Genomic DNA, 51,351 nt, shown 5'->3' on the forward strand with positions numbered 1-51,351 from the left:
ATGATGTTCTCCGTCTGCGCTCGAAGGGTGTCTGTTGAAGTCCCTTCAGCATAGCTGGTCGAGCGAGTGGAATGAACGGAGGCGATGATCTGGTCCCATTCAGCATGTCCAAGCGAGCGTGGGCAGCACACAGGATCGTTGTGTGAACTGTGGGTGAAATCGCGGCTGCGGGGGGCTGGCGTGTCCGATTTCCGCTGTTACGATACACGAAACGCAGATAGACACACATTCATTTCAGGAGCGATGCACATGGCGATCAAACGGACGGGTTCAGCGGTTTGGCAGGGTGGTCTCAAGGACGGCAAGGGCGAAGTTTCGCTCGAAAGTGGAGCTCTGTCGGGTTATCCGTATGCGTTCTCGACTCGCTTCGAGGGACAGAAGGGAACGAACCCCGAGGAACTCATCGGAGCCGCCCACGCCGGCTGCTTCACGATGGCTCTCTCCAAGATTCTCGGCGACGCCGGCCTGACCGCCGACAAGATGGAAACGTCTGCCGAAGTGACACTCGACAAAGTCGGCGAAGGCTTCGAAGTCACGCAGATCCATCTCACGCTGAAGGGCAAAGTCCCGGGAGCCGATCAGAAGAAGTTCGAAGAACTTGCCGGCAAAGCCAAAGAAGGCTGCCCGATCTCGAAGCTCTTCAACACGAAGATCACCCTCGACGTTCAACTCGCCGAGTAGGTTCGACGTTCAGTCGCAGTCATAAGCTGGATGACGGTTTCATGGGTGGCCCGACCGCCTCAGCGGGCGGGTTGCGAAAGCGACAAGAGGCCGCGCCAGCCGCGTCTCAGAACAATGCGCGTTCAGGCTGGGTTACGGCTTCGCCTAACCCCGCCTGCGTTGCCTTGCACCCGACCCTGATCAACTTTCGTGGACCAGAACCACGAGTTGATGAGGTTCGTCGACCTGGTACTCGTCGGGCCAGGGGATTTCGATTTCTTCCCAGCTCTGGCCGCCGTCGGTGGAGCGGTACAGTTCTTCTTCCCAGGCGGCGAAGAACGTTCCGGCCTGTTTCGGATGGGCGGCGAGCAAAGCCGTGCGGCGCCCCTTGCCTTCCGGCAAGCCCTCGTGAAGCAGTTCCCATTCGTCGCCGTGTTTGCGGTAGAGATGCGACTCGGCTTCGTCGACATCATGCGACTGCCTCGGGCCAGCTGCGACGGAAACAATCACCGTTTCCGGATCGCCTGAATCAACGGCGACACTCCAGACGTAGTGGTGCTTCAGTCCGTTGTGAATCTGGGTCCACCTCTTCCCATTGTCCGTGCTTTCAAAGTAACCATCGCCAGCCGCGGCGTAGAGGCGGCCTTTCGCTTTGGGATGCATCGCCAGTTGATGGGTATCGATCGGGGCCTCCGACTGGCGATCACACCACTTGTCGCCCGCGTTCGGACTGGTGACCAGCGCCCCGGCTTCAATGGCAACAAACAACGCATCGCTCCGCAGATCCGGCTGAATCCAGCGGACGTGGTGCGTTTCCGGTCGCGGCGGAAAACTCCATTCATCCGCCGACGGCAGCTCCGTCAGTCCTTCGCATTCGTGCCATTGCAAACCGGCGTCTTTGGAACGATAGATCTCACTCGGCTCCGAGCCGGCATAAACGATTCCGCAGCCGTGCGGGCATTCGCTGGCACTGACCGCGACCGATAACACCTGCGAATGCGGATAGCTCTTTCCCACCGGCTCCCAGTTCTCGCCGGAGTCTTCGCTTCGCCAGAGTCCTTCGCCAAAGGTGCCGCAATAGAGCAGCTCGGGACGCAGTGGATCGACTGCGACACAGCGGACCGGTTTGCCCAGCAACAGCAGGTCCACCCGAGTGGCCTTATCCACGAAGACCAGGCGTGCCAGAGCATTGCCAGCCGCCAGCCAGAGAGTCGTCATTGTTGCACCTTAATCGTTTACAATGGGAAACCGTGGATTCGCATCTCGCGGTCGGATTCAGGAGTGTTATCATTCAGAATAATCGGAACCGACCGGAACAGAAGAGGTGTTCCGCCGGCGACTGCTCTCGCACTCAGGACGAATCCGCCACGGAGGTCCCACAGTGAATGTGTTATCCCTGAACCCGGGCAGCAACACCCTCAAGTATAAACTGGTTCGCGTCGAGAACGAACAAATTTTGTCGGCCGGTTACGTGGAAGGCGTAAGAGGCGATGAGACCGTAGCCGCGGTCCGCGATCTGTTCGAACAGGGTTTCGATCATCCAATCGACTTCGTCGCGGCTCGTGTCGTACACGGAGGTTCCGACCATCTCCATCCGGAGCCTGTCTCCCCGGAACTCCTGCAGGATTTGCGTAGCCGTTCGCACCTGGCTCCGCAGCATCTGCCGACCGATATCGCTGTGATTGAAGCGGTTCAGAAGGCCCGGCCCAAACTTCCCGTTATCGCGGTGTTCGACACGGCTTTTCATAGCTCCATCCCCGCGGAAGCCGCCCGGTACGCGATTGGACTCGAACCGGGCGACCGCTTCCACCGCTTCGGGTTTCATGGTTTCGCTCACGGGAACAGTCTTCGCCAGTATTGCCGGCTGACCGAACGATCCGAACAGGGGCTGCGGCTGGTCAGCGTTCACCTTGGTGGAGGCGCGAGCCTGTGCGCAATCCGCGATGGACAGAGCATCGACACCACAATGGGTTACACGCCGACTGAAGGTCTGGTGATGTCGACCCGCTCGGGGGATGTTGATCCGGGGATTCTCATCGAACTTGTCCGGAGTGGAATGACCGCCGATGACCTGGAGGAATTACTGAATCGAAAGAGCGGGCTGCTTGGGCTTTCCGGATTGAGTGCAGATATCCGTGATCTCGAACCGGCGGCCGCTGAGGGAAACCGGAATGCCGAACTCGCTCTCGAAGTCTACGGGCATCGATTCCGCCGTTATCTCGGCGCAATGATTGCAGTGCTTAACGGCTGCGATGCCATTGTCTTTTCCGGGGGACTGGCCGAGAACTCACCGACCTTCCGCGAACGGATGCTCAAGAATCTCGACGGGCTCGGAATTACAGTCGATGCCGGACGAAACGGTTCGGCCGATCCCGAACATCCGGCCCGAATTTCTCCCGAGGGAAAAACGATCGACATCTGGATGATCCCGGTCGATGAAGAGCTCGAAATGGCGCGCAAGGCCGTTGAAATCATCTAACGACATTCTGCTCCGGCAGGAGAACACCATGTCCACTGCAGTGCTCACCGATCGTGAACTTGATCTGATCGACCGCTACTGGCGGGCTTCCAACTATCTTTCGGCCGGGCAGATCTATCTGCTCGACAACCCCCTGCTTCGCCAGCCGCTGGAGCAGAAGCATATCAAACCCAGGCTGCTGGGGCACTGGGGAACGTGCCCCGGGCTGAATCTGATCTACGTTCATCTGAACCGGGTCATCAAACAGGACCGGCTCAACGTGATCTACATCACCGGCCCTGGACATGGCGGGCCTGCGCTCGTCGCCCAGACGTATCTTGAAGGGACATACTCCGAGTTCTATCCCGAGATTACGCAAGATGAGCCGGGCCTGCAGAAGTTGTTCAAGCAGTTCAGCTTCCCCGGCGGAATCTCCAGCCATGTCTCGCCGGAAGTCCCCGGTTCCATCAATGAAGGCGGCGAGCTCGGCTACTCCCTTTCCCATGCGTTCGGAGCCGCTTTTGATAACCCCGATCTGATTGTTGCCTGTGTCGTTGGCGATGGCGAAGCCGAAACCGGAGCACTCGCCACCGGCTGGCACGGCAACAAGTTCCTGAATCCGAAACGGGACGGAGCCGTGCTGCCGATCCTGCATCTCAACGGCTACAAGATCGCCAGCCCTACGGTGCTCGCGCGGCTTCCGCAGTCGGAGCTGGCCAGTCTGATGACCGGCTATGGATACGAGCCACACTTCGTGGAGGGAGACGATCCCCCGAACGTTCATCAGCAGTTCGCGGCCACGCTGGACGAATGCCTGCGAAAGATTCACGACATCCAGCAGCGAGCCCGGAACGGGGAAGAGATCTCCCGCCCAACCTGGCCGATGATCGTTCTGAGAACTCCGAAAGGCTGGACCTGTCCGGAGGAAGTCGACGGTAAGAAAACGGAAGGGTTCTGGCGGAGTCACCAGTTGCCGATCAAGCACATGGATGAAAGCGATCACCTTTCGGTGCTCGAACACTGGCTCCGCAGTTATGACCCCGACAGCCTGTTCGATGCCGAGGGAAAGCTGATGGACGAACTCGCTGCCCTCGCCCCCGAGGGAACGCTTCGCATGGGAGCCAGCGCCCACGCCAACGGCGGCCTGCTGCTCAAGAAACTCACGCTGCCCGACTTTCGGAAGTACGCCGTCGACGTCCCCGCGCCGGGAGCTGTTACAGCTGAAGCGACGCGAGTACAGGGATCGCTACTGCGGGATGTGATGAAGGAGAATGAGACCGCAAAGAACTTCCGTCTCTTCAGTCCCGATGAGAACAACTCGAATCGCTGGGACAACGTGCTTGATGTGACCGATCGCTGTTTCATGGGGGACATTCGGCCGGAGGACACCAGTCTCTCCCCGGAAGGTCGGGTGCTGGAGATGCTCAGCGAGCATCAGTGTCAGGGCTGGCTGGAAGGCTATCTGCTGACGGGTCGGCATGGCTTCTTCAGCTGTTACGAAGCCTTCATTCACATTGTCGATTCGATGTTCAATCAGCACGCCAAATGGCTGAAAGTCTCACGCGAAGTCCCCTGGCGGGAACCGATCGCATCGCTGAACTACCTGCTCTCCTCACACGTCTGGCGGCAGGATCACAACGGCTTCAGCCATCAGGATCCCGGCTTCCTGAATCATGTGGCCAACAAGAAAGCCGAGATCATTCGCATTTATCTGCCGCCGGATGCGAACTGCCTGCTCAGCGTGACCGATCACTGCCTCAACAGCCGCGACTACGTGAACGTCATCGTCTGCGGCAAGCAGCCCTCGCCGCAATGGCTCAATATGAAAGCAGCCGCGGAGCACTGCGCAAACGGCATCGGCATCTGGGACTGGGCCAGCAGCGACGACGGCGACCCCGATCTGATCATGGCCTGCTGCGGCGACGTCCCGACCATGGAAACGCTGGCCGCCGTCGACCTGCTCCGTCAGCACGTGCCTGAATTGAAGATCCGGGTCATCAACGTCGTCGACCTGATGAAGCTGCACCCCGAATCGCGGCACCCGCACGGTCTGACCGATGTCGAATTCGACCGGCTGTTCCTGAATGACCGCCCAATCATCTTCGCCTTCCACGGCTACCCGACGCTCATCCACGAACTGATCTACAAACGCAGCAGCCACCACCACTTCCACGTCCATGGCTACAACGAAGAAGGGACCACGACAACCCCCTTCGACATGGTCGTCCGCAACCAGCTCGACCGGTATCACCTGGCAATGAACGGACTGAAGCGGCTGCCCTCACAAAGTGAAGCGGCGAAGCAAGCCATCAATCTCTGTGAGGAAACGCTGAAGCGGCATCACCACTACACCCGAGAACACGGCGAAGACCTGCCGGAAGTGCGGGACTGGAAATGGTCGAGTTCCTCTTGAGCTGGAGCGAGTGGAATTCACCACAGAGGCACAAAGATCAGAGAGTGTAGAGGGATGCTCCAGAGACCTCTCCGTGTCCTCTGTCGTTCTGTGGTTCAAATGAATCGAGAACGGGTAGCCCTGGTTGAATCAACCGGGGCGATCCTACTTTCGAACAATCACCTTCCAGCATTCAAGCCGCTCTACGACAACTGACGCGAATCGATCAGTTGATCCAGTTCCTGTTTCAATCGGCCGAGGATTTCGTCGTAGGGGTAGGCTCCGAGGGATTCCGGGCCTTTTTTCAGGTTGACGAAGTTGGGGGCGCACCAGAGGCCGAGGTCGGCGTCGTCGGTTTCGCCGGGGCCGTTCACGCGGCAGCCCATCACGGCGATCGTGATGTCGTGGTCTTTGGCATAGGCCGACATTTCCTTGACCTTGGCGGCCAGGTCGACGAAGGCTTCGTTTTCGACGCGGGAACAGCTCGGGCAGCTGATGATGTTCAGGCCGTTCGTGTTGAAGTCGACCACGCTGCGGACGCGGCCGTTGGCGATGTCGTCCAGAATGCCGCGACCCGCTTCGATCTCTTCGTACTTGCGATCGTTGGGAACCGTCAGCGAAACGCGGATTGTATCGCCGATGCCCACGCCGATGAGCTGTTCAAAGGCGATGCGGGTTTTGATGACGCCATCGGGCGGCATGCCGGCTTCGGTCACGCCGAGATGCAGCGGCACGTCGGGACGCTTCGCCGCGAACCGCTTGTTGACTTCGACCACCTTCTTCGGATCGGAGTCTTTCAGCGAAACGACGTAGCGGGTGAAGCCGAGGCTGTCGAGGAAGTCGCAGTGATCGAATGCCGATTCGAGCATTGGCGAAATCGAATCTTCCGGGTCGTACTTCTCTTTCTTGGCCGGATCGACCGAACCGCAGTTTACGCCGACACGCAGGGCACAGTCGTGTTCGCGGGCGACGTTGACGATGTACTCGACCTTCTCCTGCCACGGCTTGTCGCGTTCGTGGTGATACAGGTGTCCGGGGTTGTAGCGGATCTTCTGCACGTTGGGAGCGACCACCTCGGCGAGGCGATAGTTCTCCTGCAGGTCGACGGAGAGATTGGCGTCGACCTGGCGGGCGATCTCGTTGAGAGCCTCCGCGTCCTTCTTACTATCGACGGCGACGCGAATCACGTCGGCTCCGATGCCGATCAGCTGCTGGATCTGGGCGACCGTGGCGTCGATGTTCGGAGTCTTGGTCGCCGTCATGCTCTGCACGGCGATGGGATGCCCTGCTCCGATGGTGATGGAGCCGATGGCGACGGAACGGGTCGGATTGCGTTGAATCATGGCTATTTCGCTGGTTCAGGATCAGGAGCGGGGCTCCCGTGCAGTGAGAGTTCCGGCGGAGGGAAAACGATCGAGCCGCCGGGGGAATTCTTGCCCGTTCGCCGGAATTTGCAACGTCCGGAGGGCCGCCAGTCGGGAGAAATCGCCCGACCAGTACCGCTGTCCAGAGAGTCTATCAATTTTCGGCCGGGGAGGCAGCCCGATTGCCGCCCTGCTTCCGTTCGCGCCGATGGCTGGATACGATGGCCAATCCGAGCGGAACGGCGTGTTTTCCGCAGTTTTTTCCCGAATCTTCATGCGTAACCGCGTAGACAGAGCGAAATTCTCTTCATCAGCGATGTCTCGCGCGAGCCAGCGGCTCCTTCAGAATCTGGATCTGTTATGAAATGTCTGATCACCGGCGGGGCCGGTTTCATTGGTGGATACGTTACCGAATATCTGCTCAACGAAGGTCACGAAGTCACGATTCTGGACAACCTGTCGACCGGCCGGGCCAGCAACCTCGATCATCTGAAGGATCACCCGAACCTCACCATTCGCGTCGGCTCGATCACCGATCCCGTGCTGCTTTCTGAAGTGATGGCCGGACAGGACGAAGTCTATCACCTGGCCGCAGCCGTCGGGGTGAAGCTGGTCGCCGAGGATCCGGTCCGCACGATCGAGACCAACATCTACCCGACCGAACTGCTGCTGCGTCTGGCGGTTCAGGGTGGGCAGAAGTTCTTCCTCGCCTCGACCAGTGAAGCGTACGGCAAGAACGAAAAGGACCGCTGGGTCGAAGACGACGATCTGCATTTCGGCCCGACCTCGAAACCCCGCTGGGCGTACGGCTGCTCCAAGGCAATCGACGAGTTCCTCGCCCTGGCCTATCACCAGAAGTTCGGTCTGCCGGTCGTCATCGGCCGCTTCTTCAACGTGGTCGGCCCGCGACAGGTTGGCAATTACGGCATGGTGATTCCCCGCTTCGTCGAAGCGGCTCTGCAGGGAACGGCTCCCACCGTGTACGACGACGGCGAACAGGTCCGTTGTTTTGCTCACGTGAGTGAAGTCGTGAAGTGCGTCGTCGGGCTGATGCGGCAGGACAACCTCGAACACCGCCTGTTCAACATCGGCAGCGACACGCCGATTTCGATCCGCGAACTGGCCGAACGGGTGATCGCTCTGGTCGATCCGTCCCTGAAAATTCAGTACGTGCCCTACAAAGACTACTACGGCCACGACTTCGAAGACGTCCGCCGCCGCGTGCCCGATACGACACGGTTGTACGAAACCCTCGGCTTCAAACCGGAGATGACGCTCGACGAAATCCTCAAGGACACGATCGAAGCGAAGAAAGAGGAACTCGGCCGGTAGGGGCGGTAGCCGATTGGTTACTTGTGTGACTTGAATGCAACTGTTGGAGCAGATTAGCCACTACTCAGTTGGCTCGTCTTCCTCTTTGAAGAAGTTCGCCATCTTCTGAATGAATTGGGTCGCTGTCTCAGATTCCATCGCAAGAGAAACCAACTGCTTGAGTTTCTCCCGATTTGCCTTAAGTTCCTCTTTTGTCAGAAACAGGTCTTTGGCCGGAGCTACATGCTTGATCCGTTCCAAATCTGAGTTCAAGACAGCAAGGATTGATATAGTCGTCTTGACAAACATTTTTCTCGGATCATGTGCTGGCTCGATCAAATGAAAGTGAAAGAGCTCGTTACATCGGTTACGAATACGATCGTCCGAGAACTCTAGTGGAAGATGGGAATGACCAAACTCATTACGAATCCGTCTGATGAGATGAAGGTCTCGCCTTACATTTTCACCGATCAGTCCCAATAAGTACGCTGCATCAATTCTTGCGGAGAAAGTCCCAAGTGGCCCCGATTGTGACAAGTGTTCTGTCGCTATTTTCTGATCGTTCACAAACTTCGCGGTAAGCAACTGTTCCAACTTGCTATCAAGAAACGATGCGACCATGAGTGCACAACCTCGGTCCGTTTCCGCATTTAGAGAGAAACGAAACTCAAAGACTTCCCGCGCGTGTTCCGGAAATTCCTCACCAAATTCGTCTTTCATCTTTTTCCCCGTTTGCTGCTTATTTTAGAACGGTAACTGCTGGCCGATGCCCTGTTCGCGGGCTCGCTGGACGATGAGGGAACCGAGGGCGACGTCTTCGATGCCGAGGCCGACCGACTTGAAGATCGTGATGGACCGGGGATCGGGGCGGCGGAGTTCTCCGACGACAACGTCAGCCAGTTCGCCAATGTCTTCCCAGGCGAGAAACCCCTGCTCCAGTGATTCGACGAAGTCGCCCGCTTCGAGGCGGCACTGGTCGCGGGAGTCGCAACAGACGAGGTCGGCTCGTTTGAAGCAGGTGACGTCGAGCTCAGTTTTCTTGAGGAAGTTCGAGCCGACCGCGTTGACGTGCGTTCCCGGTTTCAGGTCGGTCCCCTGAAAGACGGGCGTCTTACTGGTCGTCGCAGTGACGACGATTTGCGAGGGCCGAACCGCCTCGGCTGCCGAGGGGGCGGGAATGACTTCGCAGTTGAGATCAGCCGCGAGCGTCTCGGCGAATTCTTTGCGGCGGTCAGGATCGCGGCCGTAAACGAGAATCTTCTTCAGCGGTCGTACGCCCGCCACGGCCCAGGCCTGAGTTCTCGCCTGCAGACCGGTGCCGATCAGCCCGAGCGTGTCGGCTTCTTCCAGAGCGAGATAGTTGCTCGCCACGCCGGTCGCTGCTCCGGTGCGAAGCTGGCCGAGATAATCGGCTTCAATCAGAGCAGAGAGCGTCCCCTGTTCGCCATCGTAAATGCCGACCAGAAAGCGGGCCCCTTCGCGCGTGGTCGTGTAGATCTTCCACCCGAGTTGATCGAGTTCCCGATCGGCTCCGGCCAGCACGTGCATGATCACACTGTTGGTTCGCGGCCGGCCGCGGGACTGGTTCTCGGCGTTTCCAGTCGCGAGATGCTGAAAGGCCTGCTCGGTCGTCTCCAACGCATCCTGCATCGTGACCAGGCGGCGGACATCGTCTTCGGTGAGAAAGATCGCGGGCATGTTTTCGAGCCTTCCGAGATGACAGAGGATTGAAGTAACAAGTCGATCCGGGTGGCCCCGAAAGATTTCGGGGCGGCGTAGCCGTGGGAGAAGGCGATCTGTGTCGAGTTCTTGAAAGGAGATTCTCTCGCGCAAAAGACGAAGCAGCGCTGAAATTAGCCCCACTCAAACGGCAGCCTTCTGCGTGATATGCTCACGACTGCGGGTCGAGGTACTCATTCAAATAGTTCACCAGATCGGTCGTCATTTTACTTCGCGGCACCACGAGCTGACACCCGGCTGCTCGCGCCTGTTTCAGCCGGTCGACTTCGACGTGGGAGCCGAAGCCGATGACCATCAGGTCGGGATACTGCTCTCGAACTGCGGCGACATGCGAGACCGCTTCCCCAGCCGAATCGAGATCGATGATCCACAAACCAGGCGGCTCGGTTCCAGAGTCTGAAGCCAGCGCAGCAGCGTCTTTCAGGATACGCACTTCCCGCTGAAGAGCACGGGCGGTATCGAGAATTCGCGTGGTGAAGAGGAAGTCACTGCAGCTGAGCAGGCCGAGGCGGGGAGCGTTGGTGTTGTCTGTCACGACTGCTCTCTCACGCCAGCCGACGATTCTGGCCGCTGAGATTGTGGGCGTGATTTCTTGTTCCGTTCATCCCAGGGGATTTCGATCGAACGAACAAAAAAGAACCACGACAGGCCGCCGATCGCCAGCGCGAACAGCATGACGACGATGGGTAACCAGATGGCGGAGAGCATTTCCATACGTTGGTTTCCGGGCTCAGAGGAAGAACAATCCGGGATGCGGTGGTTGCTGGGGCTGTGAACCTCAAGTATAAGCGATGCGGTTCACCGTGCGAACCGGGCATATTGCCGCACCTGCTTCTGTGTTTATCTATCTCCTGCTCCGGCACTGGCTGAGCCAGTGGCCCACTTATTATCTCCTGCAGCCGTTGCATGTATTCTCCCAGTCAGATTGATCCTGAGCAGACGATCGCCGCCATCGCTTCGCCGGCTGGGGCGGGCGGACGGGGAATCATCCGAGTCAGCGGGGCGGATGCTCTCGACATTGCCGGCAGTTTGCTGCGGGAAGCGAACCCGCCACTGACGATCGGCACGCGATCGGCGGAGCGTTACAGCTGTACCATTCCCTTCGGTTCCTTTGGGGCACCGCTCGACATTGATCTGTTCGTCTGGCCGGGAACGCGAAGTTATACCGGACAGCCGACGGTTGAAATCCACACGATCAGCTCGCCCCCGATTCTCGAATCGTTGCTGGGACGCATCTATGAACAGGGAGCCCGGCCAGCGGGTCCGGGTGAGTTCACGATGCGAGCCGTGCTGACCGGGAAGATGACACTATTGCAGGCCGAAGCCGTCCTCGGCGTCATCGACGCCGAATCGGAACGGGATCTCGATCAGGCCCTCACGCAGCTGGCGGGCGGGATTTCCTCACTGATGCGGACCATGCGGGACGATCTGCTGTCGGATCTGGCCGATCTGGAAGCGGGGCTCGATTTTGTCGATGAAGACATCGATTTCGTCGATCGCGGCGACTTCCTGAAGCGGCTCGTGCGGATTGAAGCGGAACTTGAAGACCTGTGCGAAGCGGCCAGCGAGCGGATGATGAACCGCCCCGAGTTTCGCGTTGTTCTGGCCGGTCTTCCGAATGCCGGGAAGAGCACGCTGTTTAATGCCCTCACCGGAAAACAGGCTCTCGTTTCCGATCGGGCGGGCACAACGACCGACTATCTCTCGGCAACGGTGGAACGGGACGGCGTGCGGATTCAATTTCTCGATACCGCGGGCTGGGAGCTTGGTCTCGATGAAATCCAGCAGCAGGCCCAGTCGCATCGCCAGCTGCAGCTGGAACAGGCCGATCTGATCCTCTGGTGCTCGTCTGCCGACGATTCCGGGAACGAACTGGATGACCGGCGATTCACCGAACTGCGACGGCTCGGACGCCCTGTCACTCAGATCGCCACAAAGTCTGATTTAGGTGGCACTTCCGGCGATGCAGAAGTTACCGTAAGCGTCGCAAAAGCGATCGGGCTGGAGGAACTGTGGAGCCTGCTGATCGATCGGGCTTCTTCGGGAAGTGTGCATCGGACGGAACTGCTTTCCACGAGTGCGGCTCGCTGCCGGGATGCTCTGTATCGGACGCGGGATCACATTCATTCCGCGAGGTCACTGGCCGAAACGACCGCCGGCGATGAGTTGATTGCCGAGGAGATCCGAGGTTCGCTCAGGGAGCTCGGGATGATTCTGGGACAGGTGCACACCGATGATCTGCTCGATCTGGTTTTCAGCCGGTTTTGCATCGGAAAATGATCGCCCGTCACTTATGCGTCACTTTGTCGCAAACGTGCGGCCTGATGTCGCGTCCGGCTTGATATCAGTGGCCAGATCGTGACAATGCGAATGACCTCGGAGCCAGCCAACGACCTGATCGTTCAATACGATTTCGGTACGCGCTCGCTTTGTCTTTCCTGCCTGAAACCGCATGTCAGAGACGTCGATGCCATTCTGGAAGACCTGTAAAACTCGATGCCGCTTTGCGACGCCGCTGCTGGTGATTCTGCTCGCCGGCCTGGTGGGCTGCGAGCGTGTCGACAGCCAGTTCCGCTTCTCCGAAGAGACCGAACTCCTTGCGCCGCAGGCAGAAACGGCTGTCAAAGAGACGGTGCTGGTCAACTTCGGCTCCCCGGATGACCCCCGAATTCCGGTCTATTTCCCCGTCGATCGCGGGCAGATCTCGCTGACGGTCGCCGACTTCGATCCGGAGAAACCGACCGAACTTCTGATCGAAACGCCCGAGGAAGAAGTCGATCTCGTCGGAAAGCGGCTCGAACTCCTGTTCGATCCGGAAGACGCATTCGATGTTCAAATGGATGCTTTCGATGAAGAGCAGCCGAACCCGCTGGACGGCCTCGATCAGCTGACCATTGCCGCTTACGACACGGAAACGGGAACAATCACGCTGACTCAACCGCTGCCCGATGTCGAGTTGATTGAACCGGGACTCGAACTGGCCGCCGCTCCGAACAGCTATCTCGCGGAAGGGGAACGCCTTTACGCTCAGCATTGCCTGCACTGTCACGGCGTGAGCGGCGATGGAAACGGGCCGACCGCTCAGTACATGGAACCGAAGCCTCGCGATTATCGGCAGGGCAAATTCAAATTCACCTCGACCGGGCCCCAGGATCGGGCTTCTGATGCCGACCTCGCCCATATCCTGCGGGAAGGAATCCCGGGAACCTATATGCCGTCGTTCAAAATGCTGCCGGATGAGCAGATCGACCGGCTCGTTAATTACGTGAAGTTCCTCGCGATGCGGGGCGAAACCGAGCAGGCGTTGAATATCGAAGTCGGCCTCGACTTTGCGTCGAGTGTTCTGGAAGAAGAACTCGAAGACGTCACGGACCCGGAAGAGATCCAGGAGATCAAAGCCGACTTCAACGAAGAGCTTGAAGAGTTCATCGCCGAGGACTATCCGGAAATCGCCCTGTTCGGCATGCTCGATCTGGCGGAAGCTTGGGAAGCGGCCAATGATGAGGACGCGATTGTCTACCCTTCGACGGCTCGGCCCGATCCGTTCGGACCTTCGATCGCCGACCCCAATCGAACGTCGGTTGAGAATGGACGGGTGCTTTACCTGGGCAAAGATGCTCAATGTGCATCCTGCCACGGCGATGCCGGTCGCGGCGACGGGTTTCAGACACGCCAACTGCAGAAGCGACGTGACGGCAGTGATTACGACGTGCCGGGCCTGCACGACGACTGGGCCAATCCGCTGAAGCCGCGAGACCTGACCAACGACATCTACCGCGGTGGACGGCGGCCGATTGATATCTTCCGACGGATCTACGTTGGTATCAAAGGAACACCGATGCCGGCCTTTGGCGGAAAGTCTCTCACGGATGACCAGATCTGGGACATCGTCAACTTCGTGATGACGATGCCTCACGACAAGGGACCGACCACATCGCATCCGCCAGCCGAGGGTGCCGTCGGCATGGTCGGAGAGAAATAAAACGTGGATGCCCTGGCCACTTGGGCGTGGCCGGGCGGAAGGCGTCCCAAACAAGTTGAAGCGTTCGGAGTTGAGGAACGAACGTGCCCACGCGAATGTGAGCATGTCACCCGGCGACAAGACCAGATGAATCAACAACCGGTGCGTACAGACGACGCATGCAGGGGAGTTTTTCAGTGAAACGATTGTGGTGGATTTTCTTTCTGATGATCTGGCCGGTTCTCGCGGTCATCGTCAGTCTGTTGACGCCCCAGCTGCAGTGGGGTTTCCCGCTCAGCGGACAGTCCGACTCCCCCCTCGGCGGCGAGATCGATCATCTGTTCTACCTGATTCTGATCATCACGGGCGTGGTGTTTGTCGGAACGCATGTCGCTCTGGGTTACGTGATCTGGACCGCATCGAGCCGCCCTGCCGATCGCCGCGCCTGGTACACGCACGGCAATCATAAGCTGGAAATGACCTGGACGATTATCCCCGGTCTGATCCTGCTCTTCCTGGCGTTTTACCAGATGAAAACCTGGGCTCAGTTCCGCATGGAAGAAGCCTACCCCGAGGCGGCCAGGCAGAACATTGTCGCTGAGGTAAATGCCCGGCAGTTTGAGTGGCGAATTCGCTACCCTGCTCCCGGCAAAGAGTTACAGCGGAAGCCCCAGCTCGACGACATGTACGGCGTGAACGAACTGCACGTCCCCGCCGGCAGCCCGGTGACGATTCACCTGCGGACGATCGACGTCCAGCATTCGTTCTTCCTGCCGACCATGCGGATCAAACAGGATGCCGTGCCCGGCCTGGTCATTCCGGTCTGGTTCGAGGCCAAAGAGCCGGGGGAATATCCTCTGGTCTGTGCCGAACTGTGCGGCTGGGGCCATTACAAGATGGGTGCGAAAGTTGTCGCCCATCCGCCCGAAGAGTTCGACGAGTTCATGAAGACGATGCATCAGGCCCAGTTCAACGACGGCTTTGCGGCTGAGTAACGTCCCCGGCACAGCGACTGAATCCACTGAATCGAAAGCTTCCCAGTGACCAGCGAGACTCCTGCACAACCCGACCACTCGACGGAGGACACCCATTCGCAGCACGCGCATGGGCATCGCCAGTCGTTTATCACCAAATACATCTTCTCGACCGACCATAAGGTCATCGGGATTCAGTTCCTGTTCACGACGATTTTCCTGCTGTTGATCGGGGGAGCTTTCGCGCTGGCAATTCGCTGGCAACTCGCCTTCCCGAACACGCAGATGCCGTTCGTGAATAAAGCCTTCTTCGAAGCCTCCGGCGGACAGATCACTCCGGAGTTCTACACCATGCTCTTCACCATGCACGGCACGGTGATGGTCTTCCTGGTGATTATTCCGATCCTGGCCGGTGCGTTCGGGAACTTCCTGATTCCGCTGATGATCGGCGCCCCCGATATGGCCTTCCCAAAGCTCAACATGATGAGCTACTGGTTCATGTGGCCGGCGGTTGCCTGCTTCGGACTGAGTCTGTTTTATGAAGGAGGTCCGGCGGCCGGCTGGACGTCCTATCCGATTCTGGCTGCGTTGTACGATGCCGCCCCGGGGTCTGGATTTGCCCAGACACTATGGTTGATGGGGATCACGTTTGTCGGGGTCTCTTCGATGATGGGTTCGGTCAACTACATGACCACCATCATCAACATGCGATCTCCCGGCATGACCTTCTTCCGGATGCCCCTCACAATCTGGGCGATGTTCATCACCGCGATTCTGCAGGCGTTTGCTCTGCCGGTTCTCACCGCAGCCGGGCTGATGCTGATTGCCGATCGCGAATTCGGCACCTGCTTCTTCGTGCCCGCCGGAATCACCGTGAACGACGCCGAGCCAACCGTCGGAGGCGGACAGCCGCTGCTCTGGCAGCACCTGTTCTGGTTCTACTCTCACCCGGCCGTGTACATCATGCTGCTGCCGGCGATGGGCATGATTTCCGACATGCTCTCCTGCATGTGCCGCAAGCCGATCTTCGGCTACCGCCCGATGATCTATTCCATGTCGGCGATCGCCGGTCTTGGTTTCATCGTCTGGGGCCACCACATGTTCATTTCGGGCATGAACCCGGCTCTGGGTATGACATTCATGGTGGCGACGATCATGATCGCCCTCCCCTCGGCGATTAAAGTCTTCAACTGGATCGGCACCATCTGGGGCGGTCATATTGAGTTCAACACGGTGACGCTGAATTCGATCGCGTTCGTGTCGATGTTCATCGTCGGCGGGCTGAGCGGGATCTTCATGGCGGCTGTGCCGGTCGATATCTACATCCACGATACGTACTTTATTGTCGCACATTTCCATTACATCCTGTTCGGGGCGACCCTTTTCGGTATCTTTGCCAGCATCCAGTTCTGGTATCCGAAAATGTTCGGACGAATGATGAGCGAGCCGCTTGGCAAGCTGCACTTTGTTCTGACATTCATCGGCATGAACGGCACCTTCTTCCCGATGCACATGCTCGGGATCGCCGGGATGCCTCGTCGATACGCCAACCCGTATCTGCACGAGTATCTCGAGCATCTGCTGCCGCTCAACCAGTTCATGACCTACTCGGCCATCCTGATGGGAGCCGCCCAGATTCTGCTGCTCATCAACGTGTTCGGCAGCCTCATCTGGGGCAAGAAGGCTCCGCGTAACCCGTGGAACTCCAACGGGTTGGAGTGGGTCGCACCGTCGCCGCCGCCACACGGGAACTTCGAAGAGATCCCGCTCGTTTACCGGGGGCCCTACGAATACAGTTCTCCGGAACGGACCGACCAGGACTACTGGCCGCAGACAGAACGTGAAATCGTCAGTTCGTCTTCAGCGACGACCGCCTAGAATGATGGGATCGCCCGCAAACACGGAATCCTCGCGGGCAGAAAGTCAATCATGAGTACCGACGTCAAAACCCCCAGCCACTGGATCCATGTCTTCGCCGTCGTCACGACGGCGCTGGCACTGCTTCCGATCGTGCTGGGCGCCATGACGACGACTGCAAACGCGGGCATGGCCTTCCCGAACTGGCCCGGCTCCGATGAATACAGCATGCTCAGCTATCCCTGGCTCTCACTGCTGCAGGATATGGGGACCAACCGCGAGAGTTGGGACAAGTTTCTGGAACATGGGCACCGTCTGGCGGGCGTGGTAATCGGCATCGCCTCGATCATCCTGGCCGTTCTCTGCCTGACGAAGAAGTCGACCCGCACACTCGCCTGGCTCGGTCCGATCGTGTTGCTGGCTGTGATCGGCCAGGGGCTCATCGGCGGCTTCCGCGTGCTCGAACGGATGCCCGAACTGGCGATGCTGCATGGGCTGTTCGCTTCGATCGTCTTTTCGATGATGGCCGTGACGGCGACGATCGCCTCGCCCCGCTGGTACAACACCGAACAACTGCAGACGGACCGTTCGCTCAAGGGGGCGAAGATCGCCTCGACGTTCTTCTTCTGTTACCTCATCGTTCAGTATGCACTCGGCGGCATTATCCGCCATCCGGTCGGCGTTTCGCGTTCCCCCATTCACGAACACCTCGGACTGGGCCTGCTGGCTCTGGTTGTCGTGGCTGTTGTCAGCTGGATGATGTTCCGCACCAAAGTGAGCTGGTTGAAGCGAGGCATGCTGCTCGTGCTGTTTCTTGTCGGGCTGCAGGTCTTCCTGGGACTGTTCGCCTACGCCATGAAGTTTGGCGTTCCCTCAATGGGAATCGTGGCCGTCGCCGAGTCGACCGGTCAGATTCTGTCCCGCACGTTCCACATGATTACGGGCGTGCTGGTTGTTGGCTCCACAGCCGTGTTGACCGCCCGCACGTATCGCGTGGCCCGGGTCCAGCGGCCTCAGGCGTCGACAACCTGAAGCGTTTCCAGCAGTCAGTGGGTGCCCCGCGACCGGGGCGGCCCTTCGTGAAGTTTTTAATCGATTCGAGACGTTCATCATCCGCCCGGATGATGCTTAGAGGTCGAAGTTCGACCTGGTTAATCAGGAGTTTATCGTGAGTCAGATTCCGACTCCCCCACAGATGCCGGTCGAGGCGATTGCCGTTCCTGCATGGAAGGCCAAGCTGACCGACTACGTCGAGCTCTCGAAGCTGCGAATTTCGATCATGGTGCTGGCCACCGTGACAGTCGGTTACCTGCTCGGCTCCCGGGGTGATTTTCAGATTATTACGCTCCTGAATGCCCTGTGTGGCATCGGCCTGGTCGCAGCTGCCTCGAGCATGTTCAATCAGGTTTACGAGAAGCGAACCGACGCTCTCATGCAGCGGACACAGAATCGTCCGCTGCCCGCCGGTCGCATCACGTCGACGGAAGCGATGATCTTCGGTTCGATCTGCGGCCTGTACGGCTCGCTGCATCTGCTGCTGTTCGTCAACCCGCTGACCGCCGTGCTGACGCTGGCGACTCTGGTGATGTACGTCGGCATCTACACACCGATGAAGCGGTTCAGTTCCCTCTGCACCACCATCGGAGCCATTCCGGGAGCGCTGCCTCCGGTTCTCGGCTGGGCCGCCTCGGGACAGTCGCTGACGATGGATCCGCTCTGCCTGTTCGCGATTATGTTCGTGTGGCAGTTCCCGCACTTTTTCGCCATCGCCTGGATGTACCGTGAGCAGTACGCCCGGGCTGGCCTGTACATGCTGCCGAATCAGATCCCGGCTCGCACCGTCACCGGACTGCTGGCCGTCGCGTTTGCCGTGCTGCTGATCCCGGTGAGTCTGATGTCGTCTTACTACGGCATGACCGGCCCGGTCTATTCCGTGATTGCGACACTCCTCGGCGTAACGTACCTTGGTTACTCGATCCGATTCGCCCTGAATGAAACCCGGCCGAACGCCCGGCGTTTGCTGTTCTGCTCGCTGTTTTATCTGCCGATCATCCTGACAGCCTTCGCCTGCAGTTATCTCGGATAAATGCAAGGAGTGCCGCTGGCTCCGCCAGTGAATGTTGGACCGTCTACAGTGTCATTGAAAGCCGGACGTCGATTTCGCACAGACAGGAATGTCTGTGCCACCCTGTCGGAAGTTCCTGCTTCCTGTTGAATTGCAAATCCCACAAAGAACTTCGGACTGACCTGCATGGAATCTTCTGTAGCCGAGCATCCCGCCCCGCCTCGGATGGGCCTGCCGATTCCCAACTCCAAGCTGGCCATGTGGCTGTTTCTCGGAACCGAGATCATGTTCTTCACCGGACTGATCGGTTCCTATATCGTGCTGCGATTTGGTTCGCCGGGCTGGCCGACCGATCCGGAAGTGACGCACATCAACGTCTTTGCCGGCGGCGTGAACACGTTCGTGCTGATCTGCTCCAGCTTCCTGGTCGTCCTCGCTCACGACTCGATTCAGCGGAACAACATCCGCCGGACGCAACTTTCGCTGCTGGGTGCGTTGCTGCTTGGCTGCCTGTTCCTTGGTATCAAATCGGTAGAGTACAAAGGCAAGTTCGATCACGACATTATCCCCGGTCATATCGCTGAGAACGATGCGGCGGCGATGCTGAAAGTCACGCGAGAACTCCAGGCCGCAGCCGACGCCTGGACGAACGACCTGATGCCCGAAGGCGAAGACACGATCTTCAAGAAGCGGTCGCTCATTCAACAGAAGCTGACCGAAGCCGGCGACAATGCTCCGGAGGATCTCGTCGCCTGGCTCGATTTCGCGAATGCCATCGACAAAATTCGCGAAGAAGTCTCCGGCGGACGGGTCACACTTCACGGCGAGGACTCGCACGGCGAAGAGCCTCACGATCATTCCGAATCGCATGCCGCCGCGACACTGGAAGCCTCACTGGCTGAGCATGGCGTCGCTGGCGGACTCGACTTCCTGGAAGCCGATCCCCGGTTCGCTCCGCATCTGGAGAATGTGCACGAGCCGCATCCGATCAAGTACGGAAACCTGTTCGCCTCGACCTACTTCTTCATCACCGGCACCCATGCCGTACACGTCATCATCGGGATGTTCCTGTTTCTGACCGTGCTGATCCGCGGCCCCTGGTTGAAGCAGTCGGCAGCCACATATATCGAGAACATTGGGCTCTACTGGCACTTCGTCGACCTGGTGTGGATCTTCCTGTTCCCGCTGATTTACATTATCTGACACCGCCCGTTCGATCTGACAAAGGAATCGCACTATGCCCGCCACTGTCATCGACGGGAAAGGCCTGGCTGCTCGTCTTCGCGAACAGACCAAAGGCGAAGTCGAGAGCTTCACCAGCTCCACCGGAGTGCAGCCGCATCTGGTTGTCGTGCTCGTCGGCGAAGATCCGGCCAGCCAGGTTTACGTCCGCAATAAGGAACGCGCCTGCAAAGCCGCCGGAATGCAAAGCACTCTGCATCGGCTTCCGAATGAAACCACAACTGAAGAACTGCTCACCCTGATCGACCAGCTAAACAACGACGCCGGCGTGCACGGCATTCTCGTTCAGCTCCCGTTGCCGAAGCAGATCGATGAGCAGTCGATCCTCGACTCGGTTTCACCGCTGAAGGACGTCGACGCGTTTCATCCCGAAAACGTCGGCCGCATCGTTCAGGGACGCCCCCGCTTTCTCCCCTGCACTCCAGCTGGATGCATGCAGCTGATCGGCGAAGTCTGTGAATCGACCGCCGGCATGCATGCCGTGGTGCTCGGCCGCAGCGAGATTGTCGGCAAGCCGATGGGCCTGTTGCTGATGCAGCGTGGAGCCGATGCCACAGTGACGATCTGCCACAGTCGCACCCGCGATCTCCCCGCTCTCACGAAGCAGGCCGATATTCTCATCGCGGCGATCGGCAAGGCGAACTTCGTCACCGCCGACATGGTCAAACCGGGAGCAATTGTGATCGACGTCGGAATCAATCGGGTCGATGACAAACTTGTGGGCGATGTCGAATACGGGCCCGTCGCGGAAGTCGCCGGAGCGATCACACCGGTTCCCGGAGGCGTCGGGCCAATGACGATCGCCAACCTGCTGAAAAACACGCTGGCCGCCGCTCGCATTCAGCAGAATGCTTGAGAGTTCCCGCTGACCGGAAGTCGGTCGAGGCTTACTGGATGATCAGCTCGTCGCGCGATTTGCGTTCGGGCTGTTGCGTCGTCTCTGGTCGCGGACGAGCCCAGACCGGGGTGTCGTCATCGACTTCCGGCTCTGCAGGTCGAGGCGTCGGCAGCTCATCGTCTGGCTGGAAGAAGGGCGACGGTCGTTCCCGTTTGTCCGTCGGCTGAGCGGCCGGCATTTCGTGCGCTGTGAATGGAGCCGAGACGCTGGCATGGCCGGCTGGCTCGACCTGATTTCCGGCAGCGGTCGAGGCTTCCTGCGGCATTTTGATCGTCTGATTCTGCATCCAGGCGCCGCTTGGCTCATCGAGTTCGTACTCGGTGATCGCCTTCGGCTTATCCCGCAACGAACGTTTGGCAATGCTGTCCGAAGGAAGCAGCTGTTTCGGCCCCAGTTCATGAACCGGATACTCGGCCATCTGCGGGATGTCCCAGATCGCGGAGGGCATATGCGGCGGATTGATCTCGACGCCGTTTAACGACAGCGTCATTTGCATGTCCTGCTGTTCCCAGCGGAGCGAGATCTTATGCGGCAGTCGCGCGGTCGTGTTCGGAAACTCTTTGTAGTTCGACAGCTCGGCGCTGGCGATTAACCGGTGCTCCGCATCGTAAAGTTCATGCCCGGTCACTTCGGCTTTCCGCAGATCAATCGTCGAGATCTTGCGGACCGTCACCCCACTCTCGTTGGTGTGGTGACTGACCAGTTTCACGGTGTAAGGTTGATCGGGATTGCGAACAAGCTCGGCCTTCGAGGCATCGATCGGCTTGACGCAAAGCACTTCCATCAGCCATTCCGGCTGCACGGGCACCGGGAAGTCCCGCTGGACCGCGGTCAGATTCTCATGACTGACCGAGAGGATCGCCTTGGGCTCGGCCTGCCGCATCCAGAACCAGATGCCGCTGTTGTTCGAGCCGAGGTCAAGTTCAGGGCCGGCCAGTCCGCTGGACACCGTCAGCCGCAGATGATTCGGCTCCTCAACGGCAACCATGGCTTTCAGTGGGACGAGAATCCCACTCACGTTGACCTGAGCGGATGTCGCCCGCCAGGCGTGAATGGGCACCAGCGATTCGTTGACCTGAGTCACGATCTGATCTTTGGTGGCCTCGGGAGCAATTTTCGACGAGCGGTGCAGCATCGAGGTCCACTGGGATCGAACACCCCATGACGACGTGCCACAGCCGGGCAGCACGCAGGCGCACAGCAGCAGCATGCAGCAGAACAGTTTCTCTGCCTGAGCTGTGCGTTTCGTCACCGCGGCCTCCTTGCCCTGAATGCGACTGGCATCGACAACGATATCGGTCGCTGGATCTGTCACCGCAGCGTTACGCCGCGCGTCGCAGCGGTTCCTGTCCCAGTGTATGGATCTCGGACTGCAGCCGCGACATTTCGACCTGGCTCAGTTCTTCTTCGGGAATTTCGAAAGCCCCTTCACCCTGAGCTCCTTGAAGCTGCATCATCTGTCGACCTTCCACTTCCAGAGTCGACTCGTGCAACAGACGTCGCTTGCGAATCAACAGCAGGGCGAGCACATAACGAAGCTTCTTCTGATAGTCGTTGGCCTGCTCGCAGTACTGGGCGAACAGATCGAACAGGCGATCGAGATCCAGATAGCCTTTAGGCTTCGACTCCGGCTGAGGAACTTCCGTCCGCCACACGCCCACGGCTCCTTCCGGCACACCGGACCAGGCTTCCGAGGCAAAATCGAGACGCTCATAGCGCCCGTCCTGTTCGATCAGCACCGAATAGCACAGATCGCCCGGCACAAGGGGTTCGCCAGAGGCGGCACAGGTTTTGGATAGTGGCTTCAATGAGTATTCCATGGCGCACATACCATTTGTGAAGGAGTCGAGAGGACTGGATCTGGTCGGTTTGAGGGGATGAAACTGTATCTCAACTCCGCAGAATGGGTAAACCCCGAAACCATCGCCCGTTCGTTGTAAAAACTGCAAAAACGACGGTGCCGCCTCCGTCCGAACGACGTGAATTCGGACAAAGTACGACGGATGATTCGGATTCTGCCGAGGAGAACTGCCGCAACCCCCACTGAGTTAGCATCGGCTCGGCATTAGTCTCAAGCGTAGGCTGATTGAATCAGTGTCGGGAAATTCATGCGGAATCGGTACTTCTCCGGAGAGCGTTGCAAGCGGCAGAGCCGGTCCAACCCTGTGGTCTGACCAGTTGGAAGTGCTGGCGGATCTACGGGGCCATCTTGTGATGATCGTGCTCATCGGGAGCGATGCAGTGGCCACCATTTCGTACCACGATCGTCTGCACGGCCTGCTCATCGAGAGCCGTCGTCCCTTCCATCCGGTCCAGATCGACCACCACGGCGGCTTCGTCGGACCCGAGTCGCGAGTTCAGCAGATCGGTCACATCCGGCTCGCTGGTTCGACGCAGCATGACGGCGGCGAACGCCAGAAAAATGATCACGCCGCCAATGACCGTAATTGCCAGAAACGGCACCGTGGCGAGCTCAAAGGTCTGCAGAATAATCAGGCCGCCAATCAACCCCACCAGAGCCAACACCCCGAGTTGCAGCGAGACTTTCCCGGGAATCAGCGGGCGAGTCAAATCTCGGCGTCGATAAATCCGGGCACACGCTCCCATGGCTCGGGACTTCAACCCCACAGGCCCCACCCCACAAATCTGGGTCTGAGCCGCCTGGGCCTGCGAAGCGGACGGGAATACACCAACAATTGGATCTCTCATGGCTCGTCTCCTGTTCGTTCAACGAGTCCGGACTCAAATGTCCCGGACTGGAACATGAAAGGAGCACGATGTGTGCCACTCGGCTGGAAAGACCCAGCTTCAGGATTTCCCCCATTCCATCGACCGATCGTCCGCCAGATTGCCGGATGAACGTCCACCGCGGACGGGCGATCTGTCCATACACACAGAACCGCGTCCCGGCGATTAAACGCTGAGCCGCTTGCGATCGCCGATGTCGCATGGAAGCCGTCGAAGTGATAGGACCTCGTCCCGCCCACCAAGAAGTCGCGGATCACAGTCCGTACTGTCGCGGCAGAACGACGCCGCAACGGGCGATCAACTTACAGCTGCCACGAGGTCGTAAACAATCTCGGCGTCAGTGCCACCCGCTTTCACACTGATCTGGTCATTCCCCACAACGACATCGACCGAATCCTTCCAGTCCAACTCGTGCACAGCGTTCGGGTTGTTCCCTTCAAACACCTCGACCGCGGATCCGTTCTTGCCGCCATTGAAGATGCGATATACCCCCTTGGACTGCCCTTTGAAGGCTCCCAGGATAATCGTCTTTTTCACCCCGGCCGTAATCACAACCCGACCACTCCGCGAAGCATAGGTTTCTTCAGCCATTCCAGCCCTCTCGAAAGACAGTGATGAACACACAGCCAGTCATCTTGACAAGCCGTACCTTCAAGAGCAAGCATAAACACCGAAGCATGTCTTAATTCGGCGATCCCGGAAGCGAACCAAAGTTCGCTATCCGCCCAGCGGCATCGCCCGGCCCAGTCAGGATCCCTGCAGACTGGGCTTCAGTAGACGATGCCGTGATCTCGCTGCGAGCAGCCGTGACACCAGCTGCCCGACATCCAGCCGTTGGCATTCCGGGGGCGTGAACGCTGTCCTGGCCGATGGAAGTGTGCGATTCATCAGCGAGAATATCGACTCCGGTGATCCGAGTATTCCTCTTCCCGGAAGCCCTGGCGGCCCTACGTCCGGCCCGAGCCCCTACGGCGTCTGGGGAGCGCTCGGCACGATTGCTGAAGGAGAAGTGATCGGAGAATTCTGAGCGGAACCGTCCCGCGAGAAAGCCTGCTTTTCTGGGCTCCAGGCGACTGCGGCACACAAGCACAAGCCAGACAGCAATTGGATCCAGATACACCTTTTGCCTCTGCCTATAGGAAGGCATTTCAAAGGTCCCGTAGCATCGGTTCGACGTCAAACAACTGGAGCGAAAGATCGTCACCCCAACATCGAGGTCGCCTGGTGCTTTTTCTCTATGCCCACCGCAGCCGCTCACGTACGCACGGGAGTGGCACAGCCCAAGCGTAGATACCAGCATGAAGACGTTTCACGAATGGCTGAGAGAACGGCAGCAACAAGAAGGGCTGTTGCTCAACGCCGATGGTAGGCTGAAAGGGATGTCGCCTGCGAACCCGTTGCCGAGAAATTCAGCGATGAACAAGAGGTTGAGCAAAAAGCCCAAACCGCCGCCGTCTGGCGTGCCGGTGTTCAAGCCGTGGAAGCCTGCTCAACCAGCACTGGTTGTGCCTTACAAGCCTGCGCAGCCAGCGAAGATCGTGATGCAGAAGCCGACGGCCTCATTTAGCAAACCAACGCCAAAAGGCATTGCCTCTCCCACCGCCGACTTCATTTGACACCTCGTCTGCTAAAGACGAATTACCCCCCTGCTCATTCCTCTCCAGAAACGTTGTGCCCAAACCTCGAATGAACGGTTCAAATGCATCGGCCACAACAATCATGTGGTCATTCCATGACTCACCGTGTTTGAACACGGACACAAGGCCAGCCTTGCAATTCAAGAGCACTGCGTAAGGGTCGGAGTTTGCGATCAGGAGCAGGTCGCTCGGTCGTGCTCCCGAACCCCACCACGGATATTCATTTGCAGAACCATCTTGATTGTTCTCACAGAGCCAAGCCAAGAAATCTCCCGTGTTGCAAAAAGCGATTGGCCCTATTGTGAATCTACCGAAGTCGAAACGTCGTAACATCGACTCGAATTGTTCAGGAAGAACGGTATTCAACTGATGCTGGAAATGCTCAATGTCATCTTGTGTGACTTCCGAGGGTAAGAGTCGAAAGCCTGTCAACATCGGTTCAAGAGGAAGGAACTGGTCCTCCAGCCGAGTCTGAATCTCTGTAATTTCAAGCATGGAATTCACTGTAGCTCACTTTGTATGCCAGATGCCACCGGAACCAACATGTGTCTTTCCGGGAACGGGAATCGCATATCGACCGAAATCGACATGGTGATGAATGATCACGTCGCCTTTGAACGGAGCGTGTTCAGGAAAGACCTTGATCCATTCGGCGGAATGGCCCGGAGGTTTCTCTCCGGGTGCGCAGCAACAGGCAGTTGTCCATGGACGGACGTCCGTTCATGGTGCGTCCAATCTCAATGAGAACCCCGTCCAACGGCAGCTCAAAATCCCACCCTCGCGGCCTGACTTTCAGGGACACCTGATCACTAATGAATCCCGCGCACAAAAAAAACCGCAACCTCAAGCGAGGTGCGGCTTTTAAAAAGTGGTCCTGACAGAACTCGAATCTGTGACCTCTTGCATGTCAAGCAAGCGCTCTAACCAACTGAGCTACAGGACCGGTTGGGTCAGCCGGTGGGCTGATGGGGGAAAGTTACTTTGCCGGGAGCCGTTCGTCAAGAAAGTTGGTGAAAAACGATGCAGGTCTGTCGGAAGAGACCCCGGTTCAAGGGTTTAAGTTCGCGCAGGTGGCCAATTGGAAGGGATCGTGCGGAGAATGTTCGGTCGGGCGGGCGGGAGGTCGGGGAGGCTTGATTTTTGGGTGTCGATGCTCGATAACCGTCGTTTCACCCCTGAAATTGTGGGTACGGTCCCCGATTCCTGTCCTCAAAGCCAGATTTGTTCTTCCATGACGCAGACGAGTTCCCCCATCGAAGCCGTTTTTCGGGAGCGACGTGCTCAGGGACAGCTGGCGTTTCTGCCGTTTATCGCCGCCGGGGATCCTGATCTGGAAGGGACGCGAAAGCTCCTGACCTGCCTGGCAGCCGCCGGAGCCGATGCGATTGAGATCGGCTTTCCCTACAGCGACCCCATTGCCGATGGCCCCGTCATTCAGGCCTCTTACACCCGGGCTCTCACCGGAAAGGTGACCGTCGACGGCATTTTCGGCCTTGTGGGCAGCATGAAAGCTGACGGATTGCCGCCGCTGATCGCCATGGTGTCGTTCGCCATTATCTTCCGGCACGGCCCGGAACGGTTCCTGGAACAGGCCAAAGAAGCCGGCTTCAGTGGGTTTATCGTACCTGATCTGCCCTCGGAGGAAGCAGCCGAACTGTCGGGGCTGATTCGAGCCGCCGGGATGGATCTGATTCAGTTGCTCGCTCCGACCACCACGCCGGCTCGCACGAAGGAAATTGTCGCCAATTCGAGCGGTTTCATTTACTGCATCGCAGTGGCGGGCACGACCGGGGAACGGGCGAGCGTCTCAGAGAACCTGATCACCCAGTTACGGCAGCTGAAGGAACAGACCGAGACGCCGCTTGTGGTCGGGTTCGGGATCAGCAAACCGGAGCATCTGGACCCGCTGCGGGATGTCGCCGATGGAGCCATTGTCGGCTCGGGGATCGTCAAATCTCTGCAGAAGTCGGCGGATGGAGAGAAATCGTTCGACGAAGCGCTGGAGGAAATCGAAGCCTTGGCCCGCAGCATGGCCGAGGCGGCTCATCAGAGTAGATAGAACCCGGATATCACTATCGAAATCCCACCCGTCGTCAACGACGGCGAAACCCCTTCTGACCAGACAAGCTTGCTCGCATGCCAGCTGATACGACAGATCTGAATCGCTTTGCGATCCGTGTGCTGGTCGTCGATGACGATGAACCGCACGCACAGGCGGTTGCGGACGCCCTGAAGCAGATCAACTGCGACTGCACCGTCTGCAGCGAGAGCCGCAAGGCCGTGGAGCTGATCGAGAGCGAGAACTACGACGTCGTCGTGACCGACCTGATGATGGACGAGTACGACGGTCTCGACATTCTCGAGCGGACCAAGAATGAACTGCCGGATGCCGAGGTGATTCTGCTGACCGGGCACGGGACGATTAACTCGGCTGTGGCCGCGATGCAGGGGGGAGCCTACACGTACCTCACCAAGCCGCTCGATATCCATGAACTGCGTAAAGCCGTGGAAAAAGCGGCAACGCGAGTCCGGCTGATTCGTCGGAACGCGGAACTGAACCGGCGGCTCGATGAAAAGTTCGGCTTTGAAGGGGTGATCGGCAACAGCCCGGCGATGCATAAGGTCATCGAGAAGCTGAAGAACGTGGCTCCGACCGATGCGACCGTGCTAATTCAGGGCGAAAGCGGAACCGGGAAAGAACTCGTCGCCCGGGCCATTCACCAGAACAGCGACCGCAAGAACAAACCGTTCGTGCCGTTGAACATCTCGGCTCTTCCGGAAAGCATTCTGGAGAGTGAACTCTTTGGACATGAGCCGGGGGCGTTTACCGGGGCTTCGACCAAGCGAATCGGCAAGTTCGAATACGCGATCGGCGGCACGCTGTTTCTCGATGAAGTCGGCGAGATGCCGATGGATACGCAGATCAAACTGCTGCGTGTGCTGGAAGACCGGAAGATCACCCGGCTCGGCACGAATGAAGAAAAGACGATCAATGTTCGCCTGGTTGCAGCGACCAATGCTCCGCTGCAGGAGATGGTCGAGAAGGGTACGTTCCGTCGCGATTTGTATTACCGGATGCAGGTCATCACGATTTATCTGCCGCCACTTCGGGAACGTCGGGTCGACATTCCGCTGCTGATCGATCACTTCGTGAAAGACAACTGCAAGCGGTACGACAAGGAAGCGACCGGCCCCTCGCGAGCCGCCCGTCAGGCGATGATGTCCTACGAGTGGCCGGGGAACATTCGGCAGTTGCGAAACGCGGTCGAACGCATGGTGCTGCTTGATACCGACGGGGTCCTCGATGTCGACGACCTGCCGGAAGAAATTGTTCCGGAAGGCTGGGTCGAAAACGAAGACGCCGAGAAGACCGGGACGGAGATCGCGGGAGCCGATCAACTCGTCGGTCGGCAGCTTCGCGACGTTGAGAAGTACTACATCGAGCAGGCGCTGGAGTTGACCGGCGGCAAACGGGAAGAAGCCGCCTCGATGCTCGGCATCGGCGAGCGGACGCTGTACCGGAAGATCAAAGAGTACGATCTGAAGAACTGACGCGATGCCTCACATGATGCGAAACAGCTTCAGGATCGGCCAGTAGATCGTGACGATGAACTGCTCCGCGCCAGGGCTGAGCGGAATGTTCTGACTGATGAAATACGTTTTAAGAACCATCTCGTCGATTGTGATCGCGGCAAAGACGCCGAAGTAGATCGCGATCAGTCCGAAAAGGATCATCAAAGGCCAGGCCGCCCGTTCGGACTTCTGATCTTCCGGTTCCGACATGGCGCATGCCCCTGTGGCTGGATGGTCGCCGCTGAGCGTTGCCGCTGCGACGTAAAGAGTATCGCCCGTGATTCTCGAACTTTCCGTTGGCGATTTCAAGACTCTCCTGTCTGGCCTGCGCGTGGAAGACGCGTGCACATTCGCCCATTGCCGAAGCGATCGAATCGGTTATGCTCGCAGAGCGGGGAATTTTTTGCGAAACCACAGCGGAAGAGTTGGGGTTTAATGATTCAGCAGCATCGCTGAGACACCACTGAGCGATTCACGAACTGCTCCCCACGTTCGGGTTTATGCGATAAAACAGACAGGAGACGAAGATGCGTAAGACATTCCTGGGTGGCGGCCTGATGGCCGCTCTGCTGGGTTGCTCACTGGTCATGGCTCAACCGCCGGAAGGAGACCGCGATGGTCGTCCGCCGCGCGAAGGAGATCGCGACGGGCGTCCCGGAGACCGCCCACGTGAGGGTGATCGTGATGGCGACCGCGACGGTGGACGTCGTGGCGACGGCCGAGGCTTCGGCGGACGTGATGGACGTCCGGAACCTCCTCCGATCATTCGCGCTCTCGATGCCAACAGCGATGGCAAGATCTCGGCGGAAGAGATTGCCAACGCCACCAAGGCCCTCAAATCGCTCGACACCAACAACGACGGCGTCCTGACCGGTGAAGAGTTCGACCGGCCTCGCGACGGCGGCCAGGGTGGACGCGGCGGCTTTGGCGGTGGTCCTGGTGGTCCGGGCGGCTTCAGCAACATGCTCAGTCAGTTCGACCAGAACAAAGACGGCAAAGTGAGCAAAGAAGAAGCCCCGGAACGCATGCGGGAGAACTTCGATCGCATGGACGCCAATGGCGATGGCTTCATCGATGAGTCTGACATGCAGCAGATGATGGAGCGGTTCCGCGATCAGGCCAACCAGAGCATGGCCGACCGGATCAAGGAGATGGACAAGGACGGCGACGGTAAAGTCAGCAAGGAAGAAGCCCCAGAACGTATGCGGGAAGGTTTCGACCGGATCGACACGAATGCCGATGGCTTTGTTGATGCCACCGAAATGCAGCAGATGTTCGATCGCTTCCGCCAGGGCGGTGGACGCCCCGGTGAAGGCGGACGTGGTCCTCGCGACGGTGAAGGCCGCCCCCGTGGTGAAGGTGGCGATCGTCCGGAACGTCCCAAAGCCGAATTCGAATAAGCCGCTGAATCGATCTCCCCTCTGATGAAGAAAAGCCCGGCCTGATCTCAGGTCGGGCTTTTCGCATTGACTGGAGCAGTAACCCCATTTCCAGACACTCGGGATGGGGGCGTTGAACTGGAGATTGACATCGGGTGACCTGGGACAGGACCACGGAATGCAATCGCAAGTCGACTGATTGAAGGACGCTCAAGACAAGCCGTTTGTGGCTGTGTCATCCAGAGATGAGTCTCTGGGCCATCCTTCGGTGGGTTGAAATCGAAGGGAGGGAACCCAATGAAAAACGGCGGCTCGAAAGCCGCCGTTGTGATTCGTTCAACAGACTCGCAGTCTCCAGTCGGTCTTACCGTCGGATCGGCATTTCGAACTGTTCGCCCTGGAGAATGGAGCGGGAGTCGAGTTCGGCTTCACGGGTTACGGGAGCCTTGTTCGATGACCATTCCGAAGTCGCCCAGAGCAGCCAGGTGTTGGCGACTTCCTGGGACACGCCGTGCATGGCGGCGTCGAGTTCGTTCTTCGTCACGCCTCTACTCGGAATCACTTTTTCGAGCAGGAAGCGACGGGTGTCTTTGCTGTAGGCGAAGTGCAGGCCGGAATCCATTTCCGCACTCGCGGCGAGGAGTTCCAGCAGATGCTCTTCGGAGATCTTGCCTTCGGGGAGCGGATCGAGCCAGGCGCGGACGCGGACCTTGGATTGATCATTGCTGAGTCGCAGGGAGAAGTAGAGTTCGATTTCCTGCTCATCGAGTTCTGCTCGATACTGCAGGTCGTACTGCCGCCCGCTTTCGACCGGCGTGAGATTCATCTCCGTCAGCAGAGACCCGAGTTCCTGGAACGTAACACGTCCTTCGGGTGCTTCCGGCAATTCCGCCAGAGGCTCGGCTCCATCGACGGGAAATGACGGTTTCGGCACAGCCTGAGCCGACTCCGGTTCGCCCGTTGGAAACTTGCTCGTCGGTGCGGACACTGAAGCCGGAGCGGGTTCCGCAGAAGGGAACCTGTCGGAGACCGTGCGAACGGGTGTCTCCTGAGACGGACTGGACGGATAGTAGGCCGGAAACGCGCTCGACTGAGCGTAAGCGGCGCCCGACGATGCCGTACACATCAGGGCCAAAGCCATCAGAATGCTGTGATGTTCACGCCGCATGGGACACTCCATTGCCCGGTCGTCATTTCGAAATCGTTTCGAATCGAGCCGTGGGCGACGGAGGATTCAGCCGCTACACGACTCCTGCGATTGAGTTCTCTCCCGATTGATCGCGGAACAGGGCATCGATGCAGATCTGAGACCACGTTTCAAACTGGTCGTATTGCTCCAACAACTCCGCAGGGGAGGTAAATCCTGTCTCTATCATCGACGCTTCTTTGGGCGAAACTTGCGGCTTATTCACCTCAAAGATGTGAACAATGCCTAAATGGACCTTTCCGACTTCAGTCACGTCGTCGTTAATCAGCCCGACCAGCCGCTGCGTGTATTCGGCCTGAATGTCGATTTCCTCGTCGATTTCCCGCCGCATTCCGACAATATAGGCGTGTTCCGACTCATTCTCGTCGAGGGTGGAGATGTGTCCGCCAACGCCGACCGAACGCTTGCTGTGCAGACGGGCTTCGCCCTGAGCGGTGCCGCGGCGGTAATTGAACACCTGTCCCTCGCACATGAAAATACAGTAGGGAATGAGCTGCTTGTAGCTTGTGTCCTGCTCCATTTCATCGCGCGGCCGATACGACGTGTGCATCGGATCGAGGAGTGTCTTCATGTACGGCTCGGTGTTGGGCATGAATCCCTGAAAGTGACCCACTTCGTGAAAAAGCAGAGTCGGCACGACCAGCACCTGTTCGACGGCAGTCTTCTCCGACATGACAATCCTTTTTGAGATTTAATGTATTCGTAAGCGATGATATGATAAGCTCTACCGGCTTCGGAGCTCGGCCGAAGCAGCTTTGCACTATATCAAACCAGCCTCAGATTCAAACCGCGTCCGGTATTCAGCGGGCACTTCGCCCCTGACCCCGCCTGCCGTCCGTGATCGACATCGCCCGATGCCGTGACCCCGGCGAACCACAATCCAACACGGCGCTGTCTCAGGCAGCGTTCTCCAGCAGAGCCCGTCCCGGGCCGGAGGAATTGTCATGGTCCCGATTTTCCGCAAACGTCTCTCTCGCCGCACTGTTCTCCGTGGAGCCGGAGCCGCCCTCGGCCTTCCGTTTCTCGATGCCATGGTGCCGGCTCTCAACGCCGAAGAGCGACTTGAGAAACCGCCGGTTCGCAACGCATTCCTGTTCATGCCGAACGGCGTTCGCCCCGATCACTACACGCCGCCGGGAGACGACGAGCAGTTCGAGCTCACGCCGATGCTCGCTTCGCTGAAGAACGTGAAGAGTGAGATCACGCTGCTGGAAAATCTGTGGAACGAACAGACCTCGGGTCGCAATGGACACTGGCCGAAAGTGCCGGCGTTTCTCTCAGGGGGATACGTCGTTCGCACATCCGGCCGCGATATGGACACCGGCGGCATCTCCGTCGATCAGGTGCTGGCGTCCACCGTTGGTCAGGGAACGCCCCTCCCTTCATTCGAACTCGGTGTCGACGAAGCCTACACCGGAGTGGACAACATCGGTGGCGGCTTCACTCGCATTTATGGATCGCATATCGCCTGGCGCGATCCGCATACGCCGGTGCCGAAGGAAATTCTTCCGCAGCTCGCTTTTGACCGACTCTTCCGGACCGGACCGGCGACGCCCGTTCTGTCGGGCTTCACCACGCAGCATCCCGAAGTGCAGAAGTCGCTGGCTCGCGATGATCTCAGCGTGCTTGACCTCGTTCGGGAAGACGCGAAGTCGCTGCGTAACCAGGTCGGCGTCAGCGACCGGGCCAAGCTCGATGAGTATCTCGAATCGGTCCGTTCCATTGAACGTCGGATTGAAACCTCGCTCAAGCCGCAGAAGCGCTGGATCAACGACAACAGTTTCGATGTGAAGCGTCCGAAGGCCGGCGTCCCCGAGCAGCACATCGAGCATGTCCGCCTGATGCTCGACATCATGGTGCTCGCCTTCTGGACCGACACCACGCGCGTCGGGACCTTCATGTTCGGCAACGCGCAGACCGGGCGGAACTTCTCGTTCCTCGACGGAGTCAACGGCAGCTTCCACGGGCTGTCGCATCATCGCAATGAAGAAGACAAGCTGCTGCAGTACGAGAAAATCGGCACGTGGCACTTCGAGCAGCTGGCCTATGTGCTGGAGAAGATGAAGTCACTTCCGGAAGCGGGCGGCTCCCTGCTCGACCACAGCCTGGTGATGTTCGGCTCCACGCTGCGGGACGGCAACAGCCACGACAATCACAACCTGCCGATCATTCTGGCGGGTCGCGGGAATGGATTCGTCCGTCCGGGACGCCGCATCCGGTATGAAAAAGACACGCCGCTGTGTAACCTGTATCTGACCATGCTTCAACAACAGCATGGTCTGGACCACAAGACCTTCGGAGACAGCACCGGCGCGCTCGACAAACTCAGCTGACAATCCGATCCCTCCTCGAATCGGCTCTTCTCGACGGTCCGGAACATTTCCACAATTGTTCCGCATCCGGTTCGCGAGAGCCCTCCCATGAAAGGCCCTTCCATGAGACAACACCTGGGATTCTGTGCGATTTTCTCGCTGCTGGTTTTCGCTTCGACCATCGGCTCACTTTCACCGCAAACAACTCTCGCGGCAGACCAGAAGGAGGATTCGGGCGACGTGTTACGCATCGGCATCATCGGACTGGACACCTCTCACGCCGTCCACTTCACGCGCACGCTCAACAGTGAAAATCCCCTGCCCGAATTCGCCGGCTGCCGTGTGGTCGCCGCCTATCCGAAAGGCAGCCCGGATATCGAATCGAGCGTGAGCCGCGTGCCGCAGTACACCGAAGACGTCAAAAAGCATGGCGTCGAAATCGTCGACTCGATCCCCGCTCTCCTCGAGAAGGTCGATGCCGTCCTGCTCGAAACCAACGACGGCCGTCCGCACCTCGAACAGGTTCTCCCGGTACTCAAAGCCGGCAAGCCGGTCTTCGTCGACAAGCCGGTCGCCGGATCTCTGGCCGATGCCATCGCCATCTACAAAGCCGCCGAGAAGTACGACGTCCCGCTGTTTACGTCGTCGTCCCTTCGCTACACCACCGGCGCTCAGGAAATTGTCGCCGGCGCCATCGGCGACGTTCTCGGCTGCGATGCCTTCAGCCCCTGCCCGCTGGAGCCGACGCATCCGGATCTGTTCTGGTACGGCATCCACGGCTGCGAAACGCTCTTCACCGTGATGGGCCCCGGCTGTGAAACTGTGACCCGCGTGCATACCGACGTCTGTGATGTCGTCGTCGGCACCTGGTCAGACGGTCGCATCGGCACCTTCCGCGGCCGCCGTGGTAAAGACGGCAAATACATGGGCGGCTACGGCGGAACGGCCTTCGGCACCAAAGGCGCCCGTCCCATCGGCAGCTTCAGCGGCTACGAACCCCTGCTGAAAGAGATCATCGCCTTCTTCAAGTCAGGCGAACCACCCGTCAGCAAGGAAGAAACGCTGCAGATCTACGCCTTCATGGAAGCAGCCGACGAATGCAAACGCCAGGGCTACAAAACGGTCAACATCAGCGACGTGATGGAAAAAGCGTCGGCCAAGGCCGATGAACGCCTGAAGGCGCTGGAGTAGAGTTAACCTCGAATTTCCAGGGATGGCCCAGACGTGCACGTCTGGGTGATGCAATCACAAGAGGTCGGTGACCGACGTTGTTAGACGAAGAACGCCAATCATTACTGAGAGTAATACTCGAAGGTCTCATGACAACTTCAACGTTAAATACCTGCTTCCTGTGACTTCGTCACCCAGACGCACGCGTCTGGGCCATCCGTTTTTTGTTGCACGGGATGTCGTATGTCATCCAAACGGCGAGTCTTTGAAGATCTGCGCTACGTCCACTTCGTGACGTTCTCCTGCTTTCATCGTCGCAAGCTGCTGAGTCACGACCGCATCTGTCAGGTCGTTCTCGGGAACCTCAGAGAGCAGCTCGTCTCATTCAACGCCGCGTGCGTCGGTTTCGTACTGATGCCGGACCATGTCCACGGCCTCTTTCAGTTTGCAGAATCAGGCGATCTCGGACGGTTCATTCAGCGGTGGAAATCACGGTCTTCGTATTTCGCTAAGCAGCTGTTTGCAGACGGACTTCACGAATACGCCTACCATTTCGATGGTTCGTCTCCGTTCTGGCAGCGGAAGTACTACGATTTCCCCATCGAGAGTCGCGAGAAACTCCTCGAGAAACTGCAGTACATCCACGAAAACCCGGTCCGGGCGGGACTTGTAACGTCTGCTCGTGACTGGCGGTGGAGTTCAGCTCGATGGTATGAACTCCGCAAGTCCGTCGGCGTGCCGATCACATGGATCGACTGAACAGGGATGGCGCAGACGTGCACGTTTGGGGATGCAATCATAAGAGGTCGGTCACCGACGTTGTTAGACGAAGAACGTTGATCCTTCCAGGCGGCAATACTTGAAGGTCTCATGAGAGCCGGGTGCCATGCCCACGCTCGCGTGGACATGCATGCTCGTGATTGCCGGCCTTACGTATCCATCGGTCGACAGACAGCCCGCCTCTGCGTTCTCGCTTACTCAGAACCGCTATCAGGTGCACCTTCATTATGAATCAATTGTCCAACTGTTTCGACCTTTTCTCGCCAAACAGAGCGAACCTTATCGATTGATTTTTTGAAATCTACGTAGTCGCCAAACTTCTGTTTCTTTATCGCAAGTTGGTATCGCCCAGCGATATCTGTGATATCTAATGACCCGTCCGACTTTTTTACCAAAATCATTCCTTCCCTGGCGGCAAGAGCCTGCTCTTCCGCTGGTCGGAACCTGTCAGACTCCGTGGAAACACCGGATCGTTCGGCGATTTCACGAATGGCAGCGAGCTTCTCCTTATTATCATCGTAGGTGTTGACAACCTTCTCTGTAGCTTCCCAGCCACCTGCGAGAATCGAGAGATCTCGTTTAGCGACCACAATCTCTTCAAATGATTGATAAACTCGTTCCTCAGCATCACCCGTTATCGCACCCTTAATCAGCCGCAATTCAGCAATCAACTCTTCTGCGCTATCATCCTGTGATTGCGAGACAGCGATACGATGCGCTGCCGAAAACAAATCCTTTCTGAACGTAGAGGCAGGCGGATCGACATTGCCAGGCTGTGTGCACCCACTGGCAATTAACAAAGACGACAGAAAAAAACATATACTGAGAATTTGAGCCGCAGGCATTCGAGTGTCCTTTTTCTTGGCAAGGCAAAGCATACTCCGGAACCAAACAGCTTAACCAAGCAGGGAACAAACGACAATCAACCCAGCGAAGGACTCCCGTACCTCGTACGAACACTCCCTGACGGCACAGCCAGACCAAGAAGTTATCTTCTTTATCTCAACTCCCGTGATAGCGTCGCTACTGTTGTGCAATACAAATCGAACCGCTATTCCACGCGAATCAATGCACGCGTTGTCCCGGTTGGGCTCCGCTGTCGGGGCTGAGCAGGAAGACGTCTTTGCCGCCTGGGCCGGAGGCGCAGACCATGCCTTCGCTCAGGCCGAATCGCATTTTGCGGGGCTTGAGGTTGGCGACGCAGACGACCAGGCGACCGATCAGTTCCTCTGGGCTGTAAGCGGCTTTGATACCGGCGAAAACATTGCGGCGATTGTCGCCCCCCAGGCTCAGAGTCAACTGGAGCAACTTGTCTGCTCCTTCGACGTGGTGAGCTTCGAGAATCCGGGCCACGCGGAGGTCGACTTTGGCGAAGTCATCAATCGTGCATTCACCGGCCATCGGTTCATCTTCCAGCGGCTGAGGCGAGTCGTCCCACTGTTGTTCCGGGGCGGCGGCTTCTTCCTGACCTTCGCGACTTTCTTCAATCATGCTTGCAACCTGTTCCTGTTCAATACGTTTCATCATGTGAATAAATTTATTGACCGGCGAGCCGAGCAGCGGCGTCTTCGTCTGCTCCCAGCTTGTCAGTTCATCGTTGAGGAGTTTGCCCGTCTTCATCGCCAGATCGGGGAGCACTGGCGAGATGTAAAGCACGATCTGACGAAACAGATTCAGAGCGACCGTACAGACATCCCGCAGTTCCTGTTGTTTCTCCGGGTCCTTTCGCAGCACCCACGGCTGCCGGTCTTCGACGAACTTGTTCGCCGCCTCGGCCAGCACCATGATTTCTCGCATCGCCTGTGAATACTGACAGTTCTCATAGCACTCGGCGATCTTCTCTCCCGCCGCGGTCCCCTGCTCGAACAAACCGCCGTCATCGGGGTAGCTGTCGCTGAGGTTTCCGCCCGAGATGAACTTCGCACTGCGACTGGCGATGTTGACCAGCTTCCCGACGAGGTCGGCGTTGATCTTGTCGGTGAACTCCTGCAGATTCAGGTCGATATCATCGAGACCATCCGCCAGCTTCGAAGCAATGAAGTAGCGGAAGCAGGCCGGGTCGAGATGGTTGAGATACGTGCGGGCCTTAATGAAGGTTCCGCGGCTCTTCGACATCTTCTCGCCATTCACGTTCAGGAAGCCGTGAATGTGCACCTTGGTCGGCAGGTTGAAGCCAGCCGTCTTGAGCATGGCGGGCCAGAACAGCGTGTGAAAATACGTGATGTCCTTGCCGATGAAGTGGTGGATCTCGGTGTCGTTGCTCTGCCAGTAACGCGACAGCCCGTAGTCGTTCTCCTTGCACCACTGCCAGGTCGAAGCGATGTAGCCAATCGGAGCGTCGAACCAGACGTACCAGTAGTTGCCCGGCGAGTCGGGAATCTCGAAGCCGAAATACGGAGCGGGTCGCGAAACGTCCCAGTCGCGAAGCGGCTCAGACAAAAACTGTCCCTTGAGATAATTCCGCACTTCCGGCTGCAGATGATCTCCGGTCTGCGTCCACTCATCGAGGAAGTCGTGCAGATTCTCGATGTTCACGAACAGGTGAGGAGCCGAGCGCACTTCCGGCGTGGTGCCTGAAAGTGTCGACACGGGATTGAGGACCTCACTCGGACTGTACGTGGAGCCGCAGACTTCGCAGTTGTCGCCGTACTGATTCTCCGCCTTACATTTCGGGCAGGTTCCTTTGACGAACCGGTCGGCCAGAAACGTTCCGGCTTCGGTGTCGAACAGCTGAGTGACTTCGCGTTCAGAAACCAGGCCGGCATCGCGGAGCGCGACCCAGACTCGATTGCAGAGCTCTTTGTTCTCGGCACTGTTGGTGCTGCCGTAGTTGTCGAACTCAATCCGAAAATCGGTGAAGTCCTGCAGATGGGCTTCCCGCATTTCGTGGATCAGTTCCTCTTCGCTGCGGCCCTCCTGGCGGGCGCGGATCATGATCGCCGTGCCGTGCGTGTCATCGGCACACACAAACAGGCATTCGTGGCCCCGGAGCTTCTGGAAGCGGACCCAGATATCGGTCTGGACATACTCGACCAGATGCCCGATATGAATGTGGCCGTTGGCGTACGGGAGCGCTGCTGTAACTAGGATCCGCCGGGACATACTGTTCCTCGAGTTCTAAAGGTGATTCCGGCGCTGATTGTAATGAACGGGCAGAAACGTGCCAAACGGCGGGATTGAAAACGGAATCCGCGTGATCCGCCGCCCGATTCACACGTTGAAACAAAATTCCGTCTCGGCATCCCTGCCGTCTCGGACACGATGACATCTCTGAAGTTCCCTGAAATCAAGGATATCACCATGCTCTCCACCACAACTCCTTCTGTAGAAGGTCACTCGATTCGCGAATACCGAGGTGTCGTCACAGGCGAGGCGATCCTCGGAGCGAATGTCTTTCGCGACTTCTTCGCCAGCATCCGCGACTTGGTCGGGGGCCGCTCCGGCTCCTACGAACGTGTCCTGCAGGATGCCCGGCTGACGGCTCTGCGGGAAATGGAGCAGCAGGCGTCCGAGCTGGGGGCCAACGCGGTCGTCGGGATCGATATCGATTACGAGTTTCTGGGAGCCCAGAATGGGATGATGATGGTTTCGGCGAGCGGAACGGCTGTCGTGCTCGACTAAGTTGCCCCAACGAGCCGATGGTGCAAGATCTTGCACGATAAGGGTCTTGGGAAACAAGCCCCCCCATGTTCCCCGACCGATTCAAGAATCTGCATATTGCCGCGATGGGACCGATCCGCTAGGATTGTCGGGGAGATCAGCGTCAGGGAGGAGATCGCCGCCACAAGAATCACCAGGATGGTGATCGCTCGATTCCCCTTTCTGTACCTGTCTTCTGTAATGCAGTTCGCTCGGGCCGTGTCGCTTCTGGAGCGGTGCATTTGAGGACAAGCTGGTTCGGCTTTCAACGCCATGAAATCATCCAATAAAATCTCGTGGGAATCTCTTATGAAATCGCCACTCTTCCGACGCATTGCGGTCCTCTCTCTTTTCGGAGTGTGTCTGATCGCCACGACCATTGGCGCTCAGCAGTTTACGACAAGCGCGTCGACAGATGGTGACACGGCTCGCCTGGTCTGCAAAATGATCGAACGATCCCACATCAATCAGGAAAAGATTGATGACCGGATCTCGCAAAGCCTGTTCACCCGGTATCTGGAAGACTTGGATCCGAACAAACTCTATTTTCTGAAGACGGATGTCGACAGCTGGAAGGGTCGCCAGAACGAACTGGATGACAAACTGAAGAACGGCGACATCTCGTTCGCCAAGGAAGTCTTCACCCGTTATCTCGAACTGGTCGAACAGCAGACCGATCACGCTCAGGAGCTGATTGATCAGGAATTCGATTTCACCGTCGATGAGGAAATCACCGTCGATCCGGATGTCGTCGACTGGGGCACGGCTGAAGAACGGGCCGAGCGCTGGCGCAAGCGGATCAAATATGAACTGCTCGACCTGAAGCTCGAAGACAATACTCTCGAAGAAGCTCGCGAACAGCTGCATCGCCGCTACCGCACGATTGCCAAAAACTTGAAGCTGACCGATGAGCACGAAATCACCGAGATGTATCTCTCGGCTCTCACCCGGTCATTCGATCCGCACTCCAGCTACATGTCGCCCCAGACTCTGGAAGATTTCCAGATCAATATGCGACTGTCGCTGGAAGGAATTGGAGCTCAGCTTCGTTACGACGACGGCTTCACTGTTGTCGCTGAAGTTGTGAAGGGCGGAGCAGCCGATAAGGACAAGCGCCTCAAGGCGGGTGACAAGATTGTCGCTGTCGGCCAGGAAGAAGGCGATATGGTCGACATCGTCGAGATGAAGCTGAAGGACGTTGTCCGCCTCATTCGCGGCCCCAGTGGCACCAAGGTTCGCCTGAAGGTGAAGAAAGCCGAAGGGGGCGAGCCAGCCGTTTACGAGATGGTCCGTCAGAAGATCGAACTCAACGAACAGGAAGTTAAAGGCGAAATCCTGGATCTCGAAGACCGGATCGGTCGCCCGACCAAGGTCGGCCTGATCAACATCCCGTCCTTCTATCGCGACTTCGCTGGAGCCCAGAATGGCGACCGCGATTTCAAGAGCACCGAGAAGGATGTCCGTAAGGTCCTGGCTGATTTCGAAAAACAGGGTGGTGTCGACGCCGTCGTCATCGACCTGCGGAACAATGGCGGTGGAGCTCTGAGCGAAGCCATCGGCGTCTCTGGCCTGTTCATCAAGCAGGGTCCGGTCGTTCAGGTGAAGGAGATCGACGGCACCGTCCGTTCGCACGACGATGAAAACAGCGACGTCGCTTACGATGGTCCGCTGGTCGTCATCTGCAACCGACTGTCGGCTTCGGCTTCCGAAATTTTCGCCGGCGTGATTGTCGACTACAACCGCGGAATCGTGGTTGGTGACTACACCACCCACGGCAAGGGAACCGTTCAGAACGTGATGCCGGTCGCTGACCCGCTGTTCCGCTTCCGCCTGTTCCAGGCCGAAGACCGGGGTGCACTCAAGCTGACCATTCAGCAGTTCTACCGCGTTAACGGCGACAGCACGCAGAACCGGGGTGTTCGCTCCGACATCGTGCTGCCTTCGCGAATCGATCACATGGATCTCGGTGAGTCGTTCCTCGACAACGCCCTGGAATTCGATCGCATCGAACGGGCCAAGGGTGTCTACAACGCCGGTCTGACTTCGGGACCGATCGTCGACGAGCTGCAGAAATCGAGTAAGGAGCGAATCGCCGGCAGCGACGAGTTCGCCAAGCTGAAAGCTCAGATCGATCGACTTGTTGAACGCAAGAATCGCAAGTCGGTCAGCCTGAACGAAGAAGTTCTGGGAGCCGAGCGGGAACTCGAAGAAGAGACCGACGAGATCTTCCCGACGATCGAAGGTGACAGCACCTCCGGCGGCGACGATGAAAACGAAGAAGAGAAGAGTGTCTTCCCGGATACGTTCTACAACGACGAAGTTCTGGAAATCACCTCGGACTACGTGAGCCTGCTGCGTCAGATGAAAATCGTGCAGGGTCGCTAATCGAGTCGCGTTGAACGCAGAATCCAAGGCAGGTCCCCGCGACCTGCCTTTTTCTTTTTCCGTCGCTGACCTGACGTCATGCAGTCGCCTTTCTACTGTCCAATCCGAAACGTCAATGAGGGAATGTTCGGGCGCAAGTTCCTCGCTGAAGCTTCGGCTTGGGATAGGCATTTTCTTCGCCACAGAGCCTTGAAGGCACGGACTTTCCGTGGTGCATCGGAAGGGCTCGATGGACAATGCAGCCGGACCGCCTACACTCTAGATGAATCCCCATAAAACAGCCCGACGATCGCCCGAGTACCCATGTCGACTGTGATTGATGTCTCTGAACTAGGAAAGCAGTATCGCGTCTATCGCAAGCACGAGGGACTGCGATCGGCGATCACGCATCTGTTTCGTCGCGAGTACACCACCGTCGACGCGGTGAAGTCGATCAGCTTCAAGATCGACGAAGGGGAAATCGTCGGCTTTCTGGGGCCGAACGGTGCGGGGAAAACGACCACGCTCAAACTGCTGTCGGGGCTCATCTACCCGAGTTCTGGAAAAGCGACCGTGCTTGGCCACGTTCCGTGGAAACGGGAAAACGCTTACCGACGCCGCTTCTCGCTGGTGATGGGACAAAAGAATCAACTCTGGTGGGATCTGCCGGCTCAGGAGTCGTTTCGGTTGCACCAGGCGATTTACAAGATTCCGGCCGACGAATTCGAACGTCGTGTCGATGAGCTGACCGACCTCCTCGAAGTCCGTCGGCTCATCGGCCAGCCGGTGCGGGAGCTCTCTCTGGGTGAGCGGATGCGGATGGAGCTCATCGCCTCGCTGCTGCACAATCCGCGTGTCCTGTTTCTCGACGAGCCGACCATCGGCCTCGATGTCGTCAGCCAGAAGCGGGTTCAGGATTTCCTGAAGTACTACCAGCAGGAGCAGAAAATCACGGTGGTTCTCACAAGCCACTACATGAAGGACGTCGAAGCACTCTGCAAGCGGGTGATCATCATCGATGAAGGGATCATTCATCATGATGGTTCCCTGACAAACCTCATCGATCGCTTCAGCCGGTTCAAGGTGATTGCTCTCCAGTTTCGCGATGGGGTGGTGCCGGACGACCTGAGCCGTTACGGAGAACAGCTCGCCAGCGATTTTGGAACCGCGAAGCTGAAAGTCGAACGGGAGAAGGTCTCCGAGATTCTGGCTTCGATCCTGGAACGCTACAAAGTCGACGATATCACGGTGCACGATCGCCCGCTCGAAGATGTCTTCGCGGAGCTGTTCGATGCACAGCGGACACGGAAGGTCGCGGGGTGAATCCGATGAGCGACTCTTCGACTACTCAAGAGGTCGCCGTTCGTCGCTCGTGGTTTCGCGACGGCTGCGATTACTGCACCTCCTCGGCACACACCAGCTGGGTCATCTTTAAGACCTGCGTCGAAGAACGGCTCGTCTACCGGGGCGACTTCTTCTTCTCGACCTTCATCCGCTTCCTGCCGATCATCACGCAGATCTTCCTCTGGCACAAAGTGTATGCCATTGGAACCTCGGATCAGATTGGGAGCCTGAACGGCTACAGCTATGAGGACATGGTCGCCTATTATCTGCTGGCGATGGTGGCCCGTGCGTTTTCGAGCATGCCGGGACTGGCGAGCGGGATCGGCAACGACATCCGCGATGGCAGCATCAAGAAATACGTGATCCAGCCGATCGATCTGCTGGGGTATCTGTTCTGGCATCGCATTGCCCATAAGCTGGTCTACTATCTCATCGCCACGATTCCGTTCGCGATTGTCTTTTACGTCTGCCGCAGCTTCTTTCCGCATCCTCCCAGCCTGGAAGTCTGGATCGCATTCGGCCTCTCGCTGGGGCTGGGGTTTCTGGTCGGTTTTCTGCTGGAAGCCTTGATCGGATTGATCGGCTTCTGGTTCCTGGAAGTCAGTTCGTTGTTGTTCATCTACATGATGTTCAACTACTTCCTGTCGGGTCACATGATCCCGCTCGACTGGTTGCCGGGCGCGTTGTTCGCGTGGATTGAATACCTGCCGTTCAAGTATCTGGCGTATTTTCCGGCTGCAATTTTCCTCGGAAAGATCCCCCCCGAGAACCTCTGGATGGAAATCGGTGTCGAATGTGTGTGGGTGGTGGTGTTGCTCATCGCCAACCGCGTGGTGCTGCGGCGGGGGCTGCGGCGATATGGAGCGTTCGGCGGCTGAACCGATTCTCTCAGCAGTCGCATTGAATTTCCTCCATTCCTTTTGACGCTCATTTCGAAGAGAGGTCTTTCGTGAACTTCGCAGAGAGTCCAGCAAACGGCGTGTTGAACTTCGGTTCCTGGTCGGGATCTTCACTCCGGTCAATCGAACTGCGCGTTCGTCATCTGGCTCCCGCGAAGCCGGTGAAACCTGCTTCCACGCTGTTTGAACGAAAGTCGCCCGCCAATCAGCAGATTCGCATGCGATGATGCCTCTGATTCTCCGGTTGCCAGTCGCGGCAGCCGCCATAGAATAAGGCCATCCAGCTCGCTTGAGCCTGCTCATTCCCACATCGGGCTGGATTCCGCCCGACGTCGACCTTCCTGTGTCTCGCCTGTTGAACTGCTTGTGCCATGAACTTCCCGATTTCGCGCCTGTTCTCCTCTCAGGAGGAAACGACCGACGAAACCGGTACGAAGACAGAGACGGCTCCCAGTCAGCCGGAGCGTGATTCCGGAATCTATAACGGAGTCTTCTGGGGAGCCTATGTCGCCAACCTGATTCTGGTCTCCGCGAACGCGTTGACGTTTCGCTTCGCCGACCTGATCAACATGCTGGGCGGAACAGAGCAGATCGCGGGAACGATCGTCAGTGTGGGGACCATCGGGGCTCTCTTCGGACGTCTGTTCCTGGGGCAGCTCATCGACCGCTACGGGGTTCGTCCACTCTGGCTGGCCTGTTCGATGCTCTATTTGGCCGGGATCGGTCTGATGATCGGCGTGCCTTCGCTGGGCGTCACGATGTATCTCGGCCGGGCCTTCTTCGCGTTCGGCCTTGGCGGCATGTTCGCCTGTTCGATGACGCATATCCAGAATCAGGTGCCGCCGCATCGTCGCACGGAAATGATTGCCACGCTCGGTTCCAGCGGGTTTCTGGGCATGATTATCGGCTCGCAGCTGAGCGACGTCATCCTCGCCTTCACGCCCGATACGATGGTCCGCCACTGGGCCCTGTTCGGAAGTTCGGCTTCGATGGCCCTGCTCTATCTGATTCTCGTCTTCGCAATCACCCGCAACGAACGCTTCGAAGTTCAGACCGACAGCCCGTCCGCCATTCCCCTGCTCCGCCGCTACTGGCCGGGATGGGTCGTGCTGGTGGCGATGATGATCGGCATGGCCTTTACCTGTTCTTCGGTCTTTATCGCCCGCTACGCAACGTCCCTCGGACTTCGCGGCGTCGGGACGTATTTCACCGCGTATGCGATCTCCGCGTTCATCGTGCGAATTGCCACACGGCACACGAGCAAGATCTACGGTCGCCATCGCATGATTGTCGCCGGGATGATCGGACACGCCATCGGCTATACGGGGCTCTGTTACGTCACCGCGGAATGGCATTTCGCCCTGCCGGCGATCTGCAGCGGCTTCGCCCATGCGTTGCTGTTCCCGTGTGTGGTCTCGCTGGGAACCGAACCATTCCCGAAGCAGTTCCGCGGCACGGGGACCACCCTGGTTCTCTGCTTTATCGATCTGGGGGGCGTGCTCACGGCTCCGTTATTGGGAGCGATCATCGACCACGTCGGCTTCCAGGCGATGTTCATGACCACAGCCGTGGCGGCTCTGGTGTCGACCGTTCATTACGCCATTGTCTCGGCTCGGGTCGTCGACCCGGAAATGCTCGGCGAACACCACGGCTTCGAGAACGAAGAAAGCACGCCACTCCCGGAACCGGAACGGCCAGCAGTGCCCCAACCGGAACCATGCAAAACCGGATGTGCCTGACCGCTACTCCGTAGTGGCGGCATTCTGCCAATAGTGCCGGGCACGATTAATACCCAAATTACGGCTGCAATTCCCGAGGATCGACAACATGTTCCTTCGCCCCCTTCAGGGGGAGAAGGTGCCCGAAGGGCGGATGAGGGGGCGATCAACCAGCGACGTTCTCACTCATTCGGGAAGTATCGGCCTACGATACATGCCGCGCGCATTTCCCCTTCACCCCAACCCTCTCCCCAGGGGGGGGCGAGGGAACTTGATGGGATGCCGGTTTTGTTGGAAGACAACTGATGTGCCGAACCGTATTGGCAGGATACGGCCGCTACGAGGGGCAGAAATGCAGGCTGGGAAGCGACAGGCGTTACTTGATTCCGCCCAGGATCTGATCCATTTCCTGGGACTGTTCTTCGATCATCTGCCAGATCTGGTCGCGGTCTTTGGCCCCTTTGATGACGGCGTCGGCCTGTTTGGCGCGGACTTGTTCGAGGTTGCTGTCGACTTTCACGACCGTGGGGCTGTAGCCGGCTCCGCCCCAGATGTTCGCTGACCACCAGCCCGGATCGACGTTGTAGTTGTAGACAACCGACTTGTTACGGGCGTCGACTTCCACGGCCTGTCCGGTGAGTGATCGGGCGAGGGCCCGGAACTCGTTGGCGACTTTGCCTCCAATGTCGACCAGTTCCTGCGGAACGTTCCGGGTCGAGAGCTGGTCGATCTTGCGGGCATACGCCTGATGCCAGGCGATCGTTTTCTGATAGCTGTCGATCCGCTCGCTGGCGCGGCGGAGATCGCCGATCATGTCATTGACGGCTCGTACATACCGGCGGGCGGCACGGGCTTCGTCGGAAACCGTTTCCTCAGCGGGCTCTTCGGTCGGCTCCTGAGGAGCAGCAGCATACTGTTCCTGCGGCACGCGTGGCGGAACGATGACCGACAGAATTCGCATTACGCTTTCGTCCGTCAGTTCGCAGTTGAGTGCAACCGATTGCCCATGCGTTGAAATCTTCGCATGACGAAATTCTTCAATATGAGCACCCGCGTCTTCGACAGCCGTGAGGAACAGCGTCTTGGCGATGGCGGACAAAGGCCCGACGTCGTCGCCGAAATCGATCATCACTTCGCACTGCGAGGTTTCGCCGATATCGATCTTCATCGTGACGCCCCGCAGGGTGGAGAGCAGCGGAGTCAGACGAGGAATCAGGCCGTGCTGGGAGGCGAAACGCTTATCCTGCTTCAGGTACGACTCGACAAACTGCACATCGAACATGTCTTTCAGATCGATGCTCATCACGATGTCGTCATTGGCCCCGGCTGCTGAGAGAAGATAGGGACTGATCGTCGGATGATCGCCGTTCAGAGTCCGCAACCAGGCGACGGCTTCCTGTCGATGCGACGGGCGATACCCGGCCAGATGCTTGTCGGCCAGCTCCACGAGGAAGGCTCCGCTGCTGGTCTGCACGGCCGGCCAGTCGGCCAGTTTGGTCACCGAAAGGTTGCTTTCGTCGGCAATGGATTGCAGTGATTTCCCCGAAGGAACGTCGATCACTGCAGCCGCCCAGACCTCTTCCGGCACGCCGGGACGAGTGAGCGAACCCATCACGAAGGTATCGACCCACGGCGGCAAACCGACATGACCATCGAGGAAACGCTGCTCCTGCGACTCCGACCAGCCTTCCCGCTTACCACGACTCGAATCGAGAATCTTCTGCAGATGGACAACAGAAACGGTGTTGGCCTCGGCCGGCAGCATTCGGGCAAAACCAGCCGCCTTTTTATCCGCCTTTGCAGACACTGACGACGAGAGACAGAGAGCGACAATCGCAAGACAGACACGAAACATAAGAGGAGCCTTCTTCTGAATGGAGCAGCATCTGAACGGTTAGGAACCAGTATGCTGCGACAGCAACGTCAAATCAACGATGCGGTGTGAAGACGGCGTGAAGGTTGGTGCGGAGCGTGTCGCCATGACGGAGCGTGACTCGTCCCTTGCCAGAGATCGACAACTTGCGAAGCGCGGCCCACGCATTTCCCCCTCACCCTAATCCTCTCCCGCTGGGGACGAGGGAACGTGATGGAGTCATGCGTCAACACAGTCAACTCGAGTGAAACGCACGGCCCGGCCGGTTGCTCCCTTCCATTAGGGAGCGACGGCGTCTTCGGAGAGGAAGTCTGATTCGGGTTCCATTTGCATCTGGACCATTTGCCGGTAGCGTCCGTCGGCGGCCATGAGTTCGTGGTGGGTGCCGGTTTCGATAATGCGGCCTCCCTGCATGACGAGAATCCGGTCGGCATGGACGATGGTGCTGAGGCGGTGGGCGATCACGAAACAGGTGCGATCCTGCATCAGGGAGACGAGGCTCGCCTGGATCAGGCGTTCGCTTTGTGTATCGAGATTACTGGTCGCTTCGTCGAGAATGAGAATCCGCGGATCGGCCACCACGGCTCGCGCGATGGCGAGGCGCTGGCGTTGACCTCCGCTCAGTTTGACACCCCGTTCGCCGATCACGGTGTCGTATCCTTTGGGGAGCCCTTCAATGAACTCGGCGGCATTGGCGACCTGAGCAGCCGCCCGAATTTCTTCGAGCGTCGCATCGCGGCGGCCGTAGCCGATGTTTGCCGCGACCGAACCATCGAACAGGAAGACATCCTGTTCCACGATGCCAATCAGACGGCGGTAGCTCTCGACCTCGATCGATTTCAAATCGATACCATCGAGCCGAATCGTGCCGGAGGTCGGATCATAAAAGCGAGCGACGAGATTGCAGAATGTCGTCTTGCCGGCTCCACTCGGGCCCACCAGCGCTACGGTTTCCCCGGGCTGGACATCGATCGAACAGTCGATGAGTGCGGGATGATCCGCCCCCGGGTAGCCGAAGCTGACGTTCTCGAACGTAATACGGCCGGCACACTCGGCGACATCAGTCCCCTCATCGGTTTTGTGCTCACTCATTTCCTGAGGCTCGGCGAGCAGATCGAGTACACGATCGAGACCCGACAGGCTGTTCTGAAAGGCAGCGGCACTCTCCGCGAGCACCGCCAGTGGGTCGAGCAGCATCAAGAGATAGACAAGGAACATCATCAAATCGCCAAGCGTCAACGTTCCCTGCAGCACCTGATAGCCGCCGTAGATCAGCAGACTGGCCGAAGACAACGGGATGATGGTCTGCCAGACGATTTCAATCCACCGCGACCACCACCAGGCATACAGTTCCTGACGCCCCATCAGGTGATTGCCCCGCATAATCCGGTTCGTCTCGGCTCGCTGCTGGCTGAATCCCCGTACGATGCGAATGCCGCCAAACGATTCGGTCGCCAGTGCATCGACTTCTTCCCGCTGAGCCCGGATCTTGCGGAACTGCGGACGGATGCGGTTGATCCACGTGCGATGGGAGAAGAAGACAACCGGAATCAGAACCGTGCCGCCGACAAGCAGCCGCCAGTCGACCCAGGTGAGGACCGCCAGACTTCCGAGTAACTGAATGACGGCTCGCCACGGGTTGTAGAGCATGCCGAAGACAAGATCGCCGACGCTGCCGGCATCCTGGCGGAGAATGCTGGCTGCTCCCCCAGAGCGCAGTTCGTGAATGCGATGCAATGGCAGGCGAATGGCGTGTTCGTAAACCTGCTTGCGAACCGACATCTGCAGCAGTTTGGTGACGCGGGTCGCTTCCCAGCGGCTGACCACATGCAGGATCATCTTCATGATGGAGATGCCAAGCACGGTGAGTGTGATCGCCAGCAGCAACGGCCAGGGATCTCGCGGCACCCAGCCGGGAACCGAATCCGGCACCGGTTTGTCGCCGAGAACATAGTCGACAACAAATTTCACTCCGACTGGCGGTAACAGGGCGAACAATGTCGCCACCGAGAGTGTCGCCAGTGAGAACGTCACAGCCGACCGATGCCCTTTCAGCAGACGGAAGAACTCCAGCACCAGGCGTCCAGCCGATCGTTCCCGGCGGCCTCCCGACTTTTTGCGGTTCGGTTCCGGGTGAAGGAGATCGTGGCGATAGGTCTCGAATTTCTGGCGGCTGCTCGGCTGATGCTGCATGAAAACGTGAGGCGGGCCTGTTGGAAGATGTCGGGAGGTTGGAGTCAGACGGCGCATTATACGCGGCGGCTGCCTTCGAAACGAGGGGCCTCCCTTCTCAGCCCGGCGGGCCGGCTTCTACAATAATCGGATCTTTTCACATCCATTCGAGGACATCGCACGTGAAAGCACTTGTCAAAAAGCATCGGGAAGAGGGACTCTGGCTTGAGGATGTCCCCGAGCCGAAGATCGGCATCAACGATGTCCTGATTCGCGTCGACCGCACGGGCATTTGCGGCACCGACGTGCATATCTACAACTGGGACGAGTGGGCACAGAAGACGATTCCGGTGCCGATGACCGTCGGACATGAGTTCGTCGGCGAGATCATCGAGATCGGGTCCAATGTGGCCGACTTTCGTCCGGGGGATATTGTCAGCGGGGAAGGACACGTCGTCTGTGGTCGCTGTCGCAACTGTATGGCCGGCCGAAGGCATCTTTGTGCCGATACGAAAGGGATCGGTGTGAATCGCCCCGGGGCATTCGCCGAGTACATTTCGCTGCCGATGACCAACGTCTGGCATCACGATCACTCCATCGATCGAGATGTTGCTTCGATTTTCGATCCGTTCGGCAACGCGGTGCACACGGCTCTCTCGTTCCCCGTGCTCGGCGAAGATGTGCTGATCACCGGAGCAGGCCCGATTGGTTGCATGGCCGCTGCGGTCTGCCAGTATGCGGGTGCCCGTTATGTCGTGGTCACCGATGTGAACCCCTGGCGGCTCGAACTGGCCAGAAAAATGGGAGCCACGCACGTCGTCGACGTTCGCTCAGAAAATCTCGCCGATGTGCAGAAGCATCTCCACATGCACGAAGGGTTCGACGTCGGACTGGAGATGTCCGGAAACTCCCGCGCCTTCCACGACATGATTGACAACATGTGTCACGGCGGAAAGATCGCGATGCTCGGCATCCCCGAAGGCGAAATGGCGATCGACTGGAACAAGGTCGTCTTCAACATGCTCTCCATCAAAGGCATCTACGGCCGCGAGATGTACGAGACGTGGTACAAGATGACCGTCATGATCCAGGGCGGCCTCGACATCACCCCGGTGATCACGCACCGCTATCACTACACCGAGTTTCAGGAAGCGTTCGATGTGATGCGCTCCGGGAAGTCCGGAAAAGTGATTCTGAACTGGCAGGATGTGTAGGGGAGAAGCCTCACGCAAAGACGCAAATCCGCAAAGGAAACCCGCCCTGACGGCGTGGGGTCGGGCTCCTGTGGGGTGGCCCTGATAGCTCCGCTATCAGGGCGGCGAAGCCGTGGGAGAATGCCATTTGGCGTTGCTGAAAATTCAGCCATGCTTCGTCTTTTCTCTCGGAGAACGCCCTCACCGATAAGCCGTCTCATCCCGTTCTCCCACGGCTGCGCCGCCCCGAAAGAATCTTTCGGGGCCACCCTTTCGATCGGAGATACCCCCGAAAAGATCGCGAATCACACAATGAGGTTGGCTCAGACGCGTGCGTCTGAGTGGCGGAGCCACAGGAAGCACGTCACGCGCGTGGAGCACCTGCTGACGCTGCCCTCTAAAGTGTCGCCCCCTGCGGGGT

The 51,351-nt window shown here is 58.3% G+C and carries 45 protein-coding genes, 1 tRNA gene and 1 pseudogene (1 of these 47 cut by a window edge); 26 read left to right on the top strand and 21 right to left on the bottom strand.

The features are described from left to right. Positions 1–2, bottom strand: partial view of a class II aldolase/adducin family protein gene (locus L1A08_RS07675; RefSeq protein ID WP_238755742.1) — a 2-nt sliver only. 1,300 nt of this gene lie to the left of the window's left edge; just 2 of its 1,302 coding nucleotides fall inside the window; the start codon is cut by the window's left edge — 2 of its three bases fall inside, at positions 1–2; its stop codon lies off the left edge, out of view. A 247-nt stretch (positions 3–249) separates the two neighbouring features. Here L1A08_RS07675 and L1A08_RS07680 point away from each other — a divergent pair, with 247 nt between their 5' ends. After that, positions 250–681, top strand: coding sequence for an OsmC family protein (locus tag L1A08_RS07680; RefSeq protein ID WP_238755743.1), 432 nt, complete (start codon positions 250–252; stop codon positions 679–681). Between the two features lie 180 nt (positions 682–861). Here the strand turns inward: L1A08_RS07680 and L1A08_RS07685 are convergent, their stop codons facing one another. Next, positions 862–1,878, bottom strand: coding sequence for a WD40/YVTN/BNR-like repeat-containing protein (locus L1A08_RS07685; protein ID WP_238755744.1), 1,017 nt, complete (start codon positions 1,876–1,878; stop codon positions 862–864). A gap of 163 nt (positions 1,879–2,041) precedes the next feature. Between L1A08_RS07685 and L1A08_RS07690 the strand changes: the two genes are divergently transcribed. Continuing rightward, the gene (locus L1A08_RS07690) at positions 2,042–3,139 is read left to right on the top strand and encodes an acetate/propionate family kinase (protein WP_238755745.1); all 1,098 of its coding nucleotides are present in this window, start codon (positions 2,042–2,044) and stop codon (positions 3,137–3,139) included. 28 nt (positions 3,140–3,167) lie between these two features. Further along, positions 3,168–5,531, top strand: a complete 2,364-nt coding sequence (locus tag L1A08_RS07695) for a phosphoketolase family protein (protein ID WP_238755746.1) — start codon at positions 3,168–3,170, stop codon at positions 5,529–5,531. 182 nt (positions 5,532–5,713) lie between these two features. On the opposite strand, the gene ispG is transcribed toward L1A08_RS07695, so the two are convergent. After that, positions 5,714–6,853 carry a (E)-4-hydroxy-3-methylbut-2-enyl-diphosphate synthase gene (ispG, locus tag L1A08_RS07700; protein WP_238755747.1) on the bottom strand — a complete coding sequence of 380 codons (1,140 nt, stop codon included), beginning with the start codon at positions 6,851–6,853 and terminating at the stop codon, positions 5,714–5,716. A 381-nt stretch (positions 6,854–7,234) separates the two neighbouring features. Here ispG and L1A08_RS07705 point away from each other — a divergent pair, with 381 nt between their 5' ends. Continuing rightward, on the top strand, positions 7,235–8,206 hold the full coding sequence (locus tag L1A08_RS07705; RefSeq protein WP_238755748.1) for an NAD-dependent epimerase/dehydratase family protein: 972 nt from the start codon (positions 7,235–7,237) through the stop codon (positions 8,204–8,206). 60 nt (positions 8,207–8,266) lie between these two features. On the opposite strand, the gene L1A08_RS07710 is transcribed toward L1A08_RS07705, so the two are convergent. The 4 genes from L1A08_RS07710 to L1A08_RS07725 all read right to left on the bottom strand — a co-directional run bounded on the left by L1A08_RS07710 (position 8,267) and on the right by L1A08_RS07725 (position 10,639). Beyond that, the gene (locus L1A08_RS07710) at positions 8,267–8,905 is read right to left on the bottom strand and encodes an MltR family transcriptional regulator (protein ID WP_238755749.1); all 639 of its coding nucleotides are present in this window, start codon (positions 8,903–8,905) and stop codon (positions 8,267–8,269) included. Between the two features lie 24 nt (positions 8,906–8,929). Continuing rightward, positions 8,930–9,883: an ornithine cyclodeaminase family protein gene (locus L1A08_RS07715; protein WP_238755750.1), complete on the bottom strand. Its 954-nt coding sequence runs from the start codon at positions 9,881–9,883 to the stop codon at positions 8,930–8,932. A 193-nt stretch (positions 9,884–10,076) separates the two neighbouring features. Next, entirely contained in the window at positions 10,077–10,460 is a 384-nt protein-coding gene (locus L1A08_RS07720) for a hypothetical protein (protein WP_238755751.1), read from the bottom strand. Continuing rightward, positions 10,457–10,639: a hypothetical protein gene (locus L1A08_RS07725; protein WP_238755752.1), complete on the bottom strand. Its 183-nt coding sequence runs from the start codon at positions 10,637–10,639 to the stop codon at positions 10,457–10,459. The genes L1A08_RS07720 and L1A08_RS07725 overlap by 4 nt, the downstream gene beginning before the upstream one ends. 192 nt (positions 10,640–10,831) lie before the next feature. Here L1A08_RS07725 and L1A08_RS07730 point away from each other — a divergent pair, with 192 nt between their 5' ends. From L1A08_RS07730 to folD, 8 genes are all read left to right on the top strand, one after another. Then, on the top strand, positions 10,832–12,205 hold the full coding sequence (locus L1A08_RS07730; RefSeq protein WP_238755753.1) for a tRNA modification GTPase: 1,374 nt from the start codon (positions 10,832–10,834) through the stop codon (positions 12,203–12,205). A 172-nt stretch (positions 12,206–12,377) separates the two neighbouring features. Continuing rightward, complete coding sequence (locus tag L1A08_RS07735; RefSeq protein WP_238755754.1) at positions 12,378–13,907, top strand: c-type cytochrome; 1,530 nt, start codon at positions 12,378–12,380, stop codon at positions 13,905–13,907. Between the two features lie 176 nt (positions 13,908–14,083). Next, complete coding sequence (gene coxB / locus L1A08_RS07740) at positions 14,084–14,881, top strand: cytochrome c oxidase subunit II (RefSeq protein ID WP_238755755.1); 798 nt, start codon at positions 14,084–14,086, stop codon at positions 14,879–14,881. Positions 14,882–14,926: 45 nt separating this feature from the next. Next, entirely contained in the window at positions 14,927–16,738 is a 1,812-nt protein-coding gene (locus L1A08_RS07745; RefSeq protein ID WP_238755756.1) for a cytochrome c oxidase subunit I, read from the top strand. Positions 16,739–16,789: 51 nt separating this feature from the next. Continuing rightward, positions 16,790–17,749, top strand: coding sequence for a COX15/CtaA family protein (locus tag L1A08_RS07750; protein ID WP_238755757.1), 960 nt, complete (start codon positions 16,790–16,792; stop codon positions 17,747–17,749). A gap of 136 nt (positions 17,750–17,885) precedes the next feature. Further along, on the top strand, positions 17,886–18,803 hold the full coding sequence (cyoE, locus tag L1A08_RS07755; RefSeq protein ID WP_238755758.1) for a heme o synthase: 918 nt from the start codon (positions 17,886–17,888) through the stop codon (positions 18,801–18,803). A gap of 165 nt (positions 18,804–18,968) precedes the next feature. Continuing rightward, positions 18,969–19,985 (top strand): cytochrome c oxidase subunit 3, encoded by a 1,017-nt coding sequence (locus L1A08_RS07760; RefSeq protein WP_238755759.1) that lies wholly within the window; start codon positions 18,969–18,971, stop codon positions 19,983–19,985. A 34-nt stretch (positions 19,986–20,019) separates the two neighbouring features. Further along, a complete protein-coding gene (gene folD, locus L1A08_RS07765; RefSeq protein WP_238755760.1) occupies positions 20,020–20,880 on the top strand; it encodes a bifunctional methylenetetrahydrofolate dehydrogenase/methenyltetrahydrofolate cyclohydrolase FolD in 861 nt (286 codons plus the stop codon). Positions 20,881–20,911: 31 nt separating this feature from the next. Here folD and L1A08_RS07770 read toward each other — a convergent pair whose 3' ends face one another. From L1A08_RS07770 to L1A08_RS07785, 4 genes are all read right to left on the bottom strand, one after another. Next, complete coding sequence (locus L1A08_RS07770) at positions 20,912–22,174, bottom strand: hypothetical protein (protein ID WP_238755761.1); 1,263 nt, start codon at positions 22,172–22,174, stop codon at positions 20,912–20,914. Positions 22,175–22,244: 70 nt separating this feature from the next. Then, positions 22,245–22,742, bottom strand: coding sequence for a hypothetical protein (locus tag L1A08_RS07775; protein ID WP_238755762.1), 498 nt, complete (start codon positions 22,740–22,742; stop codon positions 22,245–22,247). A 376-nt stretch (positions 22,743–23,118) separates the two neighbouring features. Then, positions 23,119–23,631, bottom strand: a complete 513-nt coding sequence (locus L1A08_RS07780; RefSeq protein WP_238755763.1) for a hypothetical protein — start codon at positions 23,629–23,631, stop codon at positions 23,119–23,121. Between the two features lie 336 nt (positions 23,632–23,967). Next, positions 23,968–24,261, bottom strand: coding sequence for a hypothetical protein (locus L1A08_RS07785; RefSeq protein WP_238755764.1), 294 nt, complete (start codon positions 24,259–24,261; stop codon positions 23,968–23,970). 172 nt (positions 24,262–24,433) lie between these two features. Between L1A08_RS07785 and L1A08_RS07790 the strand changes: the two genes are divergently transcribed. Together L1A08_RS07790 and L1A08_RS07795 are read left to right on the top strand one after the other, a co-directional pair. Continuing rightward, entirely contained in the window at positions 24,434–24,697 is a 264-nt protein-coding gene (locus tag L1A08_RS07790; protein ID WP_261362799.1) for a DUF1559 domain-containing protein, read from the top strand. Positions 24,698–24,968: 271 nt separating this feature from the next. Continuing rightward, the gene (locus L1A08_RS07795; protein WP_238755766.1) at positions 24,969–25,286 is read left to right on the top strand and encodes a hypothetical protein; all 318 of its coding nucleotides are present in this window, start codon (positions 24,969–24,971) and stop codon (positions 25,284–25,286) included. Here the strand turns inward: L1A08_RS07795 and L1A08_RS22955 are convergent. The 3 genes and pseudogenes from L1A08_RS22955 to L1A08_RS07800 all read right to left on the bottom strand — a co-directional run bounded on the left by L1A08_RS22955 (position 25,230) and on the right by L1A08_RS07800 (position 26,250). Continuing rightward, positions 25,230–25,802: an SMI1/KNR4 family protein gene (locus L1A08_RS22955; RefSeq protein ID WP_390896851.1), complete on the bottom strand. Its 573-nt coding sequence runs from the start codon at positions 25,800–25,802 to the stop codon at positions 25,230–25,232. The two genes, L1A08_RS07795 and L1A08_RS22955, sit on opposite strands and share 57 nt — an antisense overlap. 15 nt (positions 25,803–25,817) lie before the next feature. Further along, positions 25,818–25,964 (bottom strand): annotated as a pseudogene (locus tag L1A08_RS22960) (hypothetical protein); the annotation flags it as partial. 212 nt (positions 25,965–26,176) lie between these two features. Continuing rightward, positions 26,177–26,250, bottom strand: a tRNA-Val gene (locus L1A08_RS07800). 288 nt (positions 26,251–26,538) lie between these two features. Between L1A08_RS07800 and trpA the strand changes: the two genes are divergently transcribed. Beyond that, complete coding sequence (gene trpA / locus L1A08_RS07805) at positions 26,539–27,366, top strand: tryptophan synthase subunit alpha (RefSeq protein ID WP_238755767.1); 828 nt, start codon at positions 26,539–26,541, stop codon at positions 27,364–27,366. A 77-nt stretch (positions 27,367–27,443) separates the two neighbouring features. After that, positions 27,444–28,859 (top strand): sigma-54-dependent transcriptional regulator, encoded by a 1,416-nt coding sequence (locus L1A08_RS07810; protein WP_238755768.1) that lies wholly within the window; start codon positions 27,444–27,446, stop codon positions 28,857–28,859. Positions 28,860–28,868: 9 nt separating this feature from the next. Here L1A08_RS07810 and L1A08_RS07815 read toward each other — a convergent pair whose 3' ends face one another. Then, positions 28,869–29,090, bottom strand: a complete 222-nt coding sequence (locus tag L1A08_RS07815) for a hypothetical protein (protein WP_238755769.1) — start codon at positions 29,088–29,090, stop codon at positions 28,869–28,871. Between the two features lie 317 nt (positions 29,091–29,407). Here L1A08_RS07815 and L1A08_RS07820 point away from each other — a divergent pair, with 317 nt between their 5' ends. Next, positions 29,408–30,280: an EF-hand domain-containing protein gene (locus L1A08_RS07820; protein WP_238755770.1), complete on the top strand. Its 873-nt coding sequence runs from the start codon at positions 29,408–29,410 to the stop codon at positions 30,278–30,280. A gap of 343 nt (positions 30,281–30,623) precedes the next feature. Here the strand turns inward: L1A08_RS07820 and L1A08_RS07825 are convergent, their stop codons facing one another. Together L1A08_RS07825 and L1A08_RS07830 are read right to left on the bottom strand one after the other, a co-directional pair. Beyond that, a complete protein-coding gene (locus tag L1A08_RS07825) occupies positions 30,624–31,427 on the bottom strand; it encodes a hypothetical protein (RefSeq protein ID WP_238755771.1) in 804 nt (267 codons plus the stop codon). A gap of 73 nt (positions 31,428–31,500) precedes the next feature. After that, the gene (locus tag L1A08_RS07830; protein ID WP_238755772.1) at positions 31,501–32,139 is read right to left on the bottom strand and encodes a phosphoesterase; all 639 of its coding nucleotides are present in this window, start codon (positions 32,137–32,139) and stop codon (positions 31,501–31,503) included. Positions 32,140–32,410: 271 nt separating this feature from the next. Between L1A08_RS07830 and L1A08_RS07835 the strand changes: the two genes are divergently transcribed. The 3 genes from L1A08_RS07835 (at position 32,411) to L1A08_RS07845 (ending at position 35,707) form a co-directional block, all read left to right on the top strand. Next, positions 32,411–33,799 (top strand): DUF1552 domain-containing protein, encoded by a 1,389-nt coding sequence (locus L1A08_RS07835; RefSeq protein ID WP_238755773.1) that lies wholly within the window; start codon positions 32,411–32,413, stop codon positions 33,797–33,799. A gap of 102 nt (positions 33,800–33,901) precedes the next feature. Further along, complete coding sequence (locus L1A08_RS07840) at positions 33,902–34,969, top strand: Gfo/Idh/MocA family protein (RefSeq protein ID WP_238755774.1); 1,068 nt, start codon at positions 33,902–33,904, stop codon at positions 34,967–34,969. Between the two features lie 222 nt (positions 34,970–35,191). Next, a complete protein-coding gene (locus L1A08_RS07845) occupies positions 35,192–35,707 on the top strand; it encodes an REP-associated tyrosine transposase (RefSeq protein ID WP_238755775.1) in 516 nt (171 codons plus the stop codon). Positions 35,708–35,922: 215 nt separating this feature from the next. Here L1A08_RS07845 and L1A08_RS07850 read toward each other — a convergent pair whose 3' ends face one another. Both L1A08_RS07850 and metG read right to left on the bottom strand, forming a co-directional pair. Continuing rightward, on the bottom strand, positions 35,923–36,573 hold the full coding sequence (locus L1A08_RS07850) for a hypothetical protein (protein ID WP_238755776.1): 651 nt from the start codon (positions 36,571–36,573) through the stop codon (positions 35,923–35,925). 220 nt (positions 36,574–36,793) lie between these two features. Beyond that, entirely contained in the window at positions 36,794–38,830 is a 2,037-nt protein-coding gene (gene metG / locus L1A08_RS07855) for a methionine--tRNA ligase (protein ID WP_238755777.1), read from the bottom strand. Positions 38,831–39,028: 198 nt separating this feature from the next. On the opposite strand from metG, the gene L1A08_RS07860 reads away from it, so the two are divergent. From L1A08_RS07860 to L1A08_RS07880, 5 genes are all read left to right on the top strand, one after another. Next, positions 39,029–39,349, top strand: a complete 321-nt coding sequence (locus L1A08_RS07860) for a heavy metal-binding domain-containing protein (protein WP_238755778.1) — start codon at positions 39,029–39,031, stop codon at positions 39,347–39,349. 327 nt (positions 39,350–39,676) lie between these two features. After that, entirely contained in the window at positions 39,677–41,752 is a 2,076-nt protein-coding gene (locus tag L1A08_RS07865; protein ID WP_238755779.1) for a carboxy terminal-processing peptidase, read from the top strand. A 303-nt stretch (positions 41,753–42,055) separates the two neighbouring features. Continuing rightward, positions 42,056–43,054 (top strand): ABC transporter ATP-binding protein, encoded by a 999-nt coding sequence (locus tag L1A08_RS07870; RefSeq protein ID WP_238755780.1) that lies wholly within the window; start codon positions 42,056–42,058, stop codon positions 43,052–43,054. Positions 43,055–43,059: 5 nt separating this feature from the next. Next, positions 43,060–43,953, top strand: a complete 894-nt coding sequence (locus L1A08_RS07875; protein ID WP_238755781.1) for an ABC transporter permease — start codon at positions 43,060–43,062, stop codon at positions 43,951–43,953. Positions 43,954–44,345: 392 nt separating this feature from the next. Continuing rightward, a complete protein-coding gene (locus tag L1A08_RS07880; protein ID WP_238755782.1) occupies positions 44,346–45,713 on the top strand; it encodes an MFS transporter in 1,368 nt (455 codons plus the stop codon). 355 nt (positions 45,714–46,068) lie between these two features. Here L1A08_RS07880 and L1A08_RS07885 read toward each other — a convergent pair whose 3' ends face one another. Then, positions 46,069–47,547, bottom strand: coding sequence for a hypothetical protein (locus L1A08_RS07885; protein ID WP_238755783.1), 1,479 nt, complete (start codon positions 47,545–47,547; stop codon positions 46,069–46,071). Between the two features lie 297 nt (positions 47,548–47,844). Further along, positions 47,845–49,758: an ABC transporter ATP-binding protein gene (locus tag L1A08_RS07890; RefSeq protein ID WP_238755784.1), complete on the bottom strand. Its 1,914-nt coding sequence runs from the start codon at positions 49,756–49,758 to the stop codon at positions 47,845–47,847. Positions 49,759–49,919: 161 nt separating this feature from the next. Here L1A08_RS07890 and tdh point away from each other — a divergent pair, with 161 nt between their 5' ends. Continuing rightward, complete coding sequence (tdh, locus tag L1A08_RS07895; protein ID WP_238755785.1) at positions 49,920–50,951, top strand: L-threonine 3-dehydrogenase; 1,032 nt, start codon at positions 49,920–49,922, stop codon at positions 50,949–50,951. The last annotated feature ends 400 nt before the right edge of the window (positions 50,952–51,351 follow it).

Source organism: Rubinisphaera margarita, assembly GCF_022267515.1.
GTDB classification, from domain to species: Bacteria; Planctomycetota; Planctomycetia; order Planctomycetales; family Planctomycetaceae; genus Rubinisphaera; species Rubinisphaera margarita.

Bases quoted from the DNA above. Each gene is read 5' to 3' on its own strand.
- L1A08_RS07710 (WP_238755749.1), bottom strand. From the start codon at position 8,905: ATGAAAGACGAATTTGGTGAGGAATTTCCGGAACACGCGCGGGAAGTC.
- L1A08_RS07795 (WP_238755766.1), top strand. From the start codon at position 24,969: ATGAAGACGTTTCACGAATGGCTGAGAGAACGGCAGCAACAAGAAGGG.
- L1A08_RS07730 (WP_238755753.1), top strand. From the start codon at position 10,832: ATGTATTCTCCCAGTCAGATTGATCCTGAGCAGACGATCGCCGCCATC.
- L1A08_RS07685 (WP_238755744.1), bottom strand. From the start codon at position 1,878: ATGACGACTCTCTGGCTGGCGGCTGGCAATGCTCTGGCACGCCTGGTC.
- folD (WP_238755760.1), top strand. From the start codon at position 20,020: ATGCCCGCCACTGTCATCGACGGGAAAGGCCTGGCTGCTCGTCTTCGC.
- L1A08_RS07875 (WP_238755781.1), top strand. From the start codon at position 43,060: ATGAGCGACTCTTCGACTACTCAAGAGGTCGCCGTTCGTCGCTCGTGG.
- L1A08_RS07680 (WP_238755743.1), top strand. From the start codon at position 250: ATGGCGATCAAACGGACGGGTTCAGCGGTTTGGCAGGGTGGTCTCAAG.
- L1A08_RS07705 (WP_238755748.1), top strand. From the start codon at position 7,235: ATGAAATGTCTGATCACCGGCGGGGCCGGTTTCATTGGTGGATACGTT.
- L1A08_RS07695 (WP_238755746.1), top strand. From the start codon at position 3,168: ATGTCCACTGCAGTGCTCACCGATCGTGAACTTGATCTGATCGACCGC.
- L1A08_RS07820 (WP_238755770.1), top strand. From the start codon at position 29,408: ATGCGTAAGACATTCCTGGGTGGCGGCCTGATGGCCGCTCTGCTGGGT.
- L1A08_RS07735 (WP_238755754.1), top strand. From the start codon at position 12,378: ATGTCAGAGACGTCGATGCCATTCTGGAAGACCTGTAAAACTCGATGC.
- L1A08_RS07825 (WP_238755771.1), bottom strand. From the start codon at position 31,427: ATGCGGCGTGAACATCACAGCATTCTGATGGCTTTGGCCCTGATGTGT.
- L1A08_RS07810 (WP_238755768.1), top strand. From the start codon at position 27,444: ATGCCAGCTGATACGACAGATCTGAATCGCTTTGCGATCCGTGTGCTG.
- trpA (WP_238755767.1), top strand. From the start codon at position 26,539: ATGACGCAGACGAGTTCCCCCATCGAAGCCGTTTTTCGGGAGCGACGT.
- L1A08_RS07775 (WP_238755762.1), bottom strand. From the start codon at position 22,742: ATGGAATACTCATTGAAGCCACTATCCAAAACCTGTGCCGCCTCTGGC.
- L1A08_RS07885 (WP_238755783.1), bottom strand. From the start codon at position 47,547: ATGTTTCGTGTCTGTCTTGCGATTGTCGCTCTCTGTCTCTCGTCGTCA.
- L1A08_RS07850 (WP_238755776.1), bottom strand. From the start codon at position 36,573: ATGCCTGCGGCTCAAATTCTCAGTATATGTTTTTTTCTGTCGTCTTTG.
- L1A08_RS07830 (WP_238755772.1), bottom strand. From the start codon at position 32,139: ATGTCGGAGAAGACTGCCGTCGAACAGGTGCTGGTCGTGCCGACTCTG.
- L1A08_RS07725 (WP_238755752.1), bottom strand. From the start codon at position 10,639: ATGGAAATGCTCTCCGCCATCTGGTTACCCATCGTCGTCATGCTGTTC.
- L1A08_RS07845 (WP_238755775.1), top strand. From the start codon at position 35,192: ATGTCATCCAAACGGCGAGTCTTTGAAGATCTGCGCTACGTCCACTTC.
- L1A08_RS07860 (WP_238755778.1), top strand. From the start codon at position 39,029: ATGCTCTCCACCACAACTCCTTCTGTAGAAGGTCACTCGATTCGCGAA.
- ispG (WP_238755747.1), bottom strand. From the start codon at position 6,853: ATGATTCAACGCAATCCGACCCGTTCCGTCGCCATCGGCTCCATCACC.
- L1A08_RS07715 (WP_238755750.1), bottom strand. From the start codon at position 9,883: ATGCCCGCGATCTTTCTCACCGAAGACGATGTCCGCCGCCTGGTCACG.
- L1A08_RS07890 (WP_238755784.1), bottom strand. From the start codon at position 49,758: ATGCAGCATCAGCCGAGCAGCCGCCAGAAATTCGAGACCTATCGCCAC.
- L1A08_RS07840 (WP_238755774.1), top strand. From the start codon at position 33,902: ATGAGACAACACCTGGGATTCTGTGCGATTTTCTCGCTGCTGGTTTTC.
- L1A08_RS07815 (WP_238755769.1), bottom strand. From the start codon at position 29,090: ATGTCGGAACCGGAAGATCAGAAGTCCGAACGGGCGGCCTGGCCTTTG.
- L1A08_RS07750 (WP_238755757.1), top strand. From the start codon at position 16,790: ATGAGTACCGACGTCAAAACCCCCAGCCACTGGATCCATGTCTTCGCC.
- L1A08_RS07780 (WP_238755763.1), bottom strand. From the start codon at position 23,631: ATGAGAGATCCAATTGTTGGTGTATTCCCGTCCGCTTCGCAGGCCCAG.
- L1A08_RS07870 (WP_238755780.1), top strand. From the start codon at position 42,056: ATGTCGACTGTGATTGATGTCTCTGAACTAGGAAAGCAGTATCGCGTC.
- L1A08_RS07760 (WP_238755759.1), top strand. From the start codon at position 18,969: ATGGAATCTTCTGTAGCCGAGCATCCCGCCCCGCCTCGGATGGGCCTG.
- L1A08_RS22955 (WP_390896851.1), bottom strand. From the start codon at position 25,802: ATGCTTGAAATTACAGAGATTCAGACTCGGCTGGAGGACCAGTTCCTT.
- L1A08_RS07865 (WP_238755779.1), top strand. From the start codon at position 39,677: ATGAAATCGCCACTCTTCCGACGCATTGCGGTCCTCTCTCTTTTCGGA.
- L1A08_RS07880 (WP_238755782.1), top strand. From the start codon at position 44,346: ATGAACTTCCCGATTTCGCGCCTGTTCTCCTCTCAGGAGGAAACGACC.
- metG (WP_238755777.1), bottom strand. From the start codon at position 38,830: ATGTCCCGGCGGATCCTAGTTACAGCAGCGCTCCCGTACGCCAACGGC.
- L1A08_RS07785 (WP_238755764.1), bottom strand. From the start codon at position 24,261: ATGGCTGAAGAAACCTATGCTTCGCGGAGTGGTCGGGTTGTGATTACG.
- L1A08_RS07835 (WP_238755773.1), top strand. From the start codon at position 32,411: ATGGTCCCGATTTTCCGCAAACGTCTCTCTCGCCGCACTGTTCTCCGT.